This is a genomic window from Agromyces sp. NPDC058064 (assembly GCF_042885275.1).
Lineage (GTDB): Bacteria > Actinomycetota > Actinomycetes > Actinomycetales > Microbacteriaceae > Agromyces.
In genome coordinates this window covers 134,448-191,114 of the sequence record NZ_JBHVSE010000006.1, presented here as the reverse complement: position 1 = coordinate 191,114, position 56,667 = coordinate 134,448, and the positions used below count along the sequence as shown (strand labels likewise).

50 protein-coding genes (1 of these 50 cut by a window edge) are annotated in these 56,667 nt (G+C 73.5%); 23 read left to right on the top strand and 27 right to left on the bottom strand.

The features are described 5' to 3' along the window. Positions 1-225: the 3' portion of a TetR/AcrR family transcriptional regulator gene (locus tag ACFVSL_RS17855; protein ID WP_386942332.1), read on the top strand. The gene continues 405 nt to the left of window position 1, outside the view; 225 of the gene's 630 nt are visible here — the last part of the coding sequence; its start codon lies beyond the left edge, outside the window; it ends in the stop codon at positions 223-225. Between the two features lie 30 nt (positions 226-255). Here the strand turns inward: ACFVSL_RS17855 and ACFVSL_RS17850 are convergent, their stop codons facing one another. Both ACFVSL_RS17850 and ACFVSL_RS17845 read right to left on the bottom strand, forming a co-directional pair. Continuing rightward, positions 256-444, bottom strand: coding sequence for a hypothetical protein (locus ACFVSL_RS17850; protein ID WP_386942331.1), 189 nt, complete (start codon positions 442-444; stop codon positions 256-258). Between the two features lie 171 nt (positions 445-615). Continuing rightward, on the bottom strand, positions 616-3,744 hold the full coding sequence (locus tag ACFVSL_RS17845) for a DUF5979 domain-containing protein (protein ID WP_386942330.1): 3,129 nt from the start codon (positions 3,742-3,744) through the stop codon (positions 616-618). A gap of 347 nt (positions 3,745-4,091) precedes the next feature. Between ACFVSL_RS17845 and ACFVSL_RS17840 the strand changes: the two genes are divergently transcribed. Further along, positions 4,092-6,224 (top strand): DEAD/DEAH box helicase, encoded by a 2,133-nt coding sequence (locus ACFVSL_RS17840; RefSeq protein WP_386942329.1) that lies wholly within the window; start codon positions 4,092-4,094, stop codon positions 6,222-6,224. 320 nt (positions 6,225-6,544) lie between these two features. Here the strand turns inward: ACFVSL_RS17840 and paaZ are convergent, their stop codons facing one another. From paaZ to ACFVSL_RS17805, 7 genes are all read right to left on the bottom strand, one after another. Then, positions 6,545-8,626, bottom strand: a complete 2,082-nt coding sequence (paaZ, locus tag ACFVSL_RS17835) for a phenylacetic acid degradation bifunctional protein PaaZ (RefSeq protein WP_386942328.1) — start codon at positions 8,624-8,626, stop codon at positions 6,545-6,547. A 79-nt stretch (positions 8,627-8,705) separates the two neighbouring features. Then, positions 8,706-9,596 (bottom strand): 3-hydroxyacyl-CoA dehydrogenase family protein, encoded by an 891-nt coding sequence (locus tag ACFVSL_RS17830; RefSeq protein WP_386942327.1) that lies wholly within the window; start codon positions 9,594-9,596, stop codon positions 8,706-8,708. Beyond that, on the bottom strand, positions 9,593-10,372 hold the full coding sequence (locus ACFVSL_RS17825) for an enoyl-CoA hydratase/isomerase family protein (RefSeq protein ID WP_386942326.1): 780 nt from the start codon (positions 10,370-10,372) through the stop codon (positions 9,593-9,595). The genes ACFVSL_RS17830 and ACFVSL_RS17825 overlap by 4 nt, the downstream gene beginning before the upstream one ends. Further along, positions 10,372-11,568, bottom strand: coding sequence for an acetyl-CoA C-acyltransferase (locus ACFVSL_RS17820; RefSeq protein ID WP_386942325.1), 1,197 nt, complete (start codon positions 11,566-11,568; stop codon positions 10,372-10,374). The genes ACFVSL_RS17825 and ACFVSL_RS17820 overlap by 1 nt, the downstream gene beginning before the upstream one ends. 153 nt (positions 11,569-11,721) lie before the next feature. Beyond that, positions 11,722-12,300 (bottom strand): hypothetical protein, encoded by a 579-nt coding sequence (locus tag ACFVSL_RS17815; RefSeq protein ID WP_386942324.1) that lies wholly within the window; start codon positions 12,298-12,300, stop codon positions 11,722-11,724. 8 nt (positions 12,301-12,308) lie between these two features. Then, on the bottom strand, positions 12,309-12,722 hold the full coding sequence (locus ACFVSL_RS17810; RefSeq protein ID WP_386942323.1) for a DUF4383 domain-containing protein: 414 nt from the start codon (positions 12,720-12,722) through the stop codon (positions 12,309-12,311). A 119-nt stretch (positions 12,723-12,841) separates the two neighbouring features. Beyond that, complete coding sequence (locus ACFVSL_RS17805) at positions 12,842-13,504, bottom strand: fasciclin domain-containing protein (protein WP_386942322.1); 663 nt, start codon at positions 13,502-13,504, stop codon at positions 12,842-12,844. A 146-nt stretch (positions 13,505-13,650) separates the two neighbouring features. Here ACFVSL_RS17805 and ACFVSL_RS17800 point away from each other — a divergent pair, with 146 nt between their 5' ends. The 3 genes from ACFVSL_RS17800 to ACFVSL_RS17790 all read left to right on the top strand — a co-directional run bounded on the left by ACFVSL_RS17800 (position 13,651) and on the right by ACFVSL_RS17790 (position 16,819). Beyond that, positions 13,651-15,375 (top strand): cytochrome c biogenesis protein CcdA, encoded by a 1,725-nt coding sequence (locus tag ACFVSL_RS17800; protein ID WP_386942321.1) that lies wholly within the window; start codon positions 13,651-13,653, stop codon positions 15,373-15,375. Between the two features lie 65 nt (positions 15,376-15,440). Next, positions 15,441-16,031 carry an ECF RNA polymerase sigma factor SigK gene (sigK, locus tag ACFVSL_RS17795; RefSeq protein WP_386942320.1) on the top strand — a complete coding sequence of 197 codons (591 nt, stop codon included), beginning with the start codon at positions 15,441-15,443 and terminating at the stop codon, positions 16,029-16,031. Then, positions 16,028-16,819 carry an anti-sigma factor domain-containing protein gene (locus tag ACFVSL_RS17790; RefSeq protein WP_386942319.1) on the top strand — a complete coding sequence of 264 codons (792 nt, stop codon included), beginning with the start codon at positions 16,028-16,030 and terminating at the stop codon, positions 16,817-16,819. The genes sigK and ACFVSL_RS17790 overlap by 4 nt, the downstream gene beginning before the upstream one ends. A 75-nt stretch (positions 16,820-16,894) precedes the next feature. On the opposite strand, the gene ACFVSL_RS17785 is transcribed toward ACFVSL_RS17790, so the two are convergent. The 3 genes from ACFVSL_RS17785 to ACFVSL_RS17775 form a co-directional block, all read right to left on the bottom strand. Then, positions 16,895-18,214, bottom strand: coding sequence for an MFS transporter (locus tag ACFVSL_RS17785; protein WP_386942318.1), 1,320 nt, complete (start codon positions 18,212-18,214; stop codon positions 16,895-16,897). Positions 18,215-18,491: 277 nt separating this feature from the next. After that, positions 18,492-19,295, bottom strand: a complete 804-nt coding sequence (locus tag ACFVSL_RS17780; protein WP_386942317.1) for a hypothetical protein — start codon at positions 19,293-19,295, stop codon at positions 18,492-18,494. Positions 19,296-19,509: 214 nt separating this feature from the next. Beyond that, entirely contained in the window at positions 19,510-21,735 is a 2,226-nt protein-coding gene (locus ACFVSL_RS17775) for a DEAD/DEAH box helicase (protein ID WP_386942316.1), read from the bottom strand. A 270-nt stretch (positions 21,736-22,005) separates the two neighbouring features. Here ACFVSL_RS17775 and ACFVSL_RS17770 point away from each other — a divergent pair, with 270 nt between their 5' ends. From ACFVSL_RS17770 to ACFVSL_RS17750, 5 genes are all read left to right on the top strand, one after another. Then, positions 22,006-22,512, top strand: a complete 507-nt coding sequence (locus ACFVSL_RS17770) for a GNAT family N-acetyltransferase (protein WP_386942315.1) — start codon at positions 22,006-22,008, stop codon at positions 22,510-22,512. Positions 22,513-22,543: 31 nt separating this feature from the next. Further along, complete coding sequence (locus ACFVSL_RS17765) at positions 22,544-23,647, top strand: alpha/beta hydrolase (RefSeq protein ID WP_386942314.1); 1,104 nt, start codon at positions 22,544-22,546, stop codon at positions 23,645-23,647. A gap of 80 nt (positions 23,648-23,727) precedes the next feature. Beyond that, positions 23,728-25,095 (top strand): sensor histidine kinase, encoded by a 1,368-nt coding sequence (locus ACFVSL_RS17760; RefSeq protein ID WP_386942313.1) that lies wholly within the window; start codon positions 23,728-23,730, stop codon positions 25,093-25,095. Further along, the gene (locus ACFVSL_RS17755) at positions 25,092-25,766 is read left to right on the top strand and encodes a response regulator (RefSeq protein ID WP_386942464.1); all 675 of its coding nucleotides are present in this window, start codon (positions 25,092-25,094) and stop codon (positions 25,764-25,766) included. Before ACFVSL_RS17760 ends, ACFVSL_RS17755 begins: the two co-directional genes overlap by 4 nt. A 90-nt stretch (positions 25,767-25,856) precedes the next feature. Next, on the top strand, positions 25,857-27,269 hold the full coding sequence (locus ACFVSL_RS17750; RefSeq protein ID WP_386942312.1) for an acyltransferase: 1,413 nt from the start codon (positions 25,857-25,859) through the stop codon (positions 27,267-27,269). Between the two features lie 192 nt (positions 27,270-27,461). Here ACFVSL_RS17750 and ACFVSL_RS17745 read toward each other — a convergent pair whose 3' ends face one another. After that, entirely contained in the window at positions 27,462-27,944 is a 483-nt protein-coding gene (locus tag ACFVSL_RS17745) for a hypothetical protein (protein ID WP_386942311.1), read from the bottom strand. Positions 27,945-28,124: 180 nt separating this feature from the next. On the opposite strand from ACFVSL_RS17745, the gene ACFVSL_RS17740 reads away from it, so the two are divergent. Beyond that, a complete protein-coding gene (locus ACFVSL_RS17740) occupies positions 28,125-29,114 on the top strand; it encodes a YihY/virulence factor BrkB family protein (protein WP_386942310.1) in 990 nt (329 codons plus the stop codon). A gap of 20 nt (positions 29,115-29,134) precedes the next feature. Here the strand turns inward: ACFVSL_RS17740 and ACFVSL_RS17735 are convergent, their stop codons facing one another. After that, on the bottom strand, positions 29,135-30,202 hold the full coding sequence (locus tag ACFVSL_RS17735; protein WP_386942309.1) for a YeiH family protein: 1,068 nt from the start codon (positions 30,200-30,202) through the stop codon (positions 29,135-29,137). Positions 30,203-30,272: 70 nt separating this feature from the next. Between ACFVSL_RS17735 and ACFVSL_RS17730 the strand changes: the two genes are divergently transcribed. Further along, positions 30,273-31,187: a LysR family transcriptional regulator gene (locus tag ACFVSL_RS17730; RefSeq protein WP_386942308.1), complete on the top strand. Its 915-nt coding sequence runs from the start codon at positions 30,273-30,275 to the stop codon at positions 31,185-31,187. On the opposite strand, the gene ACFVSL_RS17725 is transcribed toward ACFVSL_RS17730, so the two are convergent. Next, positions 31,188-31,985: an ABC transporter permease gene (locus tag ACFVSL_RS17725; RefSeq protein ID WP_386942307.1), complete on the bottom strand. Its 798-nt coding sequence runs from the start codon at positions 31,983-31,985 to the stop codon at positions 31,188-31,190. It lies immediately after the preceding gene. Further along, on the bottom strand, positions 31,982-32,698 hold the full coding sequence (locus tag ACFVSL_RS17720; RefSeq protein WP_386942306.1) for an ABC transporter ATP-binding protein: 717 nt from the start codon (positions 32,696-32,698) through the stop codon (positions 31,982-31,984). Before ACFVSL_RS17720 ends, ACFVSL_RS17725 begins: the two co-directional genes overlap by 4 nt. Positions 32,699-32,775: 77 nt before the next feature. Here ACFVSL_RS17720 and ACFVSL_RS17715 point away from each other — a divergent pair, with 77 nt between their 5' ends. Further along, a complete protein-coding gene (locus ACFVSL_RS17715; protein ID WP_386942305.1) occupies positions 32,776-33,423 on the top strand; it encodes a helix-turn-helix domain-containing protein in 648 nt (215 codons plus the stop codon). Here the strand turns inward: ACFVSL_RS17715 and ACFVSL_RS17710 are convergent. Next, entirely contained in the window at positions 33,396-34,655 is a 1,260-nt protein-coding gene (locus tag ACFVSL_RS17710; RefSeq protein ID WP_386942304.1) for a hypothetical protein, read from the bottom strand. The genes ACFVSL_RS17715 and ACFVSL_RS17710 overlap by 28 nt on opposite strands. Before the next feature lie 129 nt (positions 34,656-34,784). On the opposite strand from ACFVSL_RS17710, the gene ACFVSL_RS17705 reads away from it, so the two are divergent. After that, positions 34,785-35,378, top strand: coding sequence for an antibiotic biosynthesis monooxygenase (locus ACFVSL_RS17705; protein WP_386942303.1), 594 nt, complete (start codon positions 34,785-34,787; stop codon positions 35,376-35,378). Between the two features lie 29 nt (positions 35,379-35,407). Here ACFVSL_RS17705 and ACFVSL_RS17700 read toward each other — a convergent pair whose 3' ends face one another. Together ACFVSL_RS17700 and ACFVSL_RS17695 are read right to left on the bottom strand one after the other, a co-directional pair. Further along, complete coding sequence (locus tag ACFVSL_RS17700) at positions 35,408-35,836, bottom strand: cupin domain-containing protein (protein ID WP_386942302.1); 429 nt, start codon at positions 35,834-35,836, stop codon at positions 35,408-35,410. A 122-nt stretch (positions 35,837-35,958) separates the two neighbouring features. Next, positions 35,959-36,735: an IclR family transcriptional regulator gene (locus ACFVSL_RS17695; RefSeq protein ID WP_386942301.1), complete on the bottom strand. Its 777-nt coding sequence runs from the start codon at positions 36,733-36,735 to the stop codon at positions 35,959-35,961. A gap of 85 nt (positions 36,736-36,820) precedes the next feature. Here ACFVSL_RS17695 and hutH point away from each other — a divergent pair, with 85 nt between their 5' ends. The 6 genes from hutH to hutI all read left to right on the top strand — a co-directional run bounded on the left by hutH (position 36,821) and on the right by hutI (position 45,115). Further along, a complete protein-coding gene (gene hutH / locus ACFVSL_RS17690) occupies positions 36,821-38,383 on the top strand; it encodes a histidine ammonia-lyase (RefSeq protein WP_386942300.1) in 1,563 nt (520 codons plus the stop codon). Between the two features lie 292 nt (positions 38,384-38,675). Then, positions 38,676-40,091, top strand: a complete 1,416-nt coding sequence (locus ACFVSL_RS17685) for a M23 family metallopeptidase (protein WP_386942299.1) — start codon at positions 38,676-38,678, stop codon at positions 40,089-40,091. Between the two features lie 171 nt (positions 40,092-40,262). Next, a complete protein-coding gene (locus ACFVSL_RS17680) occupies positions 40,263-41,069 on the top strand; it encodes a CPBP family intramembrane glutamic endopeptidase (protein WP_386942298.1) in 807 nt (268 codons plus the stop codon). Next, entirely contained in the window at positions 41,066-41,941 is an 876-nt protein-coding gene (locus tag ACFVSL_RS17675) for a type II CAAX prenyl endopeptidase Rce1 family protein (RefSeq protein ID WP_386942297.1), read from the top strand. The genes ACFVSL_RS17680 and ACFVSL_RS17675 overlap by 4 nt, the downstream gene beginning before the upstream one ends. A gap of 160 nt (positions 41,942-42,101) precedes the next feature. Next, positions 42,102-43,853 carry a urocanate hydratase gene (gene hutU, locus ACFVSL_RS17670; RefSeq protein ID WP_386942296.1) on the top strand — a complete coding sequence of 584 codons (1,752 nt, stop codon included), beginning with the start codon at positions 42,102-42,104 and terminating at the stop codon, positions 43,851-43,853. Between the two features lie 38 nt (positions 43,854-43,891). Further along, entirely contained in the window at positions 43,892-45,115 is a 1,224-nt protein-coding gene (gene hutI, locus ACFVSL_RS17665) for an imidazolonepropionase (protein WP_386942295.1), read from the top strand. Positions 45,116-45,163: 48 nt separating this feature from the next. Here the strand turns inward: hutI and ACFVSL_RS17660 are convergent, their stop codons facing one another. The 6 genes from ACFVSL_RS17660 to ACFVSL_RS17635 form a co-directional block, all read right to left on the bottom strand. Further along, positions 45,164-45,649 (bottom strand): SixA phosphatase family protein, encoded by a 486-nt coding sequence (locus ACFVSL_RS17660; RefSeq protein WP_386942294.1) that lies wholly within the window; start codon positions 45,647-45,649, stop codon positions 45,164-45,166. Beyond that, entirely contained in the window at positions 45,646-45,918 is a 273-nt protein-coding gene (locus tag ACFVSL_RS17655) for a DUF6510 family protein (RefSeq protein ID WP_386942293.1), read from the bottom strand. The genes ACFVSL_RS17660 and ACFVSL_RS17655 overlap by 4 nt, the downstream gene beginning before the upstream one ends. Further along, complete coding sequence (locus tag ACFVSL_RS17650; RefSeq protein ID WP_386942292.1) at positions 45,918-46,682, bottom strand: ferredoxin reductase; 765 nt, start codon at positions 46,680-46,682, stop codon at positions 45,918-45,920. Before ACFVSL_RS17650 ends, ACFVSL_RS17655 begins: the two co-directional genes overlap by 1 nt. After that, positions 46,679-47,269, bottom strand: coding sequence for a molybdopterin-dependent oxidoreductase (locus ACFVSL_RS17645; RefSeq protein WP_386942291.1), 591 nt, complete (start codon positions 47,267-47,269; stop codon positions 46,679-46,681). Before ACFVSL_RS17645 ends, ACFVSL_RS17650 begins: the two co-directional genes overlap by 4 nt. 136 nt (positions 47,270-47,405) lie before the next feature. Then, on the bottom strand, positions 47,406-48,338 hold the full coding sequence (locus ACFVSL_RS17640; protein ID WP_386942290.1) for an arginase family protein: 933 nt from the start codon (positions 48,336-48,338) through the stop codon (positions 47,406-47,408). Between the two features lie 191 nt (positions 48,339-48,529). Continuing rightward, positions 48,530-49,540 (bottom strand): NAD-dependent epimerase/dehydratase family protein, encoded by a 1,011-nt coding sequence (locus ACFVSL_RS17635; protein WP_386942289.1) that lies wholly within the window; start codon positions 49,538-49,540, stop codon positions 48,530-48,532. 151 nt (positions 49,541-49,691) lie between these two features. On the opposite strand from ACFVSL_RS17635, the gene ACFVSL_RS17630 reads away from it, so the two are divergent. Next, positions 49,692-52,013: a copper-translocating P-type ATPase gene (locus ACFVSL_RS17630; RefSeq protein ID WP_386942288.1), complete on the top strand. Its 2,322-nt coding sequence runs from the start codon at positions 49,692-49,694 to the stop codon at positions 52,011-52,013. A gap of 69 nt (positions 52,014-52,082) precedes the next feature. Here ACFVSL_RS17630 and ACFVSL_RS17625 read toward each other — a convergent pair whose 3' ends face one another. Both ACFVSL_RS17625 and ACFVSL_RS17620 read right to left on the bottom strand, forming a co-directional pair. Then, positions 52,083-53,966: a glycoside hydrolase family 15 protein gene (locus ACFVSL_RS17625; RefSeq protein ID WP_386942287.1), complete on the bottom strand. Its 1,884-nt coding sequence runs from the start codon at positions 53,964-53,966 to the stop codon at positions 52,083-52,085. A 203-nt stretch (positions 53,967-54,169) separates the two neighbouring features. Continuing rightward, positions 54,170-54,547: a heavy-metal-associated domain-containing protein gene (locus tag ACFVSL_RS17620; RefSeq protein ID WP_386942286.1), complete on the bottom strand. Its 378-nt coding sequence runs from the start codon at positions 54,545-54,547 to the stop codon at positions 54,170-54,172. Positions 54,548-54,762: 215 nt separating this feature from the next. On the opposite strand from ACFVSL_RS17620, the gene ACFVSL_RS17615 reads away from it, so the two are divergent. Beyond that, complete coding sequence (locus ACFVSL_RS17615; protein WP_386942285.1) at positions 54,763-55,197, top strand: YciI family protein; 435 nt, start codon at positions 54,763-54,765, stop codon at positions 55,195-55,197. 7 nt (positions 55,198-55,204) lie between these two features. Then, positions 55,205-56,503, top strand: a complete 1,299-nt coding sequence (locus ACFVSL_RS17610) for an RNA polymerase sigma factor (RefSeq protein WP_386942284.1) — start codon at positions 55,205-55,207, stop codon at positions 56,501-56,503. The last annotated feature ends 164 nt before the right edge of the window (positions 56,504-56,667 follow it).

The window sequence follows — 56,667 nt, the reverse complement described above, 5'->3', positions numbered from 1 at the left end:
ATCACGGCCCTCGTCGAGGAGGCCCAGGCCGAGGGCACGCTGCGCAGCGACCTCGACGCGAGCGTCGTCGCACGACTCGTCTTCGGCATGGTCAACTCGATCGTCGAGTGGTACCGGCCGGGCGGCCGCGAAGACGCCGACAAGCTCGCCGACGACGTCATCGCGATCGCGCTCGACGGGCTGCGCATGCCCACGTCGAACCGGGTGCAGGAGCTGCTCGGCTGAAGCGCCCGGGCACGGCCGTTCGTGCCCGGCTCAGGCCGTCGCCCACCCGCGGCCGGCGGCCGCGGCGCGGCGCGCCCGCCGCACCCGGCGGCGACGCGGCTCGGTGCTCGCCGGCTCGGCGAGCCGTTCGGCCGCGACCCGGCGCCGCTCGAGCTCGTGCGCGAGTCGCGCCTCCTCCGCGGCGCGGAGGTGCGGGAAGGTGCTCTCCGAGATCAACATGTCGACTCCTCCTGCTCGGTCGACTTCGAGCCTGCGCTCTGAGGTGGGGGCGCGGCATCCGGCGATCGCCTTAACTTCGCGCCGCGCGGCCCTGAGGCCGGCGCCGCACCGCGCCGGAGACGGATCGGGCCGCGCACCCCGAGGGATGCGCGGCCCGATCACCGGATGCCGTTACGCGCGACGACGACGCGCGACGACGAACAGCACCGCGCCCCCGAGCAGGGCGAGCGCACCCGCGGCGAGCGCGGGCACGAGGCCGTCGACGCCCGTGGAGGCGATGCGATCGGGCACGGGCAGCTCGAGCGTGTTCGTGAGCACGACCTCGACGACGGTGCCGTCGCCGATCACGATCGTCGACTCGCTGAACTCGGCGCCCGTCCAGCTCGCCCCCTCGACCTCGGACGGGGCGAGCTCGGACAGCGTCACGACCGCGCCGTACGGGATCGGCTCGCTCGTGACCGCCTCGCCGTCGGCCGTCACGGTGAGCACGCCCGCGCCTCCGGCGAAGCCCGGGCCGGCCGGGTACTCGTAGCGCACCGTGAACCGCGCGTCGGCCGGCAGTTCGCCGGCGCCCGAGCCGACCACGTGCTTGCGCACCGAGAACGCGCCGCTGTTCAGCTCGAGCGTGTTCACGGCGACGACGTCGAGCTGCTCGTCCTTCGCGACGACGAAGGTGTTCGACGCCTCGAAGCGGGGCGTCGCCCACGTTCCGCCGACGACCGCGTCGGGCGCCTGCTCGCGGAGCGTCACGACGGCACCCGCGGGCACGTCGTCGACCGTCACCGCGGTGCCGTCGCCCGGCACGACGATCTCGGTCGGCTCGAGCGCCTCGTAGCTCGCGCCGGCGGGGTACTCGTAGGTGAACGTGTACTCCGCGTCGGCGCCGGCGAGGTGCGCCCCGGTGCCCTCGACCCGCTTCTGCAGGCTGAAGGCGCCGACGTCGCGCGTGATCGTGTTCGTGAGCGTGACGGCGACCGTGGTGCCGTCGCCGATCGTCACCGTCTCGGGCGAGAAGGTGCCGGTGCCGGTCCAGGTGCCGCCGACCACCGGCGCGGGAGGCGCTTCGCTCAGCCGCAGCACCGCGCCGTACGGCAGGGGCCCGCTCGTGGCGACCGTGCCGTCGGCGGAGACGACGAGCTCGCCCTCGCCCGCCGTGAAACCGATGCCCGCGTCGTACGCGTAGCGGACCGTGAAGGCGTCGGTCGTCGGCACCAGCCCCGCGCCGGTGCCCTCGAGCACCTTGACCGCCGAGAAGGAGCCGGCGTCGAGCGTCAGCTCGTTGTCGAGGTCGATCGTGATGCGGTCGTCCTTGACGACCGTGAACGTCTTCTCGCTGAAGACCGGCTCCCGCCAGGTGCCGCCCTCGACGTCGTCGAGCACCTCCTCGAGGGTCACGACGGCGCCGGCGGGGAGGCCGTCGACCAGCGCGGCGCCACCGCCCGCGGTCACCTCGACGGTGCCCTCGGCCCCCTCGTACACGCCGGCGTCGGGGTCGGCGGGATACGACCACCTCACCATGAAGGTGGGGTCGTCGACGAGGCCCGCGCCGTCGCCGTCGAGGGTCTTGACGATCTCGAACGCGCCGAGGTCGCGGGTGAGGGTGTTCGTGACCGAGACCTCCACGTCCGCCGTGCCTGCGGTGACGGTCAGCTGGGCGGGCTCGATGACCGGCGACTGCCAGCTCGCACCCGGGATCGCCGTCGGCGCGGACTCCGTGAAGCGCACCACGGCGCCGATCGGGAGCCCCTGGATCTCGACGCGATCACCGCCGAGGGGCAGCTCGACCGAGCCGCCGCCGGCCGGGATCCCCTTCGCCGCATCGGCGTTCCAGCGGTAGTTCAGGGTGAAGCTCGTGCCGGCAGGGATGCGCATCGCGTCGTCGTTGACGACGGTCTTGCGGGCCCCCGCCGCGACCTTCTCGAGCGTCGCACGGTTCTGCAGGCGGATCTGGGTCAGCTTGCCGAGGTTGCCGTTCTCCGAGGAGAAGGCGAGCTCGAGCCGCTCGGACTCGGTGCCGTCGGGCAGGACGAACACGGGGGCGTCCCACGCGACGTTCGCGGGGTCGGCCGGAAGGATCTCGTCGAGCGTGATGGTCGTCCCCTTGAACAGCTCGTCGCTCACGAACGACTCGCCGGCGCGCAGGGTGATCGTGCGCCGGTCGGTGACCGCACCGTCGAGCTCGGCCGTGTAGTTCACCGTGAACTCGGGCGTCAACGAGGTGTCGCCCGCGAGCTCCTTGGTGAGCTCGAACTTGCCGAAGTTGCGGCCGACGACGGTGCCGGAGCCCGAGTAGCGGGTGGCGGTGCCGGTCGTGGTGCCGGGCGTGGTGCCCTCGATCTCGTAGTTCGCCGTGTTGCGGTAGGTCTTCGCCTTGCCTTCGTCGAGCACGCGCACCTTCCAGACGACCTGGTAGACCGAGCCCGAGAGGCCCTGTTCGCCCTGGGGTGCGGCCGCGCCGAGTCCGGCGACGGAGGTGAAGTCGACGCGCTGGCCGTCGGCCGAGATGGTGACCTCGCCGGCGGGCTTGCCCCGGAAGACGGGGTTCTGGCGGCCGAGCGAGTCGTACGCGAGCGAACGGGCCTCGTTCACCTGCGGGTCGCCGATGATCTCGAAGACGGCCGGGTCGATCGTGTCGGTGACGCTGATGTGACGCCCCGCGGGGATGCCGTCGGCCGGCGTCGGCAGGGTGACCCACCAGGTGATCGTGTCGTCCAGGTTGCGGTAGCTGCCGCTCTTCCAGGCGCCCCAGCCGCCGAACTCGCAGTTCTCGACGCAGCGCGAGGGGTTGGGATGCACCGTGGCGGGCGCCTCGACGTCGCCGAACTCGAAGACGTGCTCCTCGGTCTCGAGGTTCTCCAGCCAGACCTGCACACGGAAGGTGAACTCACCGCTCATCTCGAGCTCGTGACCGTCGATGTAGTCGGGGTCGACGGTGCAGGTGATCTTCGACGGGGTCACGAGGCACTCGCCCGCCGGCTCGCCGTCGGGGTCCAGCATCGGGAATCGGTCCTCGTGCCCGGTGAGCCCCCGGGGCAGGTCCATGGTGACGCTGACCGGGTTCACCGCCTCGCCGGGCACGCTCCACTTCACCGTGAGCTCCTGGCTGCTGCCGTCGTCGAACTCGGCGTTCACGAACGCGACGTCGTCGATCGAGATCGGCGAGCCCTCGGCGGCCTGGGCGGCCGTGCCGAGCACGAGCGCGTTCGCGCCGATCGCGAGCAGTGCGGCGACCGCCGCGGCGACCGTGCGCCGGACGCGCCGCCGGTGATTCGGGGGCGTTCCGCTTCTGAGGTTCGTCACCTGTGCATTCCTTCCGTTTCGGGCGTCCGGACGGAACTCATCGGCGGGCGATGACCCCGTGACCCGAGCGGGCACGGCGGAATGCACGACGACGCGAGGCATCGCGGATCGACACGACGCGACGGTCGTCGCGCGGAGTCGGGCGCGGGTACACCTGACTCCACCGGTCCCCTCGGGCGAGGACGGGCGGCTGACGTTGCCGCCACCCTGAGTGACGCGCACGCGCACGCGTTCATGACGCGGCGGCACCTGAGAATCCCCTGTGCACCTCGCCCGTTCGCGGTAGCGCGCCGGATGCCCCGGACGCGCCCCGCGCGGATGTCCGACGCATGCGCGAAGCTGGAGCGATGACGACGAACGCGAGCGACACCCGCACCGCCGCACTCGAGGCGCTGCGCGAACTCGTCGGGCGCGACGACGCCGAGTTCCACGACGGCCAATTCGAGGCCATCGAGGCGCTCGTCGAAGGTCGGCGCCGCGCCCTCGTCGTGCAGCGCACCGGCTGGGGCAAGTCGGCCGTGTACTTCGTCGCGACGCTGCTGCTGCGCCGGCGCGGCGGCGGCCCCACCGTGCTCGTCTCGCCGCTGCTCGCGCTCATGCGCGACCAGATCGCCGCGGCCGAGCGGGCCGGCGTCCGGGCGGTCGCCATCAACTCGACGAACCCCCACGAGTGGGGCGAGGTGCTCGCCCGGCTCGACCGCGACGAGGTCGACGTGCTGCTCGTCTCGCCCGAGCGGCTCAACAACCCGTCGTTCCGCGACGAGCAGCTGCCCGCCCTCGTGCGGCGCATCGGCATGCTCGTCGTCGACGAGGCGCACTGCATCAGCGACTGGGGCCACGACTTCCGCCCCGACTACCGCCGCCTCCGCGAGCTCATCGCGCAGATGCCGGCCGAGGTGCCCGTGCTCGCCACGACCGCGACGGCGAACAGCCGGGTCGTGGCCGACGTCGCCGAGCAGCTCGGGGCGACGGCATCGGTCTCGCACGACGAGGCCGCCGCCGGCGAGGCCGGGGTCCTCACCATCCGCGGGCCGCTCGCGCGTACCTCGCTGCGCCTGGGGGTGCTGCGCCTGCCCGACTCGGCGAGCCGGCTCGCCTGGCTCGTCGGGCATCTCGACGAACTGCCCGGCTCGGGCATCATCTACACGCTGACGGTCGCGGCGGCGAACGACACGGCACGGCTGCTGCGCGAGCGCGGGCACGAGGTCCGGGCGTACACCGGGCAGACCGACCCCGACGAACGGGCCGAGTCCGAGGGCATGCTCAAGCGCAACGAGGTCAAGGCGCTCGTCGCGACGAGCGCGCTCGGCATGGGCTTCGACAAGCCCGACCTCGGCTTCGTGCTGCACCTCGGGGCGCCGTCGTCGCCGGTCGCGTACTACCAGCAGGTCGGCCGAGCGGGCCGCGCGACCGAGTCGGCCGACGTGCTGCTGCTGCCCGGCGTCGAGGACCGCGAGATCTGGCACTACTTCGCGACCGCCTCGATGCCCGACCGCGAACGGGCCGAGCGCGTGATCGCCGCGCTCTCCGACGCCCCCGTCTCGACGCCGGCGCTCGAGGCGATGGTCGACATCCGCCGCACCCCCCTCGAGCTGCTGCTGAAGGTGCTCGACGTCGACGGCGCCGTGCGCCGCGTGCAGGGCGGCTGGGTGGCGACGGGCGAGCCGTGGGTCTACGACGAGGAGCGCTACCGGCGCATCGCGGCCGAGCGCGTCGCCGAGCAGCAGCACATGATCGAGTACGAGAACACCGACGGCTGCCGCATGGAGTTCCTGCAGCGCTCGCTCGACGACGCGACGGCCGCCCCCTGCGGGCGGTGCGACAACTGCGCCGGCGTCTGGTACCCGACCGCGATCGGGGCCGAGGCCACGGCGACCGCGGCGAAGGCCCTCGACCGGGTCGGCGTGCCGATCGAGCCGAGGCGCGCCTGGCCGACCGGCGCCGACCGCCTCGGCGTGCCGGTGAAGGGTCGCATCCCGCCCGCCGAGCAGGCGGGCGAGGGGCGGGCCCTCGCCCGCCTCACCGACCTCGGCTGGGGCGGCACGCTGCGCGAGGTCTTCGCCGCCGGTGCCGCGGATGCGCCGGTCTCACCCCAGCTGCTCGCCGCGTGCGTCCGGGTGCTCGCCGACTGGGGCTGGAACGAACGGCCCGTCGCGGTCGTCGCGATGCCGTCGCGTTCGAAGCCGCTGCTCGTCGACTCGCTCGCCCGCGGGCTCGCCGAGGTCGGCCGGCTGCCCTACCTCGGGGCGCTCGAGCCCGTCGACGGCGGGCCGAGCGGGCAGCCCGGCGGCAACAGCGCGTTCCGCCTCGCGGGCGTCTGGGGCCGGTTCTCCGCGGCAGGCCTCGAGGTGCCCGCCGGGCCGGTGCTGCTCGTCGACGACCTCGCCGACAGCCGGTGGACCCTCACGATCGCCGCTCGCGAGCTGCGCCTCGCCGGCGCCGGCGGGGTGCTGCCGTTCACCCTCGCCCTGCGCGGCTGAGGCCTGCGCGGCGAGGAGGCTGCGCGACGAGCGCTGCGCGGCCGAGCGCTGCGCGGACGCGGCCGCCGCGAGCCGGTACAGGATCTCGACCTCTTCTTCTCTTCGGCCCGGGCCGCCGCTGGATCGCGACGAACATTGGTCCCGGCCACTTCCCAGCGGGAGGTTCTCGCCGCCCTGCGCGATTCCGCCTCAACCGAGCCCCGGGCGCGCAATCTCAGAACCCCCTGCGAGTTCCGCCTCAATCATGCCGAATGAGGCGGAACTGGCAGAGCTCCAGAAGATGTTCCGGCGGGGACGGGCTGCTGAGCAGACGAGGGGGTTCAGGCCGCCGGCGCCTGCTCCTTCGCGACGAGCGTCAGCACGTCGTACGAGGCCACGAGCTCGTCGTTCTGGTTGCGCAGCACCGCGTCCCACCGCACCTCGCCGTACTCGTCGGTCTCGCGCGGCGTGATCTGCTTCGCGGTGAGTTCGACCCTGATGGCGTCGCCGGGCGAGACCGGGGTCACGAAGCGCAGGTTCTCGAGTCCGTAGTTGGCCAGCACCGGGCCCGGCGCGGCGTCGACGAAGAGCCCTGCGGCCCACGAGACGAGCAGGTAGCCGTGCGCCACCCGGCCCGGGAAGAACGGGTTCGCCGCGGCGGCCTCCTCGTCCATGTGGGCGTAGAAGGTGTCGCCTGTGAAGTTCGCGAAGGTCTCGATGTCCTCGAGCGTGACCGTGCGCGAGCCGCTCACGACCTGGTCGCCCAGCCGCAGCTCGGCGAGCGACTTGCGGAACGGGTGCACGCCGTCGGCCTGCGAACTCGCGCCGGCGTGCCAGACGCCCGTGAGCGCCGTGAGCATCTCGGGCGAGCCCTGCACCGCCGTGCGCTGCATGTGGTGCAGCACCGCGCGGATGCCGCCGAGCTCCTCGCCGCCGCCCGCGCGGCCGGGGCCGCCGTGCACGAGGTTCGGCAGCGGCGAGCCGTGCCCGGTCGAGGTGCGGGCGTCGTCGCGGTCGAGGAAGAGCACGCGGCCGTTGTACGCGGCGATGCCCGAGGCGAGCTCGACGACGACCGCGGGGTCGTACGTCGCGACGCTCGTGACGAGCGAGCCGCCACCGCGCGCGACGAGGGCCGAGGCCTCGGCGAGCGAACCGTAGCCGACGATCGACGACACCGGGCCGAAGGCCTCGACCTCGTGCAGGGCCGGGCTCGAGGCATCCGCGAAGCGCAGCAGCATCGGCGCGACGAAGGCGCCGTCGGGCGCCGCACCCGTCGTGCCGTCGGCGAGGGCGACCGCCGGGGCATCCGTCGAGCCGACGACGAGCTCGCCGCCCGCGGCCGTGAGCCGGCCGACCTGGCGCAGCACCTCGTCGCGCTGCGCGGTCGACGCGAGCGGGCCCATGGTGACGCCCTCGGCACGGGGGTCGCCGAGCACCACGCGTGACGCGATGCGCTCGCGCACCGCGTCGATCACCGCGTCGACGGAGGCCGCGGGCACGATCGCCCGGCGGATCGCGGTGCACTTCTGGCCCGCCTTCGTCGTCATCTCGACGACGAGCTGCTTGACGTACGCGTCGAACTCGGGGGTGCCGGCGACCGCGTCGGTGCCGAGCACGCTCGCGTTGATCGAGTCGGTCTCGCTCGTGAAGCGCACGCCGCCGGTCTGCACGGCGTCGTGCGCGCGCAGCCGCTCGGCGGTCGAGGCCGAGCCGGTGAAGGCGACGAGGTCGCCGAGCCGCAGGTGGTCGAAGAGCGTCGGCACGCTGCCCGAGACGAGCTGCAGCGATCCCGCGGGCAGGAGACCCGACTCGACGAGGATGCGCACGAACGCCTCGGCGAGGTACCCGGTCGGCGTGGCGGGCTTCACCACGGTGGGCATGCCCGCGAGGAACGCGGGCGCGAACTTCTCGAGCGACCCCCACACCGGGAAGTTGAAGGCGTTGATCTGCACGGCCACGCCGGGCAGGCGGGTGTAGATATGCCGGCCGAGGAATGAACCGTCCTTCGAGAGGTTCTCGACGGCGCCGTCGAGGTACACCTTGGCGTTCGGCATCTCGCGGCGGCCCTTGCCCGAGAAGGTGAAGAGCACGCCGATGCCGCCGTCGATGTCGACCCACGAGTCGGACTTGGTCGCGCCGGTGCGGCTCGACAGCGCGTACAGCTCGGCCTTGCGCTCGGTCAGCACGAGCGCCATCTGCTTGAGCAGCACCGCGCGCTGGTGGAAGGTCAGCTCGCCGAGCGAGGCCTGGCCCACGGTGCGGGCGTACTCGAGCGCCGCGCCGAGGTCGAGCCCCTCGGTCGAGACCCGGGTCACGACCTCGCCGGTCGAGGCGTCGCGCACCTCGGTCGCGGTCGCCGCGGCGGACGCGTCGGGCGTCCACCAGTCGCCGTTGACGTAGCTCGGCAGGATCTCGGTCGTCATCTCTTGGTCCTCTCGGTGGTCGAGTAGCAGCGGTGGTCGAGTCGGCGCGAAGCGCCGTATCGAGACCTGGCGAGGCCCCTCACGAGGCATCCCACTGGTAGAAGCCCTCGCCGCTCTTGCGGCCGAGCTTGCCCTCGGCGACCATGCGTCGCAGCAGGGCGGGCGGTTCGAAGCGTTCGCCGAGCGTCTGCGCCAGGTACTCGGCGATGCCGAGGCGCACGTCGAGCCCGACGAGGTCGGTCAGCTTGAGCGGACCGACGGGGTGCTTGTAGCCGAGGGTCATCGCCGCGTCGATGTCCTCGGCGGAGGCGACGCCCTCCTCGAGCATGCGGATCGCCTCGAGCCCGAGCATCACGCCGAGGCGCGACGAGGCGAACCCCGGGGCATCCGCGACGACGATGGGCGTCTTGCCGATCGCGCGCACCCAGGTGCGCGCCTCCTCGACGAGCGCCGGGTCGGATGCCTCGCCACGGACGATCTCGACGAGCGTCGACGCCGGCACCGGGTTGAAGAAGTGCATGCCGACGAAGCGCGCCGGCCGGTCGAGCAGGGCGGCGAGCTGGTCGATCGAGATCGACGAGGTGTTCGAGGCGAGCGCCGCCTCGGGGGCGAGCACCCGCTCGACGCGGGTGAGGGCGTCGATCTTCAGCTCGAGGTCTTCGGGCACGGCCTCGACGACGAGCCCGCAGTGGGCGAAGTCGGCGACCTCGGTGCTCGTGGCGAAGCGCGCGGCGTACGCCGCGGCATCCTCGTCGGCGGTGCCGCGGGCGACCGAGGCCTCGACCGAGGCGAGCACCCGCTCGGCGGCCGAGGCGGCGGCGGCCGCGTCGCGCTCGACGACCGTGACCCGCGATCCGGCGAGCAGGAACGCGTGCGCGATGCCCGCGCCCATCCGCCCGCCGCCGAGCACGCCGACCGCGGCGGGTGCGCCGGCGGGCGTCGTCGGAGCCTGGTCGTGCACGTCGCTCACTTCTGCTTCCTCTCGAGGAACTCGGTCATCCGCCGCATCTTCTCGGGGCTCTCGAAGAGCACGGCCTGCTCGTCGAGGTCGACGGCGGGGTGTGCCTCGCGCGGCGCCCGGAACACGCGCTTCGTCGCCATCGTCGCCGCACGGTCGTTGCGGCCGATGCGGTCGGCGATCGCGTGCGCGGCGGCCAGCAGCCCCTCGGCCGGGTGCACCTCGCTCACGAGCCCGATCGCCTGCGCCTCGTCGGCGCCGATCGTGCGGCCGGTGAGCAGCAGCTCGATCGCGCGGGCGTCGCCGACGATCTCCTTCAGCCGCCAGCTCGCGCCGGCCGCGGCGATGATGCCGAGCCCGGTCTCGGGGTTGCCGATCTTGAGCGCCGGCGTCGCGATGCGGATGTCGGCCGCGTAGGCGAGCTCGGCGCCGCCGCCGAGGGCGTAGCCGTCGAGCGCCGCGATCACGGGCATCGGCAGCAGTGCGATGCGCACGAAGGCGTTCGCGTTGATGCCGGCGCGGGCGTCGTCGGCCCGGCGGTCGCGGAGCTGCGCGATGTCGGCGCCCGACGCGAACACTCCCCCGGCCCCGGTGAGGATGAGGGTGCGCGGGATCGCCTCGAGCTCGGCGCAGAGCAGGTGCAGTGCGTCGATCGTCGACTGGTCGATCGCGTTGCGCTTGTCGGGGCGGTTGAGCGTGGCGACGACGCGATCGTCGTGCCGTTCGACGAGCAGCGGGCCGCCGTCGCCGGTCGAGGAGGAGCGGGTCGACGTCTCGAGGTCCGCCATCAGACGCGCTCCACGATGAGGGCGCTGCCCTGCCCGACGCCGACGCACATGGTGGCGAGGCCGTAGCGCGAGCCTTCGCGCTCCATGCGGCCGAGCAGGGTCACGACGAGGCGCGAGCCCGACGAGCCGAGCGGATGGCCCAGGGCGATCGCGCCGCCGTCGGCGTTCACCCGCTCGGGGTCGAGCCCGAGTCGGCGCATCGAGGCGAGCGACTGCGTCGCGAAGGCCTCGTTGAGCTCGACCGAGCCGATGTCGTCGAGGTCGATGCCGGCGCGCTCGAGCGCCTTCTCGGTCGCGGGCACGGGGCCGAGGCCCATGATCTCGGGGGCGAGGCCGGCCGAGGTGCCGACGACGATGCGGGCACGGGGCGTGAGCCCGTAGCGCTCGACGGCCGCGGCGCTCGCGACGAAGATCGCGCTCGCGCCGTCGTTCAGCGCGCTCGAGTTGCCGGCGGTGACGACCGAGCCGCCCGCGACGACGGGTCGCAGACCGGCGAGCACCTCGAGGGTGGTCTCGGTGCGCGGGCCCTCGTCGACCAGCACCTCGCCGCGGTGCGTCGGCACGCCGACGATCTCGGCCTCGAAGCGGCCGGCGGCGATGGCCGCGACGGCCCGCTGCTGCGAGCGCAGGGCGAAGGCGTCGGCATCGTCGCGGGTGATGCCGTCGACCCGGGCGACCTCTTCGGCCGTCTCGGGCATCGAGAAGGTGGCCTTGTCGCGGGCGAGGAGCTTCGGGTTCGGGAACCGCCAGCCGATCGACGTGTCGTACTGCGCGCCCGGCTTGGCGAACGCCCGCTCGGGCTTCTGCTGCACCCACGGCGCGCGGGTCATCGACTCGACGCCGCCCGCGAGGATGAGGTCGGCGTCGCCCGCGCGCACCGCCTGCGCGGCCACCGTGATGGCCGACATGCCCGAGGCGCAGAGCCGGTTCACCGTGACGCCGGGCACCTCGTCGGGAAGCCCCGCGAGCAGCACCGCCATGCGGGCAACGTTGCGGTTGTCCTCTCCGGCCTGGTTGGCCGCGCCGAGGATGACCTCGTCGATCGCACCGAGCTCGCCGGCGACGTCGAGGCCCGCGCGCCGGACGGCCTCGCCGACGACGAGCGCCGCGAGGTCGTCGGGTCGCACGCCCGCGAGCGCACCGCCGTATCGGCCGACGGGGGTGCGCACTCCGCCGACGAGGTAGGCCTCTGCCATGTTCACTCCTGACCGCACTGTCTTCGAGAACGCTGCTCCCAGCGTAGGCAGGGGTCCGCGGCATCCGCACGATCGGAATTCCTGACCGACCGTTCAGGTAGTAATTATGGCAAACGGATGCCCCGGGCGCCACTCGGCGCTCGGGGCATCGCGTCACGGGTGCCGGTGACCCGTTCCGTGCAGCTCGCCGTGCGGCACCGCGAGCTCGCCCGCCGCGGTGCCGGCGAGCGCCGGCGTCGCGAGCGCGGCGACGAGTGCGGCCCCGACGACCATGCCGAGCAGCGGGTTCCGTTCGGAGGCGGCGTCGCCCGGTCGGCGTCGCCGATCCCTCCGGCGCATCCCGCCCGCCGCGCCGAGGGCCACCACGAGCACGAGGGCGTCCGCGGCGAGCAGCGGCAGCACGGCCAGCCCGAGCGACGACGCGGCCCCCGTGGCGAGCAGTCCGCCCGAGACCGCGAGCACGCCCAGCGACGCGGCGAGCGTCGCACGCGGCGCCGGCACCCGGCCCGCATGCAGGGTGAACGCGGCCCAGCCGAGTGCGGCGAGACCGCACCCGGCCAGGACGGCTCCCGTCACGGCGCCGCCGACGCGTGTTCCCCCAGCGCCGTCGACGGCACCGTCGGCTCCGGTGATGGCCCCCGCCCCGGCCGCGGTGAGCACGAGCCCGGCGCCGAGGGCGGCGAGCATCGGCCAGCCCCGCACGAGACCGGTCGGCCCCCACCGCGACGGCACGGCGACCCCTACGCCGTCACGGGCCGGCCGGCGCCCGCACGCTCGGTGCCGAGGCCGACCCCGAGCAGCACCAGGGCGCTCGCGAGGTGCAGGAAGTGGTCGGCGGTGTTCAGCGCGAGGATGTTCGCCGCGGTCCCCGCGAGGAAGAACCCGACGATGCCGAGCAGCAGGTACGCCGCGCCGACGATCGTGTTGGTCGCCTTCGCCGCGCGGGCGCTCACGAGTCCGGCGACGAGCAGTGCTCCGCCGATGAGCAGGTGCGCGACGTTGTGCAGCGGGTTCACCGCGAAGACGCCCAGCAGCAGGCCGCCCTCGGTCGCGATGAAGTCCACGCCGCCGGTGACGGCGAAGCCGAGCAGGCCGACGAGCAGGTAGACCGCGCCGAAGACGGTGGCGACGAGGCGGTTCGGTGAGTTGCGCATGATTCCTCCAGGAGTGCATGGCGGCGGATGCCGCGTGGATGGTGCCTCGGAGCCGGCCGCCGCGCCGGCCGTGCCGCCCGTCGGGTCGGGCGCGCGGCGCAGGCGCGGCGGCCGGGGCCTCACATCGCCGGCATCAGCACCGAGTCGACGAGGTAGACGGTCGCGTTCGCCGTGTGCACGCCGCCGCAGATCACGGCCGCGTCGTTCACCATGAGCTCGTCGCCCGAGCCCGTGACCTCGACGGTGCCGCCCTGCACGGTCGTCTGCGTTCCGACGACCTCGTCGGGCGACAGCTGTCCGGGCACGACGTGGTACGTGAGGATCGACGTCAGCGTCTCGGCGTCGGTCTTCAGCGACTCGATGGTGGCCGGGTCGATCTTCGCGAAGGCGTCGTCGACGGGCGCGAAGACGGTGAACTCGTCGCCGTTCAGCGTGTCGACGAGATCGACCTCGGGGTTGAGCTGACCCGACACGGCGGCGACGAGGGTCGTCAGGAGCGGGTTGTTCGAGGCGGCGACCGCGACGGGGTCCTGGGACATCCCGATGACGGAGCCGGGCCCGTCGGGCACGTCCTCCGCGTACGCGGCGCAGCCGGGTCCGACGAGGTCGGCAGCAGGGTCGGCCGTCATGGGCTCCTCGCTCGGCATCGCCTCCTCCGACATCGCGGGATCCTCGGACTCGGCGGTGGTGCCGCCGGCGGTGCACCCGGCGAGGCCGAGTGCGGCGACCGCCGCGATCGAGAACACGGCGAGCGCGGTGCGGGTGCTGCGGATGGATCGCATGGATCTCCTCCTTCGAGTGCGCGGCCCCGAGCGGGCCGTCGGAATGGGGTTCGGAGCGACCGGCCGAGCGGATTGGAGCGGATTCCGCCAATCGGTTCGGGCCTCGGCTCCGAATCACCTGTCGACCACAGGAATCGAGGAACCCCGTGCTGCCACTCGCCCTCATCGGCCTCGCCGGAGGCCTCATCACCGGCATCTCGCCGTGCATCCTGCCCGTGCTGCCCGTCATCCTGCTCTCGGGCGGGGCGCAGGGCGCGCGCGGCGCCGACTCCGGCACCTCGGCCTCACCCGGCCGCTGGCGCCCCTACCTCGTGATCGCGGGCCTCGTCGTGAGCTTCAGCCTCGTCACCCTGGTGGGCTCGCTGCTGCTCGGCCTCCTCGGCCTTCCGCAGGACGTGCTCCGGTGGGCGGGTCTCGTCGTGCTGGCGCTGATCGGCATCGGCCTCATCGTGCCGCGCTTCGAGGAGCTGCTCGAACGGCCCTTCGCCTGGCTCCCGCGCCGCTCGGTCGGCACCGATCGCGGCGGATTCGGCCTCGGCTTCGCACTCGGCGCCGTGTACGTCCCCTGCGCAGGGCCCGTGCTCGCCGCGATCACCGTGGCGGGCTCGACCGGACGCATCGGGGTCGAGACCGTCGTGCTCACGGTGTCGTTCGCGATCGGCGCGGCCGCACCGCTGCTGTTCTTCGCGCTCGCGGGCCGCGGGATGGCCGAACGCCTCGCGGCGTTCCGCCGCCACCAGCGCGGCATCCGCATCACCGGCGGCATCGTGATGATCGCGCTGGCCGTCGGCCTGGCGTTCAACCTCCCGCAGCTCCTGCAGCGGCTCGTGCCCGACTACACCGCAGAGCTGCAGCAGCAGCTCGCCGAGTCGGAGGAGGTGTCGGAGGCGCTCGACCTGGGCGGCCTCGTCACCGACGAGAATCGCGAGCTCTCGAAGTGCACGAACGGGGCGGCCGTGCTCGAGTCCTGCGGTCGGGCGCCGTCGATCCGAGGCATCCAGCAGTGGTTCAACACCGCCGACGGGGCATCCGTCGACCTCGACTCCCTCCGCGGCCGCGTCGTGCTCATCGACTTCTGGGCGTACTCCTGCATCAACTGCCAGCGTTCGATCCCCCACGTCGTCGCCTGGGACGAGGCCTACCGCGACGCCGGGCTCTCCGTCGTCGGCATCCATTCGCCCGAGTACGCCTTCGAGAAGGAGCCGCGCAACGTCGCCGCCGGCATCGAGGCCTTCGGCATCGACTACCCGGTGGCGCTCGACAACTCGCTCGCGACCTGGACGAACTACCGCAACCGCTACTGGCCCGCCCACTACCTGATCGACGCGAGCGGCACCGTCCGGCAGGTCTCGTTCGGGGAGGGCCACTACGAGCGCACCGAACGGCTCATCCGCGAGCTCCTCGCCGACGCGCAGCCCGGCGTCGCGCTGCCTGCACCGACCGAGCTCGCCGACGAGACCCCGGCGGCGGGAACGACGACCCCCGAGACCTACCTCGGCACGACCAAGCAGGTGAACTTCGCCGGCGCCGAGCCGTACCGTCGTGCGACCACGAGCTTCGCCCTGCCCGCATCGCAGCCCGCCGACAGCTTCGCGCTCGGCGGCGACTGGGAGCTCGGCACCCAGTCGATCACGCCCGCCGCCGATGCCGAGGAGGCCTCCGTCCGCCTGGAGTACACCGCCCGCGAGGTCCGCATGGTGCTCGCCGGCGAGGGCACCGTCATCGTCCGGGTGGACGGACGCGAGCGCCGCATCGAGGTCTCGGGCGTCCCGCGGTCGTACGCACTGCACGAATCGGATGCCCCGGGGTCCGGCTCGCTCACCGTCCGGATCCCGACCGGGGTCGAGGCGTACTCCTTCACGTTCGGATGACCCATGTGCACGAACCTCGCGCCGCGCCGCCCCACGGGGGTCGGTCGCTTCCAGCCGGCTCTGGCATGCTGGGTGCCGTGGTCGATCGCGGGGAGCCTCCAGTGGAGCGTTCGAGCACGCTCGACGAACTGCTCGTCGCGACCGCCGCGGGCGACCGCGAGGCGTTCGGCCGGCTCTACGACGAGACCGCGGCCCGCGTCTTCGGCCTGGTCCGCCGGGTGCTCGTCGACGCCGCCCAGGCCGAGGAGGTGACGCAGGACGTGTTCCTCGAGGCATGGCAGACCGCCGCCAGGTTCGACCCGGCCCGCGGCGCCGCGGTCGCATGGTTGCTGACGCTGGCGCACCGTCGCGCCGTCGACCGGGTGCGCTCCGCGCAGGCTGCGCGGGAACGCGAGCTGCGCACGGGGATCCGCGACCTCGACGTGCCGGTCGACGAGGTCGCCGAGGCCGCCGAGATCGCCGTGGAGCACGAACGCGTGAGCGGCGCGTTCGCCGAGCTCAGCCCGGCCCAGCGCGAGTGCCTCGCGCTCGCCTACTACGGCGGCTGCACGCAGACCGAGATCGCCGCGCGCCTCGGCCTCCCGCTCGGTACGGTGAAGACCCGGCTGCGAGATGGCATGATCCGATTGCGCGAACTGCTGGGGGTGACGACATGAGCCACGACGACGACCGACGCGACGACGATCTGCGCGAGCTGACGCCCGCGTACGCCCTCGGCGCGCTCGACGACGCCGACCGCGCCCGATTCGAGGACGCCCTCGCCCGTTCACCCGAGCTGCAGGCGGAGGTCGAGGCGTTCCGCACCGCCGCGAGCTCGCTCGGCGAGGCGATCCCGCCGGTCATGCCGCCGCCGGCGGTGAAGGCGGGGCTCTTCGCCCGGCTCGACGACGTGCAGCAGGAACGGCCGGCCGACGCCGCCCGTGCCGCCGAAGACGCCGCACCGATCGAGGCGCCGGAACCCCGATCGCAGGTCGACGAACTCGCCGCCCGGCGTCGGCGCCGGCGCCTCGCCGTCGTGCTGTCGTCGGCCGCGGCGCTCCTGCTGCTCGTCGCCGGCGTCGTCGTCGGCGCGAACTGGTCGGGGCAGAACGGCTGGGGCGCCCAGCGCGAGATGGCCGCGCTCGCCGCGGCCCCCGATGCCGTGCAGCAGACGAGCGAGGTGGCCGGCGGCGGGGAGATGACCCTCGTCTCATCGGCCGAGCAGGGCCGCAGCGCGATCGTCGCCGAGGGCCTGCCCGATGTCGGCGACGACCGCACCTACGAGCTCTGGTACATCGACGAGTCGGGCCCGGTGTCGGCCGGCACCTTCGACGTCGACGGCGAGGAGGCCTGGCGGCTGCTCGACGGCGAGTTCGCGCCCGGCGTGGCGGTCGGCCTCACCGTCGAACCCGCCGGCGGCTCGGAGCAGCCGACCACCGACCCGGTCGCGGTCATCGAGACCTGAGACCGACGGGCCGGCAGAACGACGGATGCCTCGGAGCGAGGTGGCTCCGAGGCATCCGCGAACGTCGTGCTCGTCTCAGTCGAGCAGGTCGACGTCCTTCGTCTCCTTCACCAGCGAGACGCCGATGAGCGAGATGACGGCGGCGATCGCGATGTAGACGCCGATCGTCCACGAGGCGTGGAACTGGTTCATGAGCGCCTCGGCGATCATCGGCGCGAACGCACCGCCGAGGATGGCGCCGAGGGCGTATCCGATCGAGACGCCGGAGTAGCGCACGTTGGCCGGGAACATCTCGGCGTAGAGCGCGGCCTGCGGGCCGTACGAGAGGCCGAGGCCGAAGGTCATCACGAACAGCGCGACGAAGTACCAGAGGATCTCGCCGGTGTCGATGAGGAACCACATCGGAACCGCCCAGAGCGCGAGGAACACGTAGCCGATCTGGAAGGTGCGCACGCGTCCGAGGCGGTCGGAGATGCGGCCGCCCCAGAGGGTGAAGCCGAGCCAGCCGAACGAGGCGAGCGTCGTGGCGAGCAGCACCGTCGGGCGGTCCATGCCGAGCGCCGTCGTCGCGTAGGTCGCGAAGTACGCGATGAGCAGGTAGCCGGCCGCGTTGTTCGCGATGAAGATGACCGCGGTGAGGATGACCTGCTTGGTGTTCTTGCGGAACAGCTGGCCGAGCGGGGCCGAGGCCTCCTTGCGGCGGCGCAGCAGCTCCTCGAAGACCGGGCTCTCCTCGACGGCCTTCCGGATGACGTAGCCGACGACGATCAGCACGATCGAGAGCAGGAACGGGATGCGCCAGCCCCACTCCATGAACGCCTCGGGCGACATCGAGCTCGTGAGCACCCAGAGCGTGAAGGTGGCGAGGATCATGCCGACCGGCACGCCGATCTGCGGGAAGGCGCCGAAGAACCCGCGCTTCGCGTTCGGCGCGTGCTCGACGGCCATGAGGGCGGCGCCGCCCCACTCGCCGCCGGCCGAGAAGCCCTGGAGGATGCGCAGCAGGATGAGCAGGATCGGGGCGGCGATGCCGATCGCCGCGTAGGTGGGCAGCACGCCGATCAGCGCGGTCGAGATGCCCATCATGACGAGCGTGAAGACGAGCATCTTCTTGCGGCCGAGCTTGTCGCCGAGGCGCCCGGCGACGATGGCCCCCAGCGGGCGGAAGAGGAACGAGATGCCGATCGTCGCGAACGAGAGGACCTGGGCCAGGCCCGGGTTCGACTCGGCGACGGGGGCGAGGAAGAGCGGTGCGAGCACGAGGCCGGCGGCCTGCGCGTAGATGAAGAAGTCGTACCACTCGATCGAGGTGCCGACGAGGGTGCCGGCGAGTACTTTGCGTTCTTCCGCGGTGATGCTGCGAGGCGGGGCGGGGTCGTTGACAGCGGTCGACATGCGAACTCCGTTGTTCAGTGGGACGGGCGGGGGAACGGCCGGCGCGACCGGGACTCATCGCGCGACGCGGATTTCCTGACCGATTGTTCGGTAGGGATTTCAGAGCGTACCGCATCCGGCGACCCGCCCGGAAGGCGGTCGGCACCCGGCAGCCGCGCGGGCAGGGATCCGGGCGGGCATTCAGGCAGGTGCGAACCGCGGCGACCCGCCCGAGATCGTCCGCACGCACGCCACGCCGCCGAGCCCGACGACGGACCGCGCCGCCGGCATCCGCCGGTCAGCCCGCGGCGGGCTCCTCGGTGTCGGCCGGCGCGTCGCCGTCGGCCGGGGCGTCGCTCGCTGCGGGCGGCTCGGACGGCGCGGGCGTCGACTCGCTCGGCGGGCCGAAGAGACGCCACGCGCCCGCGGCGCATTCGTAGAACTGAACGGTCGAGGTGTCGATGTAGACGTCGCCGTTCGCCGTGCAGGTGTCGGCGGCGGGTGCGCCGACGCCGAGGAGCACCTGGGTGCCCGGCGCCCCCGCCTCGCCCTGCTCGCCCTGCTGGCCCTGTTCGCCCTGCGCGCCGGTGGCGCCCGTCGCACCCTGCTCCCCCGTGAGGTTCTCGGCCGCGGACTGGCGGATGTTGCCGACGAGCGTCCAGTCGCCGTCCTCGAAGAGGTAGACGTCGGAGGTGGTGATGTCGATGTAGACGTCGCCGTCGTACCCCTTGCCCGCCTCGGGCACCCCGCTGCCGGCGCGGACCGCCGACCCCGCGGGCAGGATCTCCTCGAGGGCCTCCTCGTACGCCGCCTCGTCGACGGTCTCCGTCGGCGTCGGGGTGGGCGCTGCGGCCGTCGCGTCGCCGGATCGGGCGAGCCAGGAGCCGAGGAAGGCGGCGACGAACGACAGCACGACGATGATGACGCCGAACCAGATCAGCATCGATCGGCTCACCGCCGGAGGCGGCGTCGCGGCGGCGGGCGTGCCGGGCTCGGCGGGAGTGGTGGACTCGCCGGGCGTGGCCGGCGTGGCGGGCTCGGCGGGCTCTGCCGGCGTGCCGTCGGCCTGCGGCGCGGGCTGCGAAGTCGGTTCGTCGGTCATGAGGTGGCGCCTCCCCACCGCGCTCCCGCCCGAGCCCGGGCGGCCGTGCCGGGGAGTCGCGTCGCGCTCATGCTAGCGGCGCGACGCCGGCGCGCTCAGGAGGCGGGCGCCTCGTCCATCGTGTCGTCGCGCCGGCGCGGCCGGAGGGACCCCTCCCCGAACGGCGAGGGCCCGCATCCGTCGGATGCGGGCCCTCGGCTCGGTCGATCGCGGCTCAGCCGGCGGTCGCCTCGACGACCTCGACGACCTCGACGGACTCGACGACCTCGACGGTCTCGACGACCTCGGGCGCCGTCTCGCGGGCGAGCTCGCCGTGCAGGTCGTCGCCGAGCCGCACGTCGACGAAGTCGACGTCGATCTCGGCGCGGTCGAGCAGCTCGCTCAGGCGACGCTGGCGGTTGCGCGGGATGAGGGTCACGACGCGACCGGCCTTGCCGGCGCGGCCGGTGCGGCCGGCACGGTGCAGGTAGGTCTTGTACTCGTCGGGCGCGTCGGCCTGGATGACGAGGTCGATGTCGTCGACGTGGATGCCGCGTGCCGCGACGTCGGTCGCGACGAGCACGTCGACGCGGCCGCTCGTGAGCTGCTGCAGGTTGCGCGTGCGGCGCGACTGGTTGAGGTCGCCGTGCAGGGCGACGGCACGGATGCCGGCGTCCTCCAGGTGATCGGTGAGGTCCTCGGCGAAGGCGCGGGTGCGGCTGAAGACGAGCGTCTTGCCGTCGCGGTTCGCGAGCTCGGCGACGATGTCGCGCTTGTCGCGGTTGTCGATGACGAAGACGCGGTGGTCGATCGTCGAGGAGGCCTGGTCCTCACCGGCGACCTCGTGCACGGCGGGGTCGATGAGGAACTCGTCGACGAGCGTCGCGACGCCCTTGTCGAGGGTCGCCGAGAAGAGCAGCTTCTGGCCGCCCTCCGCGGTGCGGCGGATGATGCGCTGCACCGGCTCGAGGAAGCCGAGGTCGCACATGTGGTCGGCCTCGTCGAGCACCGTGATGACGACCTCGGAGAGGTCGAGCCGGCCCTGCTCGATGAGGTCCTCGATGCGGCCGGGGGTGCCGATGACGATGTCGACGCCGCGCTGGAGCGCCCCGACCTGGCGCCCCTGGGGAACACCGCCGTAGATCTGCGTGGTGAAGAGGCCGACGCTCTGCGCGATGGGCTGCACGGTGCGGTCGATCTGCAGGGCGAGCTCACGGGTCGGCGCGAGGATCAGCGCGCGGGGCTTGCGGCCCATCTGACGACGGCCGCCGGCCTTGCCCGAGGCGCTCCAGAGCTGCATGAGGCGCTCGACTGCGGGGGCGCCGAAGGCGATCGTCTTGCCCGAGCCGGTCTTGCCGCGGCCGAGCACGTCGCGCCCTTCGAGCACGACGGGGATCGTCGCGGCCTGGATCGGGAACGGCGAGACGGCGCCGAGCTGGTCGAGCGCAGCGACGATGTTTCCGCCGAGGCCCAGGTCGGCGAAGCTCACGCCGTCGACGGCGTCGGCCTGGATGGCCTGTGCCTCGAGACGCTCGAGCACGACGTCGTCGCTCGGCGAGAAGCGGGGCTGCTCGTCTCGCGACGGGTAGAAGTTCGACGGGCGGCGGCCGGAGTCCTGGAAGCCGGGGCGGTCGAACTCGCGGCGGGGCGCGCGGTCGTTGCGGTCGAACGAACGCGCGGGGCGCTCGTCGCGGTCGAAGCGACGCGGCGCACGGTCGTCGCGGTCGTACGAACGGGCAGGACGGTCGTTGCGGTCGTTCCGGTCGAAGGAGCGCGCGGGGCGCTCGTCGCGGTCGAACCGACGCGGCGCACGGTCGTCACGGTCGTACGAACGGGCAGGGCGCTCGTCGCGGTCGAACCGACGCGGGGCACGGTCGTCACGGTCGTAGGTACGGGCAGGACGGTCGTTGCGGTCGTAGGAACGAGCGGGACGGTCGTTGCGGTCGTTGCGGTCGAACGAACGCGCGGGGCGCTCGTCGCGGTCGAACCGACGCGGCGCACGGTCGTCACGGTCGTACGAACGGGCGGGACGGTCGTTGCGGTCGTTCCGGTCGAACGAACGCGCGGGGCGCTCGTCGCGCTCGAACCGGCGCGGAGCGCGGTCGTCGCGGTCGAAGGAGCGCGCGGGACGGTCCTCGCGGTAGTGCGGGCGCGCGGGACGGTCGCCGTACTCGCGGCGGGGGGCGCGGTCGTCACGGCCGTACGAGCGGGGGGCGCGGTCATCGCGGTCGCCCGCAGCGCGGCCCTCGCGGTCGGCGCGGTGCGGCGTGCGGCCCGAGGCGACGCGCTCCTCGCGCGACCAGCGCTCCTTGCGGGGCGCCTCCTCCTCGGGGCGGTAGCCGCGGTGGCCGGGGCTGCGCGAGCCGGCCTTCTGGCCGCCGCGGCCCTTGCCGCCCTTCGCGTACGAGGGGTCGAAGTTCGCGGCGGGTCGGCCGCCCTTGGGCTTCTTGTTCTTGGGCATGGTGGTGACTTCCTGGGTTGTACTAGAGGTACATGGCAGCGCCGCTGCGAGCGCAGCGCACTGAGAACCCGGAACATCGTCGACCGGGGCCGTTCACATACGGTGACTATCCGAGACCGAACGTCTCGAAACCGGCCCTACAGACTCACAAACCCATCCGTGCAGCGCACGGTGTCCAGAACCGACCCCACCACGATAGCGGAAAGCGGCTGGGAAACCCCCGAACACGGGCGAAACACCCGCGAAACAGGGGCGACCTAGGCTCGGCGCATGCCCACCGCACGCACCGGCCCCGCAGCATCCGCGACCGTCGCCGTCGAACCGCCCCGGCAGGCCGACGTCGAGCGACTGCTCGAGGGCAGCACGCGATACTCCCACTCGCTCGGCTACCCGCCCGAGGCCTGCTTCCTGCTCGACGTCGCGCAGCTCGAGCGGCCCGGCGTGCACCTCCACGTGGCGCGCACCGCGGACGGCGTCGCGGTCGGCATCGCCGCACTCGTCGAGCACGAGTCGCTCGGTGCGGGGCGCGGCGAGCTCAAGCGGATGTTCGTCGACGAGTCGGCGCGCGGACTGGGGGTCGCCGGCGGCCTGCTCGAGGCGATCGAGGCGGACGCCAGGCAGCGCGGCCTCACCGAGCTCGTCCTCGAGACCGGCACCCTGCACCATCCGGCCCAGGCGCTCTACGTGAAGCACGGCTATCGGGTGATCCCCCTGTTCGGCCCGTACGAGGGCGAGCAGTACAGCGTCTGCATGGCGAAGTCGCTCGACGTGGGTTAGCATCGCTCCACCCCTGAACCCGGAGCCCGGTGTGAACTCGACCCGACGCACAGGCGGCTCCGGCACCCGCCGCAGGCGGGTCGCTGCGGCCGCCACGGCCGTAGCGGCCGCCATCGCGGGCATCGTCGCGCTCTCGGGCTTCCACCAGCAGCTGCGCGAGATCGACCCCCCTGGCTCCGACTCGGCGAGCGAGGTCGCCGGCACCGACCGCGTCGGCATCCGCACCTTCACGCCGCCCGAGGGCATCGTCGTCGACGCCGACCTCGAGTACGGCGTCCGCGAGGACGGCACGCTGCTCACGCTCGACGTCTGCCATCCGGCGGCCCAGGCAGCGGCGGTCGCGGCCGACGCGGCCGCCGGCACCGTCGCGGCCGCCCCGGCCGACGCGGCCGCCCCCGCCGAGGCCGGCGCCGCAGCCGACGCCGTGCCGAGCCTGCCCGCCGTCGTGTCGATCCACGGCGGCAGCTGGCAGCGCGGCGACAAGGCGAACACCGACTGGCGCAACGTCTGCCGGTGGCTCGCGAGCGAGGGCTTCGTCGCCGTGTCGGTCGACTACCGGCTCGTGCCCGACGCGCTCTTCCCCGCGGCGATCGACGACGTCGCGCTCGCCGTCGAGTGGCTCCGCCAGCCCGAGCAGTTCGAGCGGTTCGGCATCGACCCCGCGCGCATCGGCGCCTTCGGGGGCTCGGCGGGAGGCAACCTCGCCGCGCTCCTCGGCACCTCGGGCGAGGGCGCCCTCGACGCCGGATCGCGGGTCGCCGCCGTCGTCGAGCTCTCGGGCCCGGTCGGGCTCGGAGCCGACGAGCTCGCCGCCGACGGGGCATCCGTGTGGCTGCGCAGCATCATCGCCGCGTACCTCGGCTGCGAGCCCGGCGTCGACGACGAAGGCTGCCCGCAGGCGGTGGACGCCTCGCCCGCGACGCACGCCGACGAGAGCGACCCGCCCGTCTTCATCGGCCACGCCGAAGACGAGATCGTGCCGCTCGGCCAGTCGCAGCGCCTCGCCGACCAGCTCGCGAGCGCCGGCGTTCCCGTCGAGTTCGCGATCGTGCCGGGCGGCGAGCACTCGATCGGCATCCTCGACGAAGCGCTGCGCGTGCGCGTCGCCGCGTTCCTCCACGAACACCTCGGCTGACCCCTACCGGCGTACGATCCGGCGGATCGCTCCGCGGAGGGATGTGGGCGACGGCGCATCGTGACAGGCTGACTCGCATCATGGACCAGACCCAGCCCGAGCCGACGGCCGATCGTCAGCCGCCGCCGCCCGCGCCCGCGCCGCCTGCGCCTCCCGCGCCTCCCGCCCCGCCCGCGCCGGCCGGGGCCGACGAGCACGCCCGGCCCGCTGCGCGGCAGTGGCCGAGGCTCCGTCGCGCCCGCGCGAAGTCGGCGCCGCGCGATCCCCAGCGGCTGTTCATCGCCTGGATGTGGGTGGCGACCTCCCTCCTCGCGCTCGTGCTGTTCGTCGTCTCGGTGCCGCTCGCGGCGACGATCTACGAGGTGAACGTGCTCGCCGCGTTCGTGACGGGCCTGGCGCTCACGATCCCGCTGCCCCTCGCGATGCGGTTCCCGAAGACGGCCGTCGTCATCGCCACGGCCGGCATCCTCGTCTTCGCGCTGCTCTCCTCGGGGTCCGAGGGCGCCCCGTGGCCGTGGCCCGTGACGACGATCATCGGCCAGACGGCGCTGCTGCTCGTCCTGGGCCTCCTGGGCATGAGCTGGCGCGGCATGTTCGCCGCCTGGCTCGCGGCCGTCGTGGTGACGCTGCCGTTCGCGTTCGCCGACGCGGGCGCGACCGCCAACGAGATCGCCGCCGCCTCCCTCACCGCGATCGCGCTCCCGGTCGCGCTGCTCGTCGCGCAGTGGCGGGTGATCGCGGGCGAGCTGTTCCGCGAGCGCGCGGTCTCGGCCGCCGAGCAGGAGCGGCGGGTGCTCGTCGAGGAGCGCAACCGCATCGCCCGCGAGCTGCACGACGTGGTCGCGCACGGGCTCTCGATCATCCACGTCCAGGCGACGAGCGCCCCGTACCGGGTGCAGGGGCTCAGCGACGAGGCGCGCACCGAGTTCGCCGAGATCGCCGACTCGGCCCGCACCGCGATGACCGAGATGCGGCAGCTGCTGAGCGTCCTCCGCAGCGCGGAGGCCGAGGCCGAGACCGCGCCGCAGCCGGGGCTCGACGAGTTGCCCGCCCTCGTCGGCTCGGTCGAGCGGGCCGGGGTGCCGGTGACCCTCGAGATCGACGCCGCCGTGCCCGACGGCGGACTGGCCGTCACCGCCGCCTACCGGATCGTGCAGGAGGCGCTGAGCAACGTGGTGCGGCACGCGCCCGGTGCGGCGACGCACGTCTCGGTCGAACTGCTCGGCGACGACCTCGTCGTCGCCGTCGAGAACGAGCCGCCGCCTGCGGTCGAGGGCGAGACGCCCGCCGCGGAGCCGGCCGAGCGCACGGGCGGCGGCCACGGCCTCGTCGGCATCGACGAGCGCGCGGCCCTGCTCGGCGGGCGCGCCGAGCACGGCCCCCGCCCCCGGGGCGGATACCGTGTACTCGCGACCCTCCCGCTCGGGTCGGACGGAGGCGAATGGTGACGATCTCGGTGCTCATCGCCGACGACCAGGCGATGGTCCGCGCCGGGTTCGCGGCCGTGCTCGGCGCGCAGCCCGGCATCGAGGTCGTGGGCCAGGCGGCCGACGGGCTCGAGGCGGTGTCGCTCGCCCACGAGCTGCGCCCCGACGTCGTGCTGATGGACGTGCGCATGCCGCAGCAGAACGGCATCGAGGCGACCCGCGCGCTCCAGACGCCGCCCCGCAGCTCCGACTACGTGCCGCGGGTGCTCATGCTCACGACCTTCGACATCGACGAGTACGTCTACGACGCGCTCCGGGCTGGCGCGAGCGGCTTCCTGCTGAAGGATGCCACGCCCGACGAGCTCGTCCACGCGGTGCGCGTCGTCGCGGGCGGCGACGCCCTGCTGGCGCCCAGCGTGACCCGCCGGCTCATCGAGGACTTCGCCCGCTCGGGCCCGCCGCCGAAGCCCACGGGCAACCGCCTGGCGGAGCTCACCGAGCGCGAGCTCGAGGTGCTGACCCTCGTCGGCCGGGGCATGTCGAACTCCGAGATCGCGGCGGCGCTCTTCATCGCCGAGCAGACGGTGAAGACCCACGTCTCGAAGATCCTGCAGAAGCTCGGCCTGCGCGACCGCGTGCACGCCGTGGTGCTCGCGTACGACACGGGCCTCGTCACTCCCTCCTCCGGCTGACGGGCCGATCACGGGCAGTACCGGGGTACCGCCCGTGAACCCCTCGCCGGGGTGATGCCTCACCCGCCGTCGCGTTCCTAGCCTCTCGGCATGACCGAGACACTCGAACGCCCGCGGCTCGCGGCCCGCCCCGAGGCATCCGTTCGCACCCGGACCGGCGTGCGCCGCGACGAGAGCATCGACGCGATCCGCGTGGTGCTGCTCACGGCCGTCTTCGCGCTGCACGCGATGATGGTCGGCGTGAGCGTCGGCCCCGACGGGCCGGTGCTCGAGAACGCGCTCGAGGGCCAGGCGTGGTTCGGCCCGGTGAGCTGGGTCGCGCAGATCATGCCGCTCTTCTTCATCGTCGGCGGGTTCTCGAGCATCACGCACTGGCGGTCGATGCGCGCCCGGGGCGCCACCGCGTCGGAGTACGTGCGGGCCCGCATCGAACGGCTCGTCCGCCCCGCGATCGCCCTCGTCGCGGTCGTCGCGACGGCGCTCGTCGGGCTGACGGTCGCGGGCGTGCCGGCCGAGATCGTCGGCATCGCGGGGTTCCGCATCGGGCAGCCGCTCTGGTTCCTCGCCGTCTACCTCGGCCTCTCCGCGCTCGTGCCGCTCCTCGTGCGCCTGCACGAGCGGGCGCCGGTGCTCGCCCCGCTCGCGCTCCTCGGCGCCGTCGTCGCGGTCGACGCGCTGCGGATCTCGACCGGCGTCGAGCCGATCGGCTACCTCAACCTGCTGTTCGTCTGGCTGCTCGTGCACCAGCTCGGCTTCCACCTCGCCGACGGCGCACTCCACGGCCTCGCCCGTCGCACGCTCCTCGGCCTCGCCGGCGCGTCGCTGCTGCTGCTCGCCGTGCTCACGGTCATGGGACCGTACCCGGTCGACATGCTCGTGAACCTCAACCCGCCGACCCTCTGCCTCGTGGTGCTCGGCGTCGCGCAGCTCGCGCTGTTCGAGCTCGCCCGCCCGCGCATCCGCGCCTGGGTCGCCGAGCGGGATGCCTCGCGCGCGATCTCGTTCGCCGGCGAACGGGCGATGACGGTCTACCTCTGGCACATGCCGGTGCTCGTCGGCCTCGCCGGTACGGCTCTGGCCGCGAACGCCCTCGCCGGGTCGCCCCTGCCCGAGCCGCTCACCGCCGGATGGTGGGCGACGCGCCCGGTCTGGCTCGTCGTCGCCGCGGTGGCGGTCACGGCGGTCGTGCTCGTCTTCGCGCGGTTCGAGCGGGCCGGGGCGGGCCGCGTGCGCGGTGCCGATCGCGCCCCCGCAGCCGTCGCCGATGCGACTGCCGGCGCCGGCTCGCGCGCGCCCCGCGCCGGCGCCCCCGCCGGCGCCGCGACGACCGCCATCGACGCGGTCTGCGCCGTGGCGGGCGTCGTGGTGCTGCTCGTCGCGGGATTCTCGCCCTGGCCGGCCGCCATCGCGCTGACCCTGCTGGTGCTCGCCCTCACGGGGCCTCGACTGCGCTCGTGGCTCGGGCGACGCGTGCGCGCCGCGCTCGTCCTCCGGCTGCGGTGACCGGCGGCCGGCTCTCCGGTCCTCCGGTCGCCCGGCGGCGGCATCAGATGTGCAGAATGCAGGATGCCTCGCGCGACACGCCGCTCGCGGCGATACTCGAGGCGGCGTGGCGGCCGAGTCATCCTGAATTCTGCACGCGCCGCGCCACGCCGCGCCCCGCCGCCGCCGCCGTGCGGGCGCGAGGCGTTCGCGTCAGCGACCGGCGCCGTCGGCCCGTCGCCGCAGCTCGCGGATCTTCAGCCGCACGGCCGAGTGCAGGTAGAAGAGTCCGAGCACGACGTTCACGACCTGGCGGACGACGAAGCCGAGCACGTCGTCCATCGGCAGGTACGCGGCGACCGGGATGAAGTTGATCGTCGCGAAGGCGACCCCGAACGCGAAGTACGCGGTGATCGCGAAGCTCGCCGTCGGCCGGTAGGTCGCCTGCCACCACGGTCGCGAGGGGTCGAGCTCCTCCTCCTCGGAGCGCAGGCACCTCGCGAGCATGATCCACCAGGCGGCCTCGAGCGCGACCTGCGTGATCGTGCCGCCGAGCCCGGCCCCCGAGAGCCCCGCGATGACGGCGAGGACCAGGCCGCCCGTGACGAGCACGAAGGCGACCTTCAGCGCGGCCCTGCGCACCCGAAGCGGGTTCAGCTGATAGGCCGCCCGGTCGGGGCGGGGGGCGTCGTACATGGCTGCGGCTCCGGTCTGTCGTTCGGGTTCGAGTCGAGTGGGCGTCGGTCGCGTGCGGCGGTGGCCGTCGGCATATCTTCGCCCACGAGCGGCGCCGTGTCGAACGCGCCGGAGGCGCAACCCCCTCCCGCCCGCGCACCGCACCCCCTAGGCTCGGCACAGCCCCGATCGGAGACCCGCATGCCCGACCACGACTCACCCGTGCGCCTGTCGAGCGAGGACTGGCGGGTCGTCCTCACCCGCACCGTGCACGAGTACCGCATCAACCAGGTGCAGGACATCGCGGCGGCACTCACCTTCTACGCGGTGCTGGCGACCCTCCCCGGCCTGCTCGCGGTGCTCGCGGCGATCGGCATCTTCGGCAGCGCCGAGACCGCGGTCGGCGTCTTCCTCGACGTGCTCGACGAACTCGGCGGCGACGAGATCGCCGCCGCCCTGAGCACCCCGCTCGAGCAGCTGCTCGACGCCTCGCACGCCGGACTCGCGTTCGCGACGGGTCTGGTCGGCCTGCTCTGGGCGACCTCGGGCTACGTCGGCTCGCTCGGCCGGGGCCTCAACCGCATCTACGAGGTCGAGGAGGGCCGCCCGTTCTGGGCGATGCGTCCCGCGACGCTCGCGGTCTCGGCGATCGTCGTGGTGCTCGCCGCCCTGGCGGCGATCGGGCTGGTCGTCTCGGGGCCGGTGGCCGAGGCGCTCGCCCGCGTGCTCGGGCTCGACGAGGGCGTCGCGTTCTGGTGGGATCTCGGCAAGGTGCCGGTACTGGCGGCGATCGGCGTCGCGCTCATCGCCCTCCTCTACTGGGCGGCTCCGAACGTGAAGCGACGACACCTCCGCTGGTTCAGCGTCGGCGCGGTCGCGGCGCTGCTCGCGTGGGTCATCGTCACGACGCTCTTCGGCCTCTACGTCTTCGGCGTGGGCGCCTACGAGCGCACCTACGGCGCCCTCGGCGGGGTGATCGCGTTCCTGCTGTGGGTCTGGCTGTCGAACCTCGCGCTGCTGTTCGGCGGCGTGCTCGACACCGAGGTCGAGCGCGCGCGCCAGCTGCGCGCGGGCATCATCGCCGAGGAGCGGGTGCAGCTGCCGCTCCGCGACGACCGGGTCATCGCGAAGAACCGCGAGCAGCGCCAGCGCGACGAGCAGGCCTCGCGCCACATGCGGCTCGAGGACTGAACGGGCGGGCAGGGCCGGGGTCAGGCGACGAGCGCGACCCCGGCGAGCGCGATGCCGCCGACGACGACCGTCGACGCGCCCGCGAGGGCGAACGGGCGCACGCCGACGCGGCGGAACATGCTGAACCGCACCCCGGTGCCGAGGGCGAACATCGCGGCGGCGAGCAGGACCGTCTGCGCGACGCCCGCACCCGCGACGACGGCGGGCGGCACCACGCCGAGCGATCGGATGACGACCATCACGATGAAGCCGACGACGAAGAGGGGCACGAGCGGGGGCTGCTTCGCGGCTCGGCGGCGGCCCGGGGCATCCGCGCCGTGCCCGCCCTCGGTCGTCGCGAGGGCGCGGCGCCGCTGGATGCCGATGACGGCCATCACCGGGGCGAGCATGAGCACGCGCGCGAGCTTGACGACGACCGCGACGCCGAGCGCCGTGCCGCCGAGCGCCCCGCCGACGGCGACGACCTGGGCGACCTCGTGGATCGAGCCGCCCGCCCACATGCCGGCCTGCCGCTCGTCGAGGCCGATGAGGCCGGCCACGAACGGCACGAGCGGGATCATCAGCGTGCCGAAGATCACGACGAGCGCGACGGCGGTGACGACCTCCTCCTCGTCGGCGTCGACCACGCCGTCGACGGCGGCGACGGCGGCCGCGCCGCAGATCGAGAAGCCGCACGCGATGAGCAGGCGCTGGGTCGCACCGATGCCGAGCCAGCGGCCGATGAGGAGGGTCGCGCCGATGCCGCCCGCGACGATCGCGATGACGACGGCAATCATGCCGGGTCCGAGGGCGAGGATGTCGCCGAGCACGAGCTGCAGGCCCAGCAGCACGATGCCGAGGCGGAGCAGCGGCTTCGCCGCGAAGGCGAGGCCGGGCTCGAACCGCGGCGAGAGGGGAACGAGGTTGCGCAGCAGCACCCCCAGCACGATGGCCGTGAGCAGGGCGCTCAGCGTCGGGAGGACGAGCGTCCCGGCGAGGGCGAGGCCCGCGGCGACGGCGCAGAGCGCGAGGCCGGGGGCGAGCAGGCGGAGCCGGGTGCCGAGGCGCTCGGCGAGCGAGCGCTGAGGCGGTGGTGCGGGGTGGAGCATTCCTCCACCCTCCCAGCGGCGTCGGTCGCGCAGTAGCCGTCATTCCGGCATCGAGGCATATCATGCAGATATGCCTTCTCGCTGGCCCGAGCTCCCCGTGCTCGAGCTGCTCGCCGCAGTCGGCACGCACGGCAGCCTCGGCGCCGCCGCCCGTGCCGTCGGCATGGCGCAGCCGAACGCCAGCCGCTCCCTCGCGAACCTCGAACGCAACCTCGGGCTCACGCTCGTCGAGCGGCACCCGCGCGGGTCGCGGCTCACCGCCGACGGGCTCGTCGTCGCCGAGCTCGCCGGGCGCCTCGTCGACGGGGCCGCCGAGCTCCTCGCCACCGCCACCGCCCTGCGCGATCGGCACGAGGCACGGCTCGACCTCGCGGCGAGCCTCACCGTCGCCGAGTACCTGCTGCCCGCCTGGATCGCCGGGCTGCGGCACGCGCATCCCGAGCTCGACGTCAGGGTGCGCGTCGAGAACTCGACCCAGGTGTTCGAGCTGCTGGCGGCCCGCGAGATCGAGCTGGGCTTCGTCGAGTCCCCCTCGGTGCCGCGCGGCACGCGCAGTCGCATCGTCGCCCGCGACCGGCTCGTGGTGGTCGTCGCCCCCGCCCACCCGTGGACGAGACGCACGCACGTCACCCCCGACGAGCTCGCCTCGACGCCGCTCGTGACCCGGGAGGCGGGCTCGGGCACGCGTTCGACGCTCGCGGAGGCGCTCGGCCCGCTCGCGAGCCCGGCGGGGCGCGAGCTCGCGGCACCGGCGATGGTGCTGTCGAGCAACGCCGCCGTGCTCATCTCGGCCGCCTCCGGCGCCGGACCTGCGGTGCTCAGCGAGCTCGCCGCACGGCCGTGGATCGCCCGCGGTGAACTCGTCGAGGTGCCCGTCGACGGCCTCGACCTCGGCCGACGGCTCCGGGCGGTGTGGCGCGGCGGCGAGCCGCTGTCGGCCCCGGCGGCGGCCCTGCTCGGGCAGCTGGGCGGCGAGACGCGGTAGCTAGCGCACGTCGCGCCGCAACGGCACGGCGACCGCGACCACGGCGGCGACCGCCGCGTACCCCAGCAGCACGAGGGCGCCGATCGCGGGCGAGGTCGCCACGGGCATCGAGATCGGGAGCTGCTCGCCGATCGCCTCGCTGAGGAACGTGAAGTCGGTCAGCGCGGCCGTCGCACCGCCGGGGAGGAACGGGTGGATCACGTTGACCCCCGGGATGAGCAGCAGCACGTGCTCGAGGAAGTAGAAGTACCCGAGCACGATGCCGACGGCGAGCAGCTGGTTGCGGGCGAGCGCGCCGATCGCGACGCCGAGCACCGAGTAGACGGCCGCGGCGAGCGCGAGCTGGGCGAGCATCACGGCGAGCGCCCCAGCCGGCACGCCGAGCGACACCCCGCGCACCGCCGCGGCGGCGAGGAGGGCGACCGCCGTGCCGAGCGCGGCGGCCGCGCCGTAGGCGAGGCCGAGCCCGCCGAACACGAGCAGCTTCGCGACGAGCACCCGGCCACGCCGCGGGACGGTCAGGAACGTCGTGCCGATCGTGCGGTGGCGGTACTCGCCGGTGACGGCGACCGTGCCGATCAGCGCGGGCACGAACAGCAGCAGGCCGCCCATGCCCACGACGAGCCCGACGCCCTCGGTCGTCTCGATGCCCGGCAGCGGCGTGGTCGACTCGCCGGGCCCGACGAGCGCGAGCAGCGCGGTGAACCCGAATCCGCAGCCGAGCGCGGTGAGCAGGGCGGCGAGCGGCAGCCGGGTGGCGAGCAGCTTGGCGAGTTCGCCTCGGACGAGTGCGGTCACGGGTGCACCTCCATGGTGTGGGCGAGGAAGGCCGCCTCGAGGCTCGAGGCGGACGCGGTGAAGTCGTCGAGGGGGCCCGACCAGGCGACCCGGCCACGGTCGATGAGCACGAGGTCGTCGATGCCGTGCTGGAGCTCGGTCAGCACGTGGCTCGAGATGAGCACCGTGCCGCCGCGCGCCGCGAAGGCGCGGAGGAACTCGCGCAGCCAGACGATGCCGGCCGGGTCGAGCCCGTTCGACGGCTCGTCGAGCACGAGCACCGACGGGTCGCCGAGCAGCGCGGTCGCGAGGGCGAGGCGGCGCCGCATGCCCGTCGAGTAGCCGCGGATGCGCCGGTCGAGGTACTCGACGATGCCCGTCGTCGCCGCGACCTCGTCGACCCGGGCCCGCGGGTGACCGCCGAGCTCGGCGTACGCCCCGAGGTGGCCGCGGCCCGTCATCGAGGGATGCGCGCCCGCCGCGTCGAGCACGGCGCCGACCGTGCCGCTCGGGTCGGCGAGCTCGCGGTACGCCGCGCCGCCGATGCGTGCCGAGCCCGCATCGGGCCGGGTCAGCCCGAGCAGCATGGCGAGCGTCGTCGACTTGCCCGCGCCGTTCGGGCCGAGGAATCCGGTGACGCGGCCCGGCTCGGCGCGGAAGGTGGCCTCGCGCACGGCGTCGACGTCGCCGAAGCGCTTCGACAGCCCGGCGACCTCGATCGCGGTGGAGTTCATGGGGTTGCCCTTCGGTGGGATACTTCGTTCAGGTATTGAGAATGTTCTCATCGTGAGAATAATGGGAAGGGTCAGCCGTGCGCAAGGTCTCGCCGATCGCCGACGTCGTCATGCACCCGGTCCGGCTGCGGATCATCCAGCAGCTCGGCGACGGACGCCGGGTGACGACCTCCGACCTGCGCAACGCACTGCCCGACGTCGCCCAGGCGACGCTCTACCGCCATGTCGCCGCCCTCGTCGACGCCGGCCTCATCGCCGTCGTCGACGAGCGGCGCATCCGCGGCGCCGTCGAACGCACCTTCGCCCTCGGCGAGCGCATGGCGCACGTCGACCACGACGAGCTCCGGCAGATGGGCGACCGCGAGCTGCAGCAGTCGTTCCTGACCTTCCTGGCGCACCTCGGCGAGGACTTCGACCGCGCCTCGGCGATCCCCGGGTTCCGCGAGCACCTCGGCTTCGGGCAGGTTCGCCTGCACGTCGGCCCCGACGACCTCGCCCGGATCCAGGCCGGGCTCGGCGAGCTCCTCGCGCCCTACCTGACGCCGCCCGCCGGGGCGGCCGCCGCCGACGCCGCACCGGGTTCCGACGCGAGCGACGTCCGCACCGTCATGCTCTCGACCGTGCTCATGCCCGACCCCGCCGACCGGCCGTCACCGACCGAGCGGCCCGACTCCGGCTCCGACTCCGACCCGACCGGTCAGCCGGCGCCGTTCTCGGCCTCGTAGCTCGCCGACCCCGGGGCTCCGCCGCGCATCGAGAGCACCTCGCCCTCGAGCGAGAAGGTGACCCAGGCGTCGTAGTACTCGCCGTACACGGGCACGTCGACGACGACGGGCGGCGCCCCCGTCTCCGACGACCCCGAGCGCGAGACGTACACCCACTGGTCCTGTTCGGGATCGAGCTCGTCGAGCCCGCTCAGCCGCTGCGCCTCGGCGATCAGCTCGGGGAACCGCCCCGTGTCGACGGCGGTCGCGTCGAAGAGCATGAGCTCGAGCGCGCCCGGGTCGGGCTGGCTTCCCGCGGGGCCGGTGTTCTCGAACTCGCCGTCGATCACGTGGTAGCCGTCGAGCGTGCCGGCGCCGGGGGCGCTCGGCGCCGTCGCCGAGAGGTTCGCCGCCCAGAACACGAGCTGGGTCACGTCGTTCGAGTCGAGCCCCTCGATCAGCACGTCGACCGCGACGCGGGCGTTCTCCCCCACGAACATGCCCGCGGCCGCCTCGGCCTCGGCGTCGGACTCCGCACGCCCCTCCTCGGAGGAGGCGTGGCGCACCTCGCCCAGCGTCGTCCCGCCGGTCGCGAGCGCGGCGATGGTCGGATACGCGGGGATCAGTGCGAGGGCGGCACCCGCGAGGGCCGCCACGAGGTACAGCGGCGCGGGGATCCTCCGCAGCCCCGTCCTCGCGTCCTTCCCGGCCTCGGGCGCGGGCACGAACGGGTCGGCGCTTCGGGTCGTGCGCACCCGCTCGTCGGACTGCGCCAGCAGCACCCAGTCGTCGGGCGGGTCCATCACGATCGTGACCGGCGACGGCGCCTGCTCGCGCATGAGCACGACGACGACGCCCTCGGGCTGCAGCCGGGGGATCTCGACGAGGTCGACGATCCGGCGCGTGCGCACCTCGAAGGGCCGGCCGAATCGGGGCACCACCACGAGGTCGAGGTCGCACACGGGCTGGTCGTTGATCATGGTGCCGGTGCGGCTGATGGCCTTCACCCGCGCGAGCGCGAGCCGCCCCTGCGCCTCGGCCGCGGCGAGCTCGTCGGCGTTCGGCGGCCCGGCGAGCGCGCCGAGCCCTGCGCCCGCGACGCCGCGCACGGCGAGCACGATGGGGGTGAGCACGCTGAGCGTGATGAAGCACGGGATGACGAGGCCCGCCCAGGCCTCGTCGGCCGACACGATCCAGGCCACGCCGCCGGCGACCACGGCACCCAGGAGGGCGAAGCAGAGCAGTCTGATCACGCGTCAACGCTAGCGGCGTCACGAACGCGAAACATCCTCGAACTACACTCGACAGTCGGCGCGCGACACCCCGCACCGCCGACCCGCCCGCTTCCCCTGCCACGAGCACCCGGAACCCGAGGAACACGCATGTCCGAACCCATCACCGTCTCGATCCGCCGCGAGGTCGACCCCGCGCACATCGCCGAGGCCACCGCATGGGTGCAGACGGGCGTCAACCTCGCGAACAAGTACCCGGGCTTCCTCGGCTCGGGCTGGGTGCGCGCCGGCGAGTCGTCGCAGGTCTGGCACATGCTCTACCGCTTCGCGAGCGAAGACGCGCTCGAGGCCTGGGAGCGGTCGGGCGAGCGCACCTGGTGGCTGTCGATGGGCGAGGGCTTCGTGCGCTCCGAGCGCAGCAAGCGGCGCACCGGCATCGAGGGCTGGTTCGACGACCCGGCCACCGGGTCGATCCCCGCGGCGGATGCCTCGGGCGCACCCCTCGACGAGGCCTCGCCGCCGCCCGCCCCGCCGCGATGGAAGCAGGCCGTCACCATCTGGCTGGGCTTCTTCCCCGTGAACCTGGCGTTCTCGTACCTCGTATCGCCGGTGCCGGGCTTCGGCGAGCTGCCGATCTGGCTGCGCGCGCTCGTGACGACGCTCATCCTCACGCCGATCATGACGTACTGGGTGCTGCCGTGGGTCACCCGCCGGCTGCACCGCTGGCTCACGCCGCGCGCCTGACGCCGCACCGGGCGATCAGGCGCCCGGAGCTACCAGGGCATCGCCCGCTCGGGCAGTCGCGCCGAGTCGTCGGGGAGGTGCGGCAGCTCGCCGCCGCCGGCGCGGATGCAGAGCCAGCGCAGCTGCTCGGTGCCGTCGGGGGCGCAGCGCCAGGTGCGCGCGACGTCCTGGCCGACGCGCACGACGGTGCCCGGGCCGACCTCGACCACCTCGTCGTCGAGTCCCATCTGGCCGCGCCCCGAGAGGAAGACGTAGAGCTCCTCGATGCGCGCGTGGGTGTGCCAGTAGCCCGCCTGCTCACCCGGTTCGAGGGCGTTCGCTGTGAGTCCGATGTACTGCATGGCGAGGTCGTGGTCGACCACCCGCCGACCGTCGCGCGAGCTGTCGGGGCGGAACCCGCCGTGGTGTGCACGCCACTCGTCGAGTGCGCCGATCTCCAGTACCTCGTAAGCCGTCATGCCGCCACGCTACCGGCGGAGGCGCCTCCGCGACTCGTCGGAAACCGACGCCGACCGACAGTATCCGGACATCGTCGATCGACGCGCGGGGCGGTCGGGGCGGGACGGTCGACGCGGCACGGTCAACGCGCGGCGCCGATGCGGCGCGAGAGCTCGGCGGCCGCCGAACGGACGGCGGCGGCGATCTCGTCGGCGTGGGCCGCGGCATCCGAGTCGGCCCGATAGGTGACCGCGATCGCGGCGGCCGGCCAGCCGACGTGGTCGAGCACCGCCGCGCCGACCGAGGCGAGCCCTTCGGTGACCTCGCCGTCCTCGGCGGCCCAGCCCGCCTCGCGCACCCGCTGCAGCACCTGCTTGAGGCGGCCGTACCGCCACTCCCCCGTCTCGTTCGGGGCTCCGCGCCAGGCGAAGGCGGCCCGGTCGGGGTAGAGCGCGCGCAGCTGCGCGGGCGGCAGCGCGGCGAGCATCGCCCGCCCCGTCGCGGTGAGGTGCGCGGGCAGCCGCACGCCGACGTCGGTGACGAGCGAGGGCCGCCGCGGGGCCCGCTCCTCGACGAGGTAGAGCACGTCGTGCCCGTGGAGCACGGCGAGGTGCCCGCTCTCGCCGAGCCGGTCGACGAGCCCGGCGACGAGCGGCCCGCCGAGCCGCGCGAGCGGTTGCTGGCGGCTGAATCCGCTCGAGAGCTCGAACGCGGCGATGCCGAGCCCGTAGCGCCGCTCCTCGGGGAGGTGCACCACGAACCCGCGCTCCTGCATGACGGCGAGCAGGTGGTAGACGGTCGAGCGCGGCAGCTCGAGCGCCTGCGCGATGGTGGCGGCGGGCACCGGCCCGCGCTGCGCGGCGAGATGCGCGAGGATCGCGAGCGTCTGGTCGGCCGCCGGCACCTTCGATGTCGCCATACGGCGACCCTATCGTCCGGGATGCCAGACAGCCACGCCCGATCGTGCCTCCCGCGCGAGGCATCCGCGAGGTGGAATATCAGACATGAGCAGCAACGCGACCTCGACCCCCACGGCCGTCACCGTCGGCATCGCCGGCCTGAGCATCGACGACGTCGTCGCCGTGGCCCGCCACGGGGCATCCATCGTGCTCGACGAGGCCGCCCTCGCCGAGGTGTCGGCGAGCCGTGCGATCATCGACGGCCTCGCCGCCGACCCGAACCCGCACTACGGCATCTCCACCGGGTTCGGCGCCCTCGCGACGACCTTCATCGCCGACGACCGCCGCGCGCAGCTCCAGGCGAGCCTCGTGCGCTCGCACGCCGCGGGCTCGGGTGCCGAGGTCGAGCGCGAGGTCGTGCGCGCCCTCATGCTGCTGCGCCTCTCGACCCTCATGACCGGCCGCACGGGCGTGCGCCGCGAGACCGCCGAGACCTACGCGGCGATCCTCAACGCCGGCATCACGCCCGTCGTGCGCGAGTACGGCTCGCTCGGCTGCTCGGGCGACCTCGCCCCCCTCGCGCACTGCGCGCTCGTCGCGATGGGCGAGGGCGAGGTGCGCGACGCCGCGGGCGAGCTCATGGATGCCTCGTCGGCGCTCTCGGCGGCCGGCATCACGCCGCTCCACCTCGGCGAGAAGGAGGGCCTCGCCCTCATCAACGGCACCGACGGCATGCTCGGCATGCTCGCCCTCGCGATCGACGACCTCCGCCTGCTGCTCACGACCGCCGATGTCTCGGCCGCGATGAGCGTCGAGGGGCTCATGGGCACCGACGCCGTCTTCGCCGCCGACCTGCACGAGCTGCGCCCGCAGCGCGGCCAGGCGATCTCGGCCGCGAACTTCCGCAAGCTCCTCGCCGAGTCCCCCATCGTGCACTCGCACAAGGGCCCCGAGGACGGCCGCGTGCAGGACGCCTACTCGCTGCGCTGCGCCCCGCAGGTGCACGGCGCCGCCCGCGACACGCTCGCCCACGCGATCTCGGTCGCCGAGGCCGAGCTCGCGAGCGCGATCGACAACCCCGTGCTCACGAAGGACGGGCGCGTCGAGTCGAACGGCAACTTCCACGGCGCACCCGTCGCGTACGTGCTCGACTTCCTCGCGATCGCCGCGGCCGACGTCGCCTCGATGAGCGAACGGCGCACCGACCGGTTCCTCGACCGGGCCCGCAACCAGGGGCTGCCGCCGTTCCTCGCCCACGAGGTCGGCGTCGACTCGGGCCTGATGATCGCCCAGTACACGGCGGCGGGCATCGTCTCGGAGATGAAGCGCCTCGCCGTGCCGGCCTCGGTCGACTCGATCCCGTCGTCGGCGATGCAGGAGGACCACGTCTCGATGGGCTGGGCCGCCGCCCGCAAGCTCCGCCGCTCGATCGACGGCCTCGCCCGGGTGCTGGCGATCGAGGTGATGACCGCCGCACGCGGACTCGCGCTGCGCGCCCCGCTCGAGCCCGGAGCGCCGACCGGCGCCGTCGTCGCACTCACCGAGTCGCTCGGCGCGGGCCCCGGCCCCGACCGTCACCTCTCCCCCGAGATCGAGGCGATCACCGCGGCGGTGCTGTCGGGCGAGGTCGCCGCACGCGCGGCAGCGCCCGTGGGCGCGCTCGACTGAGCCCGCGAACACCGGCCCCGGCGACGATCGCCGGGGTCCCGAGGGGCGGTGCGCGCGGCGGATCGCCCCTCCTTCGTCGGGGCCCGGGAGGCCGCTGCGGCGCCGTCCGGCTCCCCCGAAGAGGGCACGGCCGCGACGCGCGGAGCGGTTGTGCCTCGCTGACGCGGGTGCAAGACTGAGGTACGTCGGCCCGAAAACCCGGCAACCCGAACGGAACCCAATGCCGCACCGCTTCAGTCTCACCGCGAAAGACCCCTTCCGAGCGCGTCGCGCCCGGCCGAGCGGAACTGCCGTGGCGGCCGCCGCGATCGCGGTGCTGATCGGCATGAACGCGGTTCCTGCTGCGGTGGCCGAAGAGGTCGCCCCGGTCGAGGCGACCGAGACGGCGACGACCGAGACCTCCACGACCGAGACGAGCGATTCCTCGGCCGAGACCGAGGCACCCGCCGAAGAGACGCCGACCGAAGAGCCGACGCCGACTGAGGAGCCCACGCCGACCGAGGAGCCGACGCCGACCGAGGAGCCGACGCCGACTCTCACTCCGGAGCCGACGCCCGAGCCCACGCCGACGCCCACTCCGACCCCGACGCCGACTCCCACTCCGACGCCGACGCCCACTCCGACGCCGACGCCCGCGCCGGGCACCCAGCAGCCCGCGCCGAAGCCGACCACGGCGCCCAGCGCGCCGGTCATCCTCATCGGCGACGGCCCGTTCGCCCGCATCTCGACGACGACCGACTCGAACGTCGGTCCCCTGCTCCAGGCGCGCGCCCGACTCGACCGTGCGGTCGCCGCACTGCGCGACGCCGAGGCCGAGCTCGCTGCCCTGAAGTCGACCCGCGAGGTCGCGCGCGGCATCGCGGAGCGCATGCAGTCGATCGCCGACGACGCCAGGCATGACGCCGACGTCGCCGCGGCGGGCTACCTCGCCGCGTCGAAGGGCAGCAACGCCTCCCTCAACTCCATGAGCGCCGCCATCGGCTCGGGCGGCGACCTGCTCGCCGGGCTCGGCGGAGTCGCCCGCATCTCCGACATCGCCGGTGACGCCGACCAGCTGCTCGAGATCACCGCGAAGCGCGACGCCGAGGCAGATGCGGCCGAGGCGCGAGCCGAGGAGGCGTGGGCCGCGGTCGACGAGATCGACATCGACGCCGCGGAGGAGAAGGTCGACGACGCCGAGCGCGCCGTGAGCAAGGCCCGCTCCGCCCTGTCCGGGCTGAAGACGCGCGTGGCCTCGACGAGCGTCGCCTTCATCGAGACGCTTCCGCAGGACTCCGGGCAGCTCAGCGACCAGGGCTGGTCGAACCCCGTCGAGAACAGCAACCTCACCGACGGCTTCGGCCCGCGGCCCAACAAGCCGCTGCCCGGCGTCAACGACTTCCACCGCGGCACCGACCTCGCCGCGGGCTGCCGCACGCCGGTGTTCGCCGCGACCGGCGGCACCGTCGTCGAGGCCCGGCCCAACGGCTCGTACGGCAACTGGGTCCTGATCGATCACGGCTCGGGCGTCTCGACCGGGTACGCGCACCTCATCGACGGCGGCATCCTCGTCGCACCGGGCCAGAAGGTCGCGGCGGGCCAGCTCATCGGCGCGGTCGGTTCGACGGGCGCCTCGACGGGCTGCCACCTGCACTACGAGGTCCGCATCGACGGTTCCGCGATCGACGCGATCCCGTTCATGGCGGCCCGCGGCATCGAGCTCGGCTGAGCGATCCGCTCCGCGCGGTTGATCGGGCAGTGACGTCGGCTGCATCAGGCCGACGACGGCGCGACGCTCTCGAACGTACGTCCGACGGCGAATCGGGGCGTCCTTCTGCAATGATTCGATCACCGGCTCGCGCGCCTGCGGGGTGCCGGTTCCCCGTCCTGAGAGGCTGCCGTGACCGACACCACCACCGAAACCGCCACCGCGCTCCGCGTCCGACCACGGGTCTGGATCGGGCTGGCGATCTGGCTCGGCTACGTCATCGTCGTCTTCGCCGTCCAGACGTGGAGCGGGATTCCGTACACCCACTTCGGTGACGATGCCGGCACCCTCTTCTTCGGTGCGGGCGTCTCGCTCATCATCGGCACGATCCTGCTCGCGATCACGGCGAGTCTCCTCGGGTGGTGGCGCCCGGCCCTGTTCGACCGCCGGCACAGCGCCCGGTGGCCGATCTTCGTTCCCGCGCTCATGGCGGTCGCGATGCTGATCAACCTCGCAAGCACCGACTGGGGCTCGTACGACGTGGGCTTCCTGGCCGCGTCGATCGTGCTGCTGCTCGTCGGCTTCACCGAGGAGATGACGACTCGCGGCCTGCTCCTCGTCGGCCTCCGCAGCCGACTCGGCGAGGGCTGGGTCTGGTTCCTCACGTCGGCACTGTTCGCCCTCATGCACCTCACCAACGCGTTCAGCGGACAGGACCTGCTCACCACGCTCCAGCAGGTCGGCCTGGCCTTCATGGGTGGAACGGTCTTCTACATCCTGCGCCGTACGACCGGCAGCCTCATCTGGGCGATGGTGCTGCACGGCCTGTGGGACTTCTCGACGTTCGCGGTCACGCACGGCACCCCCGGCCCGTTCGCCGTGTTCGGCGGCATCGTGAACCAGATCGCGGGAGTACTCGGTCTCATCGTCGTCGCGTTCGTCATCCGCGGTTCGAACGAGCGCCTCGACGCCCCGCGCGCAACGGCGGTCGTCGCATGACCGCGAGCACGGGCGACTCCCAGGGCGCCGACGGCTCGACCCGCCCGACGACGGAATCCGCCTGGCGACGCTTCTGGCAGAAGGGCGGCTGGTGGCGTTCGCTGCTCGTCGTCGTCGCCTACTTCGCGATCTACCAGGGCGTCCCCCTCCTCTTCGCGCCGCTCTTCCCGAACACGACCGACCCGGCCGTGCAGGTCTGGCTCTTCTACGTCATCCCGATCGCGTTCGGCAGCCTCGTGCTCGTCGTCCTCGCGTGGTCGCTCGGCTGGCTGCGCGAGCTGTTCGGCCCGCAGCCGATCCGCGGGCGCGGCTGGATGTGGATCGCGGTCGCGGTCGTGCTGCTCTTCAACCTGCTGCACTTCGCGTCGGTCGACTACGCCGAGGCCGGGGCCGCGATGGTCGTCGCGTGGCTCGTGGCCGGCCTGTTCATCGGCTTCGCCGAAGAGGTGCTGACGCGCGGCTTCGTGGTGAACCTGATGCGCAAGGGCGGCTACCGCGAGATCACCGTCGCGGTCGTCTCGGCAGCACTCTTCGCGGCGCTGCACTCGGGCAACCTGTTGAGCGGCCAGTCCCTGTTCGCCACGCTCTTCCAGCTCGTCTACACCTTCGCGTTCGGCATCTGCATGTACCTCGCGCTGCGCGTGACCGGCAATCTGATCTGGCCGATCCTGCTGCACGCGACGACCGACCCGTCGACCTTCCTGCAGACGCAGTATCCGGCCGAGGGCGGGATCGCCGCCCTCGCCGGACTCGGCAACCCCGTGGTCATCCTCACGGGCCTCGTGCTGCTGATCTTCATCCGCGGCAAGGTCGGCGAGAACAGCACCCGCTCGGGCCTCGTCGAGCCGGGCACCGCCGTCCCGGGCGCGTAGCCGCCGGGCGACGTCCCGTCGCAACCCGAATCATCGAACAGCCCGCGAGCCGACCGGTTCGCGGGCTGTTCGCGTTCGCAGCCGCACCGGTTCTGGGATCCCGGACGCACACCACGTGGCATCCGTTGTCGCGGCCTCGCCCGTGCGCGACCATCGAGACATGACCGACGCACCCACGACCGAGACGCGCGCCGCCGCCGGCCCGCGCACCGTCCGCGCCCCTCGCGGCACCGAGCTCTCCGCGAAGAGCTGGCAGACCGAGGCGCCGCTGCGCATGCTCATGAACAACCTCGACCCCGAGGTCGCCGAGCACCCCGAGGACCTCGTCGTCTACGGCGGCACCGGCAAGGCCGCTCGCAACTGGGAGTCCTTCGACGCCATCACCGAGACGCTCAAGCGCCTCGAGCCCGACGAGACCCTGCTCGTGCAGTCGGGCAAGCCCGTCGGCGTCTTCCGCACCAACGTGTGGGCGCCGCGCGTGCTCATCGCCAACTCGAACCTCGTCGGCGACTGGGCGACGTGGCCCGAGTTCCGCAAGCTCGAGGCCGAGGGCCTGATGATGTACGGCCAGATGACGGCCGGGTCGTGGATCTACATCGGCTCGCAGGGCATCCTGCAGGGGACGTACGAGACCTTCGCCGCGGTCGGCCGCAAGCTCATCGCCGAGGGTCGCGGCAGTGCGCTCGGCGGCGCCGAGGCCCGGCACGAGGGCGAGGGCCCGCTCGCCGGAACCCTCACCCTCACCGGCGGCTGCGGCGGCATGGGCGGCGCGCAGCCGCTGGCCGTCACCCTGAACGACGGCGCCTGCCTCATCGTCGACGTCGACGAGACCCGGCTCCGCCGCCGCGTCGGCAAGCGCTACCTCGACGAGGTCGAGACCGACCTCGACGCCGCGATCGCGAAGGTGCTCAAGGCGAAGGCCGAGCGCCGCGGCTGGTCGGTCGGCGTCGTGGGCAACGCCGCCGAGGTGTTCCCCGAGCTCCTGCGCCGTCACCGCGCCGGCGAGCTGACGGTCGACGTCGTCACCGACCAGACGAGCGCGCACGACCCGCTCGCCTACCTTCCCGAGGGCATCTCCGTCGCCGACCGGAAGCAGGCCGCAGCCGACGACCCCGAGGGCTTCACGCGCAAGGCGCAGACCTCGATGGCGCACCACGTGCAGGCCATGGTCGAGTTCCAGGACGAGGGCGCCGAGGTCTTCGACTACGGCAACTCGATCCGCGACGAGGCCCGCAAGGGCGGCTACGACCGCGCCTTCGAGTTCCCCGGCTTCGTGCCGGCCTACATCCGCCCGCTCTTCTGCGAGGGCCTCGGGCCGTTCCGCTGGGTCGCGCTCTCCGGCGACCCCGACGACATCCGCGTCACCGACGAGGCCATCAAGGAGCTCTTCCCCGAGAAGCAGCACCTGCACAAGTGGCTCGACGCCGCGGCCGAGCGCGTCGAGTTCGAGGGCCTGCCCGCACGCATCTGCTGGCTCGGCTACGGCGAGCGCCACCAGGCCGGCCTGCTGTTCAACCGGCTCGTCGCCGAGGGCAAGCTCAAGGCGCCGATCGTCATCGGCCGCGACCACCTCGACTCGGGCAGCGTCGCCAGCCCCTACCGCGAGACCGAGGCCATGAAGGACGGCTCCGACGCGATCGCCGACTGGCCGCTGCTCAACGCGCTCACGGCCGCGTCGTCGGGGGCGACCTGGGTGTCGATCCACCACGGCGGCGGCGTCGGCATCGGCCGCTCGATCCACGCGGGCCAGGTCTCGGTCGCCGACGGCACCGAGCTCGCCGCGGCGAAGCTCACGGCGCTGCTCACGAACGACCCGGGCATGGGCGTGATCCGCCACGTCGACGCGGGCTACGAGCGGGCCGTCGAGGTGGCGCGAGAGCGCGGCGTCGACGTGCCGATGCTCGACCGCTGAGCGGTTCCTCCCACTCCGACGATCGAAAGGCGACACGGATGCCTCGGGCCACCCTCTTCACCAACATCGGCGAGCTCGTCACCAACGACGAGCAGCCCGGCCGCGAGGGCGGCCCCCTCGGCATCGTCCGCGACGCGGCGGTGCTCGTCGCCGACGGCCTGGTGACGTGGGTCGGCCCTGCGGCCGAGGCGCACGCGCAGACCGCCGAGGCCGGCGTCGAGGTGCTCGACGCCGGCGGCCGCGCCGTCATCCCGGGGTTCGTCGACAGCCACACCCACCTCGTGTTCGGCGGCGACCGCGCCGAGGAGTTCGCCGCGCGCATGGCCGGCAACCGCTACGAGGCTGGCGGCATCCGGTCGACCGTCGCGGCGACGCGCGCCGCGACCGACGACGAGCTGCGGGAGCGCCTCGCGGGCTTCGTCGCCGAACTGCACGCGCAGGGCACGACGACCTTCGAGATCAAGTCGGGCTACGGCCTGAGCGTCGCCGACGAGGAGCGGCTCGTGCGCCTCGCCCGGGAGGTGACGGAGGAGGTCACCTTCCTCGGCGCGCACGTCGTGCCGTTCGAGTTCCGGGAGGATCCGCGCTTCGACGGCGACCAGGCCGCAGCGGCCGACGCCTACGTCGACGTGGTGATCGGCGAGATGCTCGCCGCCTGCGCGCCGCACTCGCGCTGGGTCGACGCCTTCTGCGAGCGCGGGGCGTTCACCGCCGAGCAGTCGCGCCGGGTGCTCGAGGCGGGCGCCGCCGCCGGTCTCGGCGTGCGCGTGCACGGCAACCAGCTCGGCGAGGGCGAGGGCGTGCGCCTCGCCGTCGAGCTCGGGGCGGCGTCGGTCGACCACTGCACCTTCCTGAGCGACGCGGACGTCTCGGCGCTCGCCTCGTCCGACACGGTCGCGACGCTGCTGCCCGGCGTCGAGTTCTCGACCCGCCAGCCCTACCCCGACGCGCGCCGGCTGATCGACGCGGGCGTGACCGTCGCGCTCGCGAGCGACTGCAACCCGGGTTCGAGCTTCACGAGCTCGATGCCGTTCTGCATCGCCGTCGCGGTGCGCGACATGGGCATGACCCCCGCCGAAGCGGTGTGGGCCTCGACCGCGGGCGGGGCGCTGGCGCTGCGTCGCGACGACGTGGGCGCGATCCGGCCGGGGCTGCGCGCCGACCTCGTCGAGCTCGATGCGCCGAGCTACCTGCACCTCGCCTACCGCCCCGGCGTCCCGCTCGTCCGTCGCGTCGTCGCCGGCGGCATCCCGATCGCCTGACCGCACCGCGGCCGCCGGGCGGTCGACCCCGGGCGGGTGCGACCCGGCTCAGTGCTTGGGGGTGTCGACGGCGAGGAGCTCGCCGGTGCCCTCGACGAGCTCGGCCCACGAGTCGACGTCGACCCGGCACTCGACGACGGCGCACGTCGGCAGCTCGACCCACTCGCCCGTGAGCTCGCCGACGGCGTCGCTCATGCCGGGATTGTGGCCGACCAGCATGGCCACGCCGAGCTCGTCGTCGAGATCGGCCGCCACGTTCAGGATGCCCCGGCCCGACGCCGCGTAGAGCTCGTCGAGCTCGACGACGTGATCGTCGCCGATGCCGAGCACGCGGGCGAGCAGGCGCGCCGTGCTGCGTGCGCGCACGGCGGTGCTCGTCACGATGCGGTCGGGCGCCACCCCGCGCTCGGCGAGCCGGTGGCCCATGGCCGGTGCGTCGCGCAGGCCGCGGTCGTTCAGCGGGCGCTCGTGGTCGTCGAGCATCGGGTCGCCCCAGTCCGACTTCGCGTGCCGCACGAGGTAGAGCGTCTTCATGCGTCGTCCCTCCCTGTCTTCGCGATCTCGATCGCACCGGTGCCGGTGAAGTTCACGAACGTGCGCCCCTCGCCCTCGACGAGCGTGAGGAGCACCGCGCCGCAGCCGCGGCACCGGGCCACGCTCCCGGCGCCGCTGCGGTAGACGAGCGCGGTCGCGAGCTCGGCGACGGCGCCGCAGCCGTTGCACCGCGCTCGCGCCGTCGTCGGGTCGAAGGCGAACACCTCCGCGAGCGGTCCCGCGAGCAGGTTGCCGTCGAAGTGCTGCATCAGGTTCCTCCGTAGCGCTCGGTGCGGATGGCCGTCTGACGGTGGCCCAGCTCGATCAGCCACCCGGCGACGCGCTCGACGAAACCGGTCGATCCGCACACGTAGACGATCGGGGCGGCCCCGGCATCGATCACGGCGGTCGCGAGGCGGTCGCGCGTGATGCGGCCCACGGTCGACGTGCTGTCGGCCGGGGCGCGCCGCGTGTAGACGAGATCGACTTCGAGCCGCGCGGGCCCGCGCCGCGCCGCCTCGAGCTCGGCGGCGAAGAACACGTCATCGGGCGTGCGCACCGAGTACAGCAGCTTGAACGGCGTGGGATCGCCCGCGTCGGCATGCGCCCGGGCCATCGCGACGAGCGGCACGACCCCGGAGCCGCCGGCGATGAGCTGCACCGGCCGGCCGACCGCGCCGGCGACGGGCGGGCGCCACACGAAGAACGCGCCGAGCGGACCGTGCACCTCGAGCCGGTCGCCCGGGCGCACCTCGTCGACGAGGAACGGGGAGACCTCGCCGTCGGGGAGCCGATCGACCGCGAGCACGACGCGCTCCCCGTCGCCGGAGGAGGCGATCGAGTACGAGCGCGTCGCCGTGTACCCGTCGGGCGCGGTGAGCCGCACGTCGAGGTGCTGCCCCGGGAGGTTGCCCGGCCAGCCGGCGACGTCGAGCGAGATGCGCGCGGCGGTCGGCGTCTCGCGCCGCGTCTCGGCGACCTCGGCGACGTGCCACCCGGTGCGCGTCGTCTGGAGCTGCTGCACCCCGCTCACCAGTAGCGCTCCTCCTTCCACGGGTCGCCGTGGAGGTGGTAGCCGTTCTGCTCCCAGAACCCGGGGTCGTCGGCGGGCATGAGCTCGAGCCCGCGCACCCATTTCGCGCTCTTCCAGAAGTACAGGTGCGGCACGAGCAGCCGGGCGGGCCCGCCGTGCTCGGGGTCCAGCGGCTCGCCGTCGAACTCGAAGGCCACCCAGGCCTTGCCGTCGAGCAGCTCCTCGAGCGGCACGTTCGTCGTGTAGCCGCCGTAGCTGTGCGCCATCACGTAGTCGTACTCGGTCACGACCTCGTCGAACAGGGTGTCGAGCGAGACGCCGCGCCAGCTCGTACCGAGCTTCGACCAGTGCGTGACGCAGTGGATGTCGGTCGTGACGTCCTCGATCTCGAGCTGCATGAACTCGTCCCAGCTCCATCGCCGGCCGCCGTGCTCGGTCTGGATCGTGAACTCCCAGTCGGCGGTGTCGACCCGCGGCGTCGGCCCGGCCGACAGCACGGGGAAGTCGTGGACGAGCGTCTGCCCCGGCGGAAGCCGGTCGTCGCGCTCTCGACCGCGACCGGTGAACCCCCTGGTGATGAACGACATCGCGACCCCCTTCGCGGGAACCGCCGCCGGCGCGGCGGTCGACTACACGCTCAGCCTGTCACTCCTCGGCGCGCCGCGCTACGGCCGGGCGACGCACGACTGCCGGACGATGCGCGCCGACCAGGCCGGCGGCGGCTCAGCGCGCGGCGACCCCCGCGAGGAACTCGAGCACGCAGAGCGCCGTCAAGCGCACCGTGCGGCCGTCGGGCGTGTCGGCGGTCGCGTCGACCTCGGTGAGGTCGGCGCTCACGACGCGGGCGTCGGAGCCCGCGGCCCGCACGAGCGCGCGCAGCTCCCACGCGGCGAGGCCGCCGGGCATCGAGGCGGGGCATCCGGGCACCACCGCGCGGTCGCACGCGTCGACGTCGATGTCGAGGTGCACCGGGCCGCCCGCCGCTCCCGCGATCTCGAGCGCCTCGGCCATGACCTCGGCGGGGCGGCGCCCGTGCAGCTCGTCGCGGTGGATCACCGTGATGCCGAGCTCGGCGGCACGACGCGCGTACTCGGCGGAGTTCGCGAAGTCGGCGATGCCGATCTGCACGACGCGGTGCGGGTCGAGTCCGGCTTCGACGAGGCGCCGCACCGGCGACCCGTTCGAGACGCCGTCGCGCAGGTCGTAGTGCGCGTCGATCGTGACGAGCCCGGCGGTGGCGAGCCGCTCGCCGAAGGCGCCGAGCGCCGTGGCCACGGTGACCGAGTTGTCGCCGCCGAGCGCCATGACGGCGTCGGCGCGCCCGAGCAGTCCGGCGACCGCCGCGCGCGTGCGCGCCTCGCCCTCGGGGCCGTCGGGCTCGACGACGTCGCCGGCGTCGACCACGAGGTGCTCGCCGAGGTCGATCGCCTCGGCACGACCGGCGCGGTCGGGCACGAGCGCCGGGCTGTACCGCCGCAGCGCCTGCCGTACGGCCGCAGGCGTGGCGTGCGCGTTCGTCGGCGAGAGCGAGGTGCGCCACGCGGGCACGCCGAGCAGCGCCAGGCGGGCGGATGCCTCTGGGCCGAGCGAGTCGGGCGCAGGCCAGTCACCCGCCCGGGGCCAGAGCGGATCGTTCGAGAGTGCGACATCGGCCATGCCCCCACGCTACGAGTCGCCGGCGCAGCCGCCCACCCCTCGACCGGCGCTGACGTCTGCGATCCCAGACCGCGCGCCCGCGTCAGGTCGAACGGCGGCGCGGGCGCGGGGCATCCGGTCGCCGTGCGCAGGATGAGCGGGCCGGCACGCCTGCATGCGACGGTGCCGAGCCGCTCATCCTGCTGAAGCCGTCACTCCTCGGGCCGCCCCGCGCCCGCTGCGCGCAGCGCCGCCACGAGTTCGCGCTCGCGCGCGGCGCTGAGCCCGGCGCGGCGCGCCCGATCGAGCCCCTGCTCGCGCTCCCACAGGAGGAGGTCGGCGAGCGTCTCGTCGACCGGGCGGAGTTCGAGCCCCTCGGCCCGCGCGGCGGCGTTCGAGCGGTCCTGGAACGCCTGCCAGTCCGCGTCGATGATCCAGAGCGGCAGCGACTCGTCGCCCGACCACTCGGCGACGCCCTGCGCCGAGAGCCAGTCGGGCGTCGCGACCGCGACCTCGCCGCGGTACCCGCCGACGGCCTGCGAGGCGTCGAGGAACGCCCCGAACGTCGAGCGGTCGCCGACCGCGTTGAACCGGCCCGTGAGCCCGCGCTCGATCGAGTCGAGCGTCCAGCCGACGAGGTCGCGCACGTCGATGAACTGTGCCGCCGACCCGCCGATCGCGGGCACCAGCATCGGCTCGTCGTCGCGCGCCGCGCGGGCGACCCAGTACCCGCTGCGGCCCGAGGCGTCGCCGGGCCCGCCGATGAGGCCGGGCCGGATCACGAGCAGCCGCCCGCCGACCGCCTCGCCGTACGCCGACTCGATCGCAGACTTCGCCTCGCCGTACGTCTCGGGCGTCGACTCGCCGGACTCGAGCGGCGGCAGCAGCTCGGCCGACTCGTCGGCGCCGGGCTCGTCGTGCCGGGCGTAGACGTTGCCCGAGGAGATGAAGGTCCAGTGGCGGGCGCGCGGCGCGAGCGCGTCGGCCGCGCCGCGGGCGAAGCCGGGCTGGCGGGTGACGTCGATCACCGCATCCCACTCGGCGTCGCCGAGCGCGTCGTAGGCGTCGGGTCGCGAGCGGTCGCCGACGACGAGCCGCGCACCGGGGGCGACCTCGCCCCCTTCGCCCCGCGCGAGGCAGGTCACGTCGTGCCCGCGGCGCACCGCCTCACGGGCGAGTTCTCGTCCGAGCCATTGCGTTCCACCGAGGATGAGGATGTCCATCACGCCATCCCAGCAGACGCCGATCGAGCGCGGGAGTGCTGTTCGCCGAGCGCGGAGGGCGCATTCGGGAATAGCGTGGGAGGAGCCCGAGTTCCCCCTTGCAGATACCCCCACGGGGTATTAACCTGAGGCGAGAGACGCAGGAGGCGCGATGAGCACCGGCAAGGACGAGACGCACGCAGGGCACCGGCCCGAGCACACCGGGCACGAGCACGGCACCCACTCCGGGCACGAGCACGGCCCGCACACCGGGCACGCGGAGCACGGCGACGACGACGCGCACAGCGGCGGCACGACGACCGCCCGAGCGCAGACGGCGACGGCGCCCCACACCGGCCACGATCCGCACACGGGCCACGACATGACCGGCCACCCCGGCCACGAAGGCCACTCGACCGACATGCACGCGGGGCACGACGCGCACGACATGCACGCCGGCCACGGCGGCGGTCACGTGGGCCACGGCGTTCACGGCGACCACGTCGGCCAGTTCCGCCGCCTGTTCTGGATCATGCTCGTCATCGCGATCCCGACGATCGCGTTCAGCCCGATGTTCGCGTCGATCCTCGGCTACACGCTGCCCGACAACGCGATCATCCCGTGGATCTCGCCGATCCTCGGCACGGTCCTGTACTTCTGGGGCGGCAGGCCGTTCCTCACGGGGGCCTGGTCGGAGCTCAAGGCCCGCAAGCCGGGCATGATGCTGCTCATCGGCCTCGCGATCACGGTCGCGTACTTCGCGAGCCTCGCCGCGACGTTCGGCCTCGTGAGCCATCACCTCGACTTCTGGTGGGAGCTCGCGCTCCTCATCGTGATCATGCTGCTCGGCCACTGGATCGAGATGCGCTCGATCATGCAGGCCTCGAGCGCCCTCGACGCCCTCGCGGCGCTGCTCCCCGACGAGGCCGAGCGCGTGGTCGACGGCGCCGACGGCACCCCCGTGACCGAGACGGTCTCCCCCGCCGAGCTCGCGGTGGGCGACCTCGTGATCGTGCGCCCCGGCGGGCGCGTGCCGGCCGACGGCGAGGTCGTCGACGGCACCGCGGCGATGGACGAGTCGATGATCACGGGCGAGTCGGTCGCCGTGAGCCGCGGCCCCGGCGACCACGTCGTCGCCGGCACCGTCGCGACCGACACCGCCATCCGGGTGCGTGTCGGCGCCGTCGGCGACGACACGGCGCTCGCCGGCATCCAGCGCCTCGTCGCGCAGGCGCAGGCCTCGAGCTCGCGCGCCCAGCGCCTCGCCGACCGCGCGGCCGGCTGGCTCTTCTGGTTCGCCCTCGGTGCCGCCGTCATCACCGCCGTCGCGTGGACCCTGCTCGGCAGCCCCGACGACGCCGTCGTCCGCACGATCACGGTGCTCGTGATCGCGTGCCCGCACGCCCTCGGCCTCGCCATCCCGCTCGTCGTCTCGATCGCGACCGAGCGGGCGGCGAAGGGCGGCGTGCTCGTGACCGATCGGCTCGCGCTCGAGACGATGCGCACCGTCGGCGCGGTACTGTTCGACAAGACGGGCACCCTCACGAAGGGCGAGCCGGCCGTTACCCATGCGGCGTCGGCCCCCGGGTTCGAGCTCGACGCGGTGCTCGTCGACGCGGCCTCCGCCGAGATGGACAGTGAGCACCCCCTCGCGAAGGCCATCGTCACCGAGGCGTTCCGTCGCGGCCTCGCCGTCTACGGCGCGACCGAGTTCGAAGCTTCGGCCGCCATCGGCGTCCGCGCGAAGGTCGGCGACCGCATCGTACAGGTCGGCGGCCCCGGGCTGCTCGCCCGTGAGCACCTCGCTGCGCTCGAGGCATCCGTCCCCTGGGCCGAAGCCGGCGCGACCGTGCTGCACGTCGTCATCGACGGCACCGTCGCGGGGGCGATCGCCCTGGCCGACGAGGTCCGGCCCGAGTCGCACGAGGCCGTCGAGGCCCTGCACGCGCTCGGCGTGCAGGTCGTGATGATCACGGGCGACGCGGAGCCGGTGGCCCGCACGGTCGCCGCCGAGCTCGGCATCGACCGGGTCTACGCGGGCGTGCGCCCCGAGGACAAGGCCGCCAAGGTGCAGGAGCTGCAGCGCGAGGGCCTGAGCGTCGCAATGGTGGGCGACGGCGTGAACGACGCCCCGGCGCTCGCACAGGCCGACGTCGGCATCGCGATCGGCGCGGGCACCGACGTCGCCATCGCCTCGGCCGGGGTCATCCTCGCCTCGAGCGACCCGCGCTCGGTGCTCTCGGTGATCGAGCTGTCGCGGGCGAGCTACCGCAAGATGAGCCAGAACCTCTGGTGGGCCGCCGGCTACAACCTCGTCTCGGTGCCGCTCGCGGCGGGCATCCTCGCACCGATCGGGTTCGTGCTGCCGATGTCGGTCGGCGCCATCCTGATGAGCCTCTCGACGATCATCGTCGCGGCGAACGCGCAGCTGCTGCGCCGCCTCGACCTGCGCCCCGAGGCCTCCACCCGCGCGGTGCTCGAGCGCACGCGCTGACCCGCGCGGAGGTGCACGAACGGGGAGTGCGGCGTCGGCCGCACTCCCCGTTCGCGTCGCCGTCGACCCTCACACGAACTCGAGCAGCCGCTCGATCATGATGATGCGACGGGCCGCCTCGATGAGCGCGAGGTGCGAGAACGCCTGCGGGAAGTTGCCGAGGTGCTGCCCCGTGTCCGTGTCGAACTCCTCGGCGAGCAGGCCCAGCGGCGAGACGATGCGCAGCAGCTTCTCCATCAGGGCGTGCGCCCGCCCTCCCTCGCCGATGATCGTCAGCGCCGAGACGAGCCAGAACGAGCAGATCAGGAACGTGCCCTCGCGCCCCGACAGCCCGTCGTCGGTCTCCTCCGTGCGGTACCTGAGCACGAACCCGTCGGCGGTGAGTTCGTCGGCGATCGCGAGCACCGTGGCCCGCAACCGTTCGTCGTCGGGCGGCAGGAACCCGTAGATCGCCGCGAGGAGGGCCGAGGCATCCAGCGCGTCGGTGCCGTAGTGCTGACGCAGCACGCCCCGCTCGCTCACGCCCCGGTCGAGGATGTCGGCGGCGATCTCGTCGGCGACGGCCCGCCACCGCACCGCCTCGTTGTCGGCGCCGACCAGCTGGGCGAGCTTCGACGCCCGGTCGAGCGCGACCCAGCACATGATCTTCGACGATACGTAGTGGCTCGGTTCGCCGCGCGCCTCCCAGATGCCCTGGTCGGGCTCGCGCCAGGCGGCCGTCGCGCACTCGGCCTGCGAGCGGATGACGGGCCAGAGCGTGCGCGGCACCCGCTGGCTGCGCCGGGCGTGCATGAGGATCGCGTCGAGCACCGCCCCGTAGAGGTCGTTCTGGCGCTGGGCGAACGCGCCGTTGCCGATGCGCACCGGGCGGGCGCCGCGGTGGCCGGTCAGGTGGTCGAGCGTCGTCTCGGTGAGGTCGCGGCGCCCGTCGATGCCGTACATGATCTGCAGGGAGCCGTCGGCGTTCGCCTCCAGCCCCGAGAGGAACTCGACGAACTCGTCGGCCTCCCAGTCGAGGTCGAGGTAGTGCAGCGCCTGCACCGTGAACGAGGAGTCGCGGATCCAGTTGTAGCGGTAGTCCCAGTTGCGCTCCCCGCCCGGCGTCTCGGGCAGGGAGGTCGTGAGGGCGGCGACGGTCGCGCCCGTCGGCATGTAAGTCAGCCCCTTGATGGTGAGCGCCGAGCGCTCGAGGGCCTCGCGCCACGGGTGGTCGGGGATCGTCGCGTCGGCGAGCCAGTCGCGCCAGTAGGCGACCGTCGTGTCGAGCTCCGCCGTCGCCTCCTCGACGGTCGAGGGCCCGGCGAGGTCGTCGGCCCATGAGAGCGAGCAGAAGGCGCGCTCACCGGCGCGCAGCGTGTGCCGCGCGCGCACGTGCCCGCCCTGGATCCCGAGCGGGAGGTCCGAACGCAGTCGCAGCGCGGCGTCCGCCCCGCGCGCCGTGGCGCTGTGCACGTCGGTCGACTCCCAGTCGGCCTCGGCCCGGCCGTAGTCGAACACCGGCTCGCAGATGAGCTCGAGTTCGACATGGCCGTCGAGACAGGTCACGGTGCGCACGAGGCAGTGCCCGGCGTCGTCGTCGGCGGGCGCTCGGGTGTGCGGAGTGGTCGTGTCGGGCTCGGACCGCGGGAGGATCGTGAGGGCGTCGTGCACCTCGGCCCAGCCCGTCGGCGTCTTCCACGTCGTGACCAGCACGTTGGTGCCCGGCACGTAGCTCCGGGCGGACGGGGCGTTGACGTCGAACGGTCCGAACCGGAAGTACCCGGCCTGCCGGTCGAGGATCATGGCGAAGACGCTCGGCGCGTCGAATCTCGGCGGGCAGAGCCAGGCGACCGCGCCGTCGGGGGCCACGAGGGCACCGGTGTGGCAGTCGGAGAGGAATGCGAACGAGGCGATCGGCGGGAACGGCGAGCGCGCGACGGCGCCCTCCATCTGCGGCGCCCGACCCCCGCTCACGAGGCCTCCGCGGCGGCAAGGAGGCGGTCGAGGTCGGACTCGGTGCGTTCCATGGGCCCTCCGAACACGGTCGGTCTCGGCGGGGGCCGGGCGAACGGCCGACGTCGCACCGCGTCCCCCACCTCGACCGTAGCCCTTCGGTCACCGTTCGAGCAGTGCCCGCGCCCGATCGATCCCGGGCCCGCCCGTCGTCGCGCCGGGACTCAGCCCGCGACCACCTCGTAGCCGGCCTCCTCGACGGCGGCGGCGACGGTCGCATCGGCGAGCGGCGAGCTGCTGCGCACCGTGACGGTCGACACCCCTCCGGCGACGAGCGCGACGTCGACCGAGTCGACGCCCTCGATCGCGCCGAGCTCGGCGCTCACGTGACGCACGCAGCTGCCGCAGGTCATGCCGGCGACGGCGTAGTCGGCGCTCACGAGCCCGGCCTGCTCGGCGGACGCCGCGGCGTCTCCCGACGTCGACGCCGACGCGTCGGGGATCGCGCAGCACGAGCACGAGGCATCCGCACCGCTCGAATCGGCGAGCGCGAGTTCGGTGGCGCCGGCGGGCACTACGGCGATGGGGTTCTCGAGGGTCATGGTGCGTCCTTCCGTCGGTTCGGATTGGAACTATACCCCGGTGGGGTATCCGTCGCAAGCCGACCGCGCGGGCGGATGACGCGGTCGTCTCCGCCTGCCAACATGAAAAAAGAAAGTTCTGCCGAGGTGTCGATCTCGGCGTCGCCCGTTCGACGCATGAGTGAGGCGGGCACTTCGGCCCGGCCCGAACACGAATCCCGAACGAGGAGAACACCGTGAAGTACATGCTGATCATGCGATCGAACGATGCCGCCGTCGAGGCCTACGAGCAGCTCGACTTCAACGAGGTCATCGCCGCGATGGGCGCCTACAACGAGTCGCTCATCAAGGCCGGCGTGCTGCTCGCCGGCGAGGGCCTGACCGATGCGAAGGAGGGCTTCGTCGTCGACTTCGACGCGACGCCTCCCGTCGTGACCGACGGCCCCTACGGCGAGACGAAGGAGCTGTTCAACGGATTCTGGATCATCCAGGCCTCGAGCCCCGAGGAGGCCGCGGAGTGGGCCAAGCGCTGCCCGCTCGGCCCGGGCTCGAAGCTCGAGGTGCGTCGCGTGACCGAGCTCGAGGACTTCCCCCAGGACAACGAGTGGATCCAGAAGGAGGCCGGCTGGCGCGAGGAGGCCGAGGGCCGGCTCGGCACGACGGGGGCGTGACCGCGCGATGAGCGAGACGGATGCCTCGGGCACGGCCGGTGCGGCGAACGCCGACGCCGACCGTGCCCGGCGCGCCGTCGCCGCGGTGTGGCGCATCGAGTCGGCGCGCATCGTCGCGACGCTCGCCCGCTTCACCGGCGACGTCGGCCAGGCCGAGGACCTCGCGCAGGAGGCCCTCCTCGAAGCCCTGAAGCAGTGGCCGGACGAGGGCGTACCGCGCAACCCCGGCGCCTGGCTGACCGCGGTCGCGAAACGACGCGCGATCGACGGCTGGCGCCGCCGCGAGCGGCTCGACGAGCGCTACGCCGCGATGGCGCACGACCTCGAGCAGCGGGGCGGCGAGGCGTCCGACACCTTCTGGGACCCCGACACGATCGACGACGACGTGCTGCGGCTCGTCTTCGTCTCGTGCCACCCGGTGCTCTCGCGCGAGGCGCAGATCGCGCTCACCCTGCGAATCGTCGGCGGTCTCTCGAGCGAGGAGATCGCACGCGCGTTCCTCGTGCCGACCGCGACCATCCAGCAGCGCATCGTGCGTGCGAAGAAGACCCTCGCCGCTGCGAACGTGCCCTTCGCGGTGCCCGAGCCGAACGAGTACCCCGAGCGCCTCGCCTCGGTGCTGCACGTGCTCTACCTGATCTTCAACGAGGGCTACCTGCCCGCCTCGGGTGCCGAGTGGGTGCGGGCGGACGTCTCGGCCGAGGCCCTGCGCCTCGCCCGCATGGTGGCGGGCCTGATGCCCCGTGAGCCCGAGGCGCAGTCGCTCGTGGCGCTGATGGAGTTCACCGCCGCCCGGTTCCCGGCGCGCACCGCCCGCGACGGCACCGCGATCCCGCTCGACCGGCAGGACCGCTCGCGCTGGGACCGCGCCCAGATCGCGCGCGGTCAGGCCGCGCTCGAGCGCGCCGACCGCATCGGACGCGGCCGGGCCGCCTACGGCCTGCAGGCCGCCATCGCCGGATGCCACGCGGTCGCCCCCACGGCGGAGGACACCGACTGGGCGCAGATCGTCGTGCTCTACGAGGCGCTCGGCCGCATCGCCCCGTCGCCCGTGGTCGACCTCAACCGCGCGGTCGCCGTGGCGATGGCGACCGGGCCCGCGTCGGCGCTTCGGCTCGTCGACGAGCTCGCCGCCGGTGGGCGCCTGCGCGGGTATCCCCCGCTGCCCGCGGTGCGCGGCGAGCTGCTCGCGCGGCTCGGTCGCAACGAGGAGGCGCGCGCCGAACTCGAGACCGCCGCCCGCCTCACGGGCAACGAACGCGAGCGCGACGCGCTCCTCGCGAAGGCGGCCGAGCTCACCGAGTGAGCGCCGCCGACGCATCGACAGCGGGGCCCTCGCCGTCCGTCGGGGACGGCATCCCGAGCGAGCTGTGCCAGTTCCGCCGCAAACGCTGTGGCGGGACGGGGACCGCGCGCAATGTGTCCCGCCCGGTCGGGTGATCGGTGGGGCGCGGCGTGGCGCAGACCCGG

What these genes read in the sequence shown, in the direction of transcription:
- ACFVSL_RS17850 (WP_386942331.1), bottom strand. Translation starts at nt 444, where the DNA reads ATGTTGATCTCGGAGAGCACCTTCCCGCACCTCCGCGCCGCGGAGGAG.
- ACFVSL_RS17840 (WP_386942329.1), top strand. Translation starts at nt 4,092, where the DNA reads ATGACGACGAACGCGAGCGACACCCGCACCGCCGCACTCGAGGCGCTG.
- paaZ (WP_386942328.1), bottom strand. Translation starts at nt 8,626, where the DNA reads ATGACGACCGAGATCCTGCCGAGCTACGTCAACGGCGACTGGTGGACG.
- ACFVSL_RS17825 (WP_386942326.1), bottom strand. Translation starts at nt 10,372, where the DNA reads ATGGCGGACCTCGAGACGTCGACCCGCTCCTCCTCGACCGGCGACGGC.
- ACFVSL_RS17820 (WP_386942325.1), bottom strand. Translation starts at nt 11,568, where the DNA reads ATGGCAGAGGCCTACCTCGTCGGCGGAGTGCGCACCCCCGTCGGCCGA.
- ACFVSL_RS17810 (WP_386942323.1), bottom strand. Translation starts at nt 12,722, where the DNA reads ATGCGCAACTCACCGAACCGCCTCGTCGCCACCGTCTTCGGCGCGGTC.
- ACFVSL_RS17805 (WP_386942322.1), bottom strand. Translation starts at nt 13,504, where the DNA reads ATGCGATCCATCCGCAGCACCCGCACCGCGCTCGCCGTGTTCTCGATC.
- sigK (WP_386942320.1), top strand. Translation starts at nt 15,441, where the DNA reads ATGCTGGGTGCCGTGGTCGATCGCGGGGAGCCTCCAGTGGAGCGTTCG.
- ACFVSL_RS17790 (WP_386942319.1), top strand. Translation starts at nt 16,028, where the DNA reads ATGAGCCACGACGACGACCGACGCGACGACGATCTGCGCGAGCTGACG.
- ACFVSL_RS17785 (WP_386942318.1), bottom strand. Translation starts at nt 18,214, where the DNA reads ATGTCGACCGCTGTCAACGACCCCGCCCCGCCTCGCAGCATCACCGCG.
- ACFVSL_RS17780 (WP_386942317.1), bottom strand. Translation starts at nt 19,295, where the DNA reads ATGACCGACGAACCGACTTCGCAGCCCGCGCCGCAGGCCGACGGCACG.
- ACFVSL_RS17775 (WP_386942316.1), bottom strand. Translation starts at nt 21,735, where the DNA reads ATGCCCAAGAACAAGAAGCCCAAGGGCGGCCGACCCGCCGCGAACTTC.
- ACFVSL_RS17770 (WP_386942315.1), top strand. Translation starts at nt 22,006, where the DNA reads ATGCCCACCGCACGCACCGGCCCCGCAGCATCCGCGACCGTCGCCGTC.
- ACFVSL_RS17760 (WP_386942313.1), top strand. Translation starts at nt 23,728, where the DNA reads ATGGACCAGACCCAGCCCGAGCCGACGGCCGATCGTCAGCCGCCGCCG.
- ACFVSL_RS17750 (WP_386942312.1), top strand. Translation starts at nt 25,857, where the DNA reads ATGACCGAGACACTCGAACGCCCGCGGCTCGCGGCCCGCCCCGAGGCA.
- ACFVSL_RS17745 (WP_386942311.1), bottom strand. Translation starts at nt 27,944, where the DNA reads ATGTACGACGCCCCCCGCCCCGACCGGGCGGCCTATCAGCTGAACCCG.
- ACFVSL_RS17740 (WP_386942310.1), top strand. Translation starts at nt 28,125, where the DNA reads ATGCCCGACCACGACTCACCCGTGCGCCTGTCGAGCGAGGACTGGCGG.
- ACFVSL_RS17735 (WP_386942309.1), bottom strand. Translation starts at nt 30,202, where the DNA reads ATGCTCCACCCCGCACCACCGCCTCAGCGCTCGCTCGCCGAGCGCCTC.
- ACFVSL_RS17730 (WP_386942308.1), top strand. Translation starts at nt 30,273, where the DNA reads ATGCCTTCTCGCTGGCCCGAGCTCCCCGTGCTCGAGCTGCTCGCCGCA.
- ACFVSL_RS17720 (WP_386942306.1), bottom strand. Translation starts at nt 32,698, where the DNA reads ATGAACTCCACCGCGATCGAGGTCGCCGGGCTGTCGAAGCGCTTCGGC.
- ACFVSL_RS17705 (WP_386942303.1), top strand. Translation starts at nt 34,785, where the DNA reads ATGTCCGAACCCATCACCGTCTCGATCCGCCGCGAGGTCGACCCCGCG.
- ACFVSL_RS17700 (WP_386942302.1), bottom strand. Translation starts at nt 35,836, where the DNA reads ATGACGGCTTACGAGGTACTGGAGATCGGCGCACTCGACGAGTGGCGT.
- ACFVSL_RS17695 (WP_386942301.1), bottom strand. Translation starts at nt 36,735, where the DNA reads ATGGCGACATCGAAGGTGCCGGCGGCCGACCAGACGCTCGCGATCCTC.
- hutH (WP_386942300.1), top strand. Translation starts at nt 36,821, where the DNA reads ATGAGCAGCAACGCGACCTCGACCCCCACGGCCGTCACCGTCGGCATC.
- ACFVSL_RS17675 (WP_386942297.1), top strand. Translation starts at nt 41,066, where the DNA reads ATGACCGCGAGCACGGGCGACTCCCAGGGCGCCGACGGCTCGACCCGC.
- hutU (WP_386942296.1), top strand. Translation starts at nt 42,102, where the DNA reads ATGACCGACGCACCCACGACCGAGACGCGCGCCGCCGCCGGCCCGCGC.
- hutI (WP_386942295.1), top strand. Translation starts at nt 43,892, where the DNA reads ATGCCTCGGGCCACCCTCTTCACCAACATCGGCGAGCTCGTCACCAAC.
- ACFVSL_RS17660 (WP_386942294.1), bottom strand. Translation starts at nt 45,649, where the DNA reads ATGAAGACGCTCTACCTCGTGCGGCACGCGAAGTCGGACTGGGGCGAC.
- ACFVSL_RS17655 (WP_386942293.1), bottom strand. Translation starts at nt 45,918, where the DNA reads ATGCAGCACTTCGACGGCAACCTGCTCGCGGGACCGCTCGCGGAGGTG.
- ACFVSL_RS17645 (WP_386942291.1), bottom strand. Translation starts at nt 47,269, where the DNA reads ATGTCGTTCATCACCAGGGGGTTCACCGGTCGCGGTCGAGAGCGCGAC.
- ACFVSL_RS17640 (WP_386942290.1), bottom strand. Translation starts at nt 48,338, where the DNA reads ATGGCCGATGTCGCACTCTCGAACGATCCGCTCTGGCCCCGGGCGGGT.
- ACFVSL_RS17635 (WP_386942289.1), bottom strand. Translation starts at nt 49,540, where the DNA reads ATGGACATCCTCATCCTCGGTGGAACGCAATGGCTCGGACGAGAACTC.
- ACFVSL_RS17630 (WP_386942288.1), top strand. Translation starts at nt 49,692, where the DNA reads ATGAGCACCGGCAAGGACGAGACGCACGCAGGGCACCGGCCCGAGCAC.
- ACFVSL_RS17620 (WP_386942286.1), bottom strand. Translation starts at nt 54,547, where the DNA reads ATGACCCTCGAGAACCCCATCGCCGTAGTGCCCGCCGGCGCCACCGAA.
- ACFVSL_RS17610 (WP_386942284.1), top strand. Translation starts at nt 55,205, where the DNA reads ATGAGCGAGACGGATGCCTCGGGCACGGCCGGTGCGGCGAACGCCGAC.